Here is a 57,671-nt window from a genome sequence, read left to right on the forward strand (position 1 = left end):
TTGCTTATTACCGGCGCTAGCTTGTATTAAACCTCTTTCTATCGCATCTTTCACGGTTTCATAGAGGGGATGACCTTTATCGATATCCGTAAAAAACTGCTCCTCCCCCGCTACTTCATAATAGTCTGGAAAGAAGTCGTAGGACTCCTGGGCTTTGAGCACAATGCGTAGAAACTCTCCACGGGTGACAGGCTGATCAGGATCAAGCTTGCTTTTTGTGACAGGAAAATAACCGTCTTTCACAGCGTACAAAAGCGCCAAATAGTGAGGGTGCGCAGCAATATCCTCTGGAATTTTTGATTGCTTGTAAGCCGTATAGCTCACCCATTCTCCAGAATCCGCATCAACCACACCATCGTCTCCTACCATTCTGTAAACCAGCTTTGGCTCACGACTAACCAGATAGGTTCCCTGTCGCCATTCTGGATATGGCATGAAATAGGTGAGTCGAAGCTCCTTGTTTTCCTTTTCTACCTGCTTTGCTTTTTGTTCATCGATTCTAGGTTTTTGTACCTGAATCATCTCGAGTGGTTGATAGGCTGGAAGGGTGTGTATCCCCTTTACCTCTCCATTTACAGGATCTACGATTACCTCCGTTTCGAGGCTTTGGACAGGTATTCCTTGCTTTAACCAACCAAAAGTAATACAGTAGCCGCCATTTCTCTCAAACAGCCATTTTTTGCTCTCTTCTGTTGGGGGAAGATGGATCACATACAGCTCTCCTTGTCGATCAGGAAAGAGCTTCCTCATAAAATCGATTGCAGCTGCTTCTGCTTTTTCGTAAGGAATGGGATTGGGATAGATTCGATCCTCTATTTCAGAATGTTCTTCCTCCACCGAAAATATCGTAACCTCTCCGTAATCATCCATCCCTAACTGGAACTTCATTGCCTTTTCTTTTCCTTGGGCTGGACGAGCATAATAGTAAGACTTTGCACTGCTGGAGCTAACCTCCCCAAATCCATTCCATGATATCCCAGTACTGCCCCCAACCTTTGTTTGACGATCAGGTATGGCTTGGAACATCGTACGTGCAATCTCGTCGGCTTTCTCTCTCTTTTCATCATCTATCAGCCTTTTGCGTTCCTTGCCCAACGCTCTTGTTGATGTTCCTAGTGGGATTCGCGACTGCTGAATACTCTCCCCCAAAATCGTCATGGGTTGATTTGTCATCGCATCGATAAAGACCGATGCTTTTTCATCGTAAGCATATGCCAAAATCATTTTTCTATGGGGCAATCCATATTTTCCGATCTGCTCTCCTGTATATACATAATGAAGGGCTGGCTTCACCGACTCGTCCCACCGTCTATTTGCCTCCTCCGCTGATATGGCTGGAACAGGAGATGGCAGCTCTCCATTGTACCATTGGCGACTGTAAGAACCGATTTCACCTTGAGAATCGACGATTACCTGAAGATAGTTCTCCAAGAATGGAATGTCATTTTCTACGCGAACAAAATGAAAAACATGATCCATTACCCGCGGAGGAAGGGAATCGTCAACCTGATATTCGTCTGCCTTGGAAATATGCCCTTGCACCTCAGGGGCAACTGAATTTACGAATGCTTCTGCCTTTTTCAAAGCATCTTTTTCTGAAATGATGTTCACAGCCGTTTCTTTTGGCTTATCAACTGTAGCTTTTGTAAACTGGACCAACTTGCCTGTTGTTGCGTCTACATCTATGAATAAGCTTTCAGTCCCGTCTTTATCTTTGACCCAATAACTCGTCCAAACCGCTCCGTTTTGACCAAAAGCGACGGTCTCGTTAAAATAAATATCTTCCACAACGTAACCCTTCATATCGATAGGTATCTTTTTCATGAGTGAGATAGCCTGTTCCTTTGTAAGATAAGAAGCGGGTTCCGCTGCAAATGCAGTTGTCACGATACCTGTTTTTTCATTCATCGTTGGTACGCCGGAAAAATAACAGCCCATGATTGCTAACATTGTTGCTGATTTTATGAAAAGAAAACATTTCATCATCTCACCCTAATTATTTTATTTCCCTCAATTATACCAATAACAGGGAAGTTAGGTTTGCCTTTCCACAATAGGTGATCCAAAAAAACTGCACCCCATTGTGAAACATAGAAACGGGAGGTGCAGTTTATAAGCTTATTCCCTCTCCATCATGGAGACATTTTGCCTGATTTCATTCAGAGCTTCTTCCCAATGAAGCTTCATTTGCTCCCTTGTATTCATATGATCCAAGTTCTCTTGATGAAAACTAATGGTCGTTCGATCAGGCTTGTCGGATATCAGCCGGATTTGCAATGTGGACGGCTTTTCCCAGTCCTTCATCGACCACTTTAAACGAAACTGCCGGAACGGCTTCACAACACGAAATTGACCCGATATCCCATCGCTGGAAGTAAAGGTCTCCCCCTCGCTAAAGGTAAGGTTCGCTACATCTCCAAGCCATAACTTCGCCCCTTCGGACGAGGTTAAAAACGCCCAAGCCTGTTCTGGGGTAATGGGCATCGTCCTGCGTACACCTACCTGGAAGCCTGTCGCTGCCGTTTGACCAACGATTTTGTTAGATTCGGGATTTTGACTCTTCATCGGGACACCTCGCCACCCCTATTTGTTAGGACGAACTTTTCACGAGTAAATTGTAAACAATCGCCAATAAAATGTCACTCCTATACAGAAGACCAACACCTCGATAGTATTGCGATTGGGCGTCGATGGTTTGTTCTCCTATCGTTATGAGAGGAGAACAGCTGCATCTAAACGAATCCTTAGGAATACGCTTGATATATCCCTGAAGAGGAGCATGACCATGACGAATGAAGAGGTAAAAGGAATCATCGAAAATTATGTGCAGGCCTACAATTCATTTGAAGTCGAAGGTATGGCGAGACTCTTGCATACGGATATTGTGTTCAGGAATTATTCCAACGGTGAACTGAACACAGAAACAAAAGGAATAGAAGCGTTTAGAGAGCTAGCTGAAAAGTCTGCGAAAATTTTCTCGAGTCGGCGTCAGACGATTATCGCCTGCCTCGTGATGGATGACAAAGCAGAAGTGCAAATTGATTATGAAGGAACACTCGCGATTGATTTGCCAAACGGACTTAAGGCTGGAGATACGCTCCAATTAAAAGGGAAATCGATTTTTATGATAAAAGAAGGAAAAGTCTCCCTGATTGAAGATTACAGTTAAGAACACGGCAAAAGAAATACACCGCCCTCATGATATCGACACAGGAATGACCCGAATTTGTTCACTTTCTTCCTCAAAAAAAATGGTAGGATAGAGGCATTACTTCATAAAAAATGAGGAGAGTCACAAGTGCGGGTACATCCAATTTACTTTTTACGTCTTACAGGCCTACTCGATGGCCTTTCTTTATTAGTATTGATGGGCATCGCGATGCCCTTGAAATACGTGTGGGGCTTAGACAAAGCGGTAACCATCATAGGGAGTATTCACGGCGGGATATTTTGCTTGTATGCTCTGGCGATACTCTTTGCAGCCATTCGCGTGAGATGGAGCCTGCTCTGGTCTCTTGCTGCAATACTCGCCGCTTTTGTACCGTTTGGGAACTTCTTTCTGGATCGCAGACTGAAAACGGCACAGGATGTGTATCCTCTGAAGCCGTTTAACAATGCCCTGCTCGTATACGCCATCGTTTTTTTCTCGTTCTTTGATTTGTTCTCGCAACTGCCGGTCATGAGTACATTTGCTGCTTCCGTAGGTGCCAGCTCATTTGTTATAGGGTTTGTCATCGGTCTGTATTCGCTAGCGAATACCTTTGGCAATATTATCTCAGGCATACTGACAGATAAGGTTGGTCCATCCAAACCACTGTTGATCGGCTTGGTTTTATCCAGCTGTGCCTTGCTGCTGTATCACATCGTCGATCAGCCGTTTCTGTTGATTATCGTGCGAATCATTCACGGATTTGTCGCCGGTTTGATCGTTCCTGCTGCTTTTACTTTTTCTGCGAATAACACGACACATGAGCAGCAAGGACGAAAGGTTGCCTTCACTGGTACCTTTGTGGGACTCGCAGCGATTATCGGACCTGCGTTCAGCGGCATTATGGCAAGCAAAACCTCCGTACCCTTTGTCTTTACATGTGTAGCTGTTATGGGCTTTTTCCTAACCATCCTGTCCGTCATTTTTCTGAAATCCACTCAGGCTTGCAAGAAAGAGAAGCTTAAGAAGGACGTCCCGACCTCAGCCTTGATCTTCAATGCTGGGATAATCAAGGCTTACGGCGGTGCCTTTTTGCTCATGTTTTCACAAGGTGTGATCGCTTATCTTTTGCCCTTGCATGTGCAATCGCTTGGATACGATTCGAAATTAAGCGGTACATTAATGAGCACTTTTGGGATCATTGCCGTCTTGCTTTTTGTACTTCCGACCAACCAGATTTTTGATCGTGTGGCCCCTTCCAAAACGATGTCCATCGGAATTGGCTTCATGGGCGTGAGTCAGCTGCTTATTGGTCAATCCAACACGACATTGGCACTGTACTGCATTTTAGGACTATATGGGATCGGCTTTGCTCTCTTGTTTCCCTCTGTCAATACGATGCTCATTCAATCGACGCCGCAAGAATTGCGGGGGAAAGCACACGGTTACTTATACGCCTTTTTCTCTCTCGGTGTGGTCGTCGGCTCAGGCCTTTTAGGTTGGCTGCCCTTCTCCATCGAGGAAGGGTTTCTGTTCACAGGATGTCTGTTGCTCGTGTTTGCCGCTTTCATTGCCGTGCATAAGCGGCGAGAACGCTTGCTGAATCAACAAAACAATCAATAGCAGCCATCGTTTCTAACAACAAAACCTCCTCAACCACTAAGCTAGTGGCGAAGGAGGTTTTGTGCTACTACTTTCAACTGCAGAATCACTGCGAATCAGGCATGCAGCCAACAGACCAATTCCTAGTACGATTGCAAGCAGGACAAAAGTAAGTTCATAGCTTCCAACATTCATTAATCGGATGGACAATATCGGCCCAAGACTTGTTCCCGAAAACAGGATAAACGTATAAACAGAAACCGCAATTCCCCGCGATTTGCCCCCTAGCTGTCCAACAAGCGAGATCACGGAAGGAACGGATAACGCAATTCCAGCAACGAAAAGCACACTCGTACCAATCAAAAGAGCCAAGTTAGATATCATACCGAGGGAAGCCATACTGACCACTGCCAAACCTAATCCGAAGCGGAGCACGGTACGTAAGCCAAACCGTTTTGCCAGCCCGCCCGCCAGCGGAGAAATGAGCATACCCACTACACCAATCGTTCGAACAAGCAGCATCTCCTTGTTGCTAAGCCCAAAATCAGATCCCGCCAAATAACTGCTCAAGACTGTATACATATTAACGAAAGACATAAGCAATACAAGAGCGATTATGTAGCTCAAGACAATATTTTTTTGTTTGAACAAGGAGGGAATTCGCTTAATCGGCTCCCAAATATTAACGGTAGCAAGGGGACTCTCTTCTTTTGGCAGCCACCTCATCACCACAAACAGCGTCACGAAATAGATAGCAGCAAGCATATAGAATACGGCGTGCCAACTGTATTGTTGACTCATTATGGTGCTGAGCACTTGACCAATGATTCCTGCCGCCAAAAATCCCGTGCTGATAAATCCGATTGCCGTTACCCGTTTTGCCGCAGGGAACATTTCCACAGCATAGGCGAGTGCAACAGGCGAGAACGTAGCAGCGGCAGCACCTTGCAAGCCCCTGAGTACAATGATCCATACGAAATCATTTGCACTACCAAGCAACAAAGAAAAGAGAGCCAGGGCAATCATCCCGATCACAATAACGTTCTTGCGGCCATACTTTTCGGACAACGGTCCGTAAATCAGGCACCCTATGGCAAACCCAACCGAAAATGCGCTGCCTACTGCTGCAGCCTGTGTCAACGTAATACTGAAAAGATCGGCAAACAGGGTCATAAGGGGAATCGTAACGTATAAGCTCGACATGACGACGATTCCAGACCAACATAGGATTGCCGTCATGAGTGAGTAATTTCGCTGTGACATCGCACACCTCTTTTTCAAATATTTACACACATTCTAGTTAGATTATCTAATTATATTCACAAAAAAATATGATCTTATCTTCCCACCCCCAGTTTCTCTTCCATGCTGCTATTTAACTTCATCAAGATTTTTTCCAACAGCATCCGTTCTTCCTCTTCTAATTCGCTCATAATGGAGGAGCAAGCAGACCAAAAAACTGGCAGTACGCTGGTTACTAATTCTCTGCCTTCTTGCGTTATTTTGACATGAATCTTGCGACCATCCAGCGTGCTTTGCTCCCTGATGATCCAGTGCCTTTTTTCCAGCCAGTCCAGCAAAGCTGTAACAGAAGCACGCCGAATCCCCAGCCTGTCTGCAAGCGAAGAAGGGGTGATAAGTTCCCTGTCTTTATGTAACGTAAGCAACAGCAATACGTCCCATTTACACTCCGTTATGCCGAATTTCTCCAAATTCAAATCAATGACGTCTATGGCGTTATCCCCCAGCCATAGCATCAATAATCCCAAATGAGCCAATTTGCGATCCGTATTTTGCAGAGCAGTTGTTTCCATCAGATGCAAATATGGCTGAATACCAAGTTTCGGCAATTGATCGGATGTATGCTCACACTTGTTTTTTCTGCTCATAATCCACCTTGAATATAATTAGATTATCTAACTAAAATCAATATAAAGGATTTTTTTGGATTTTGCAAGCCCCTCTGGCAAGACGAAAGCCGAGATCATCAATTCGAAACGTGGGGTGACTACGCCTGCGGCACGTCGCCCCACAGCCTCTGGCCTCTTCTGCCCAACTGCCACCGCGAAAAATTCGGTAGGAGCCATAGACGTTTACATCGTAAAGGTCCCAGCACCACTCCCAAACATTTCCCAGCATGTCATAGAGCCCCCACGCATTCGGCAGCTTTTGTCCTACCGCATGTGCTGTACCCTCAGCATTCCCTTCGTACCATGCGATCTCATCCAGCTCGCCGTACCGATAACCGCCCGTCCCTGCTTTGCAAGCGTGCTGCCATTCCGCCTCTGTCGGCAGACGATAGCCATCCGCTTCCTCGTTCCAACCAACACACTCACCATCTTCACTTATCGAGTAACATTCCGTGAGACCTGCTTGCTGAGAAAGCAGATTGCAAAACGAAATCGCATCGTTCCACGAGACATTCACGACAGGAGCCTCTGGGTGGTCACTCGGTCCAGCTGCTTTTTGTACAACCGAGAAGTATAACGCATTCGTAACAGGAACCGGTGCGAGTAAAAAAGCGTTCACCTCGGTTGTCCATGTCGCCTTGATTCGATCGTCCCGTAATTCGATATGCCCTGCTGGGATGCTCACCATGTTGTACGGCCCCTCCATCTCTATTTCACCTGGCTTAACTTCTCGATCGCCTGCTCTTCGGTCGGCAAGAAAAAGATGTCGTTTCCCTTGTTCGATTCATAGATGAAGTCTTTTAGACTTTTACTTGTGTATACCGAAAAATCTCCTACAATTGCCACTTTCACCCGATAATTGATGAACTTCTGAAGGATTTCCCCAGCAAGGCGTGTTTTCAAATCGAAAAAGCTTTCGTTCAGCAATGATTTGTTGAGAACAATACGCTCACTGTCTGCTTGATAATGAACCGTTGCGATCAGGTCCAATGCGGACTGCACATCCCCTATAAGTACCTCGCTACCACTCACAATAGCAATATTTTTCCCGCCAGCTTCTACCTTTGTAATATTCATGTGTACCCTCCTCATTTTCTATTGGTCATCTGCCTCACATAATCGTCACAAATATATCGGTTGTCTTCACCGGTTGCTGGCGAAACGCTCGCCACTCGAAAGAAGCTCAAGCCAACAACCATCGCCATGAGTCCGTAGGCAGCGTTTTGTGAATCCTCTACAGACATAAGCCCGGTTTGCTTGCCGTATTCAAAAATCTTGGTGATGCCCTGCAAATCTCTCGCATAACTCTTCGCAACCACTTCTTGCAGCTTGGGGTCCAATGCGGCTTTGGAGAAGAATTGGACAAAGAGTCTTGCTTGATCTTCATGCGGGATGTACATCTCAGCGATGCCATCCAGCTGCGAAACATTGATTCGTTTTTCCTTGTCGTTCACGTATGGCGGCAAGATGTGCGCAAGCGTAACGTCCATCATTTCCTGGGCGGTCATGGTGTTCTCAATGTCAGCTTCGATTTTCAAGCCATAATAGGCCAAAAATGCCTGAAAGGCTTCACTCGTCAAATTATCCTTATTCTTAAAGTAATACGTGACGACACCCTTTGAGCAGTCCGCATACTCCGCCACCTTATCCAGCGTCATGCCATCAATCCCGTGATTGCTAATACAAGTGAGGGTCGCATTAATGACATCCGCTCGGCGCTTTGGTTCCATTCCTAATTTGGGCATGATTTTACCTCGTTTATTTATACTGTACGGTCGGAATAAAAAAAGTGTACACCGTGATTTTCCAGTTTGTCAAACTTAATAGATTCGACAACACAAAAAAAACACGCTTACGCAGCGTGTTCGATCATGCCGTTACATAGCAAGCGCTTGGCGACTGATCCGGTATTGCCCCGGTGTCAGCCCCGTCCATTTCTTGAAAGCATTTTGAAAGGCGCTTGGATCTGAAAAATGCAGCAGGTATGCAATCTCTCCAATGGAATGCTCCGCTTGGTGTAAATACCCCATCGCCATTTCTTTACGGACATTCGTGGACAATTCATGATAGGAAGTGTCCTCTGCCTTTAGTTTCGCTTGCAGGGATCTCGTACTCATATGAAAAGCAGCGGCAGTCTGCTGTAAGGTCGGAAAAGCCGCAGGCATACATCCCATCATCCATTGAAACACACGGTCCGAAAATTCCCGCCCCCTGATCAACCTCTCTCTAATTTCTTCCGCGATTGGTTCGAAAGCTTTACGCAGCCGGATATCTGAATACAGAATCGGGTATTGCAAAACTTCTTTGCCTACCAAGAGCCCATTTTCTTCTTCACCAAAGTGAGGCTCCATCCCGAACAATTTTAAATACGGAGCGATATCATCCGTAGCGTCGTGTGTGAAATGTATGGACTGTAACGGAATAGCGCGGTGACTCATACGGACGATCAAGTGGTACAAGGAGCTGACCATATCCTCCATGCAATGTCGAGACACGCTCCCAGGGCTTTGTCTATGAAACCGCAGGAAAACATCCTTCCCCCGCTCTTCCCAATCCAGCTCGTACCCACTGCAAAGGATCACGTGATATCGCTGATAAGCCTTCCATGCATCGACGATTTTTTCCGAATGCATCATGACATAGCCAAGGATGCCCAGATCGGCAATATCCGTTAACTGTCCTTGATGCAGTCCGAAATGATCATCCTGCGTGTAAATGGCAGCTTCTTTCATCAAGCGCTCGAGCTCTGCTTCATCAATCCGCGCCTCTACATCCTTTAGCAAGCTACTGTCGAAGGAAATATGATCACAAAAACGCTCAAAATCAAGCTTCTTGTGGGTAATTGTTTTCATAATCGGATACACCATCGAAATCGCAAACCCATGCGCATTTTCCAAGTACGGAACCTCCTTTGCGTGAATCCACAACATTTATGCGCCTTCGATCATTCATCTGTTCAATTCCACACGATATGCTGAATACAGTTCAGTTTACCACGATCTGTCGGTTATGGAATCAACTCTACAGGGGGATATGAAAATGAACATTCTCGTTATCATCGGACATCCAGATCCCGAGAGCTATTGCTCCGCGTTGGCGCACGCCTATATGAAAGGAGCCGCAGGCAAAGCAGCACAGATTCGCACCATTGATTTGAGCCAAATCGCTTTCGATCCAAATTTGAAGTACGGATATCGGAAAAGAACAGAGCTGGAGGATGACCTAAAAGAAGCGCAGGACCTCATCCGTTGGGCGGATCATCTGGTCATTGTCTATCCGACCTGGTGGGGCACGATGCCCGCTATCTTGAAGGGGTTTTTCGATCGCGTCCTTTTATCCGGATTCGCCTATAAATATCGGGAGGGTTCGTCACTCTGGGATAAGCTGTTAACGGGCAAAACCGCTCATGTGATTGTGACCATGGATTTTCCATCTTGGTACAACCGCTTGATCTACTGGCAAGCCGGACATCTCGTGATGAAACGCAACATTTTGAAGTTTTGCGGGATTAAGCCTGTAAAAGTTACGGAGATTAGTGGGGTGAATGCCTCGACGGAGGAAAAGCGCAAGAAGTGGCTGGAGAAAGTGAAACAGCTTGGGGAGAGGCTAGCCTAAGCGTTACGGTAAAAAAACGAATCAAACTGACAAAAAAAAACTCAAGCTGAAATAGACTTGAGTTTTTCCTATTCGCTTACTCATCGAGTTGCGTTTGCACCCTTTCCAAAAACTTGATGCGGGGCCGCCTTCCAGCAACGGATCAGCGAGTTTTCCAAATCTGTCACTGTCCTGTACCTGCTTCCTAACCCCTCTCTAGCGTATTTCTTTCGTTGGAATGATTTACCTAGGGAAATAAATCGTGCAAAGTGTATTTATTATGTAGCTGATTGTGAGTATGATAATAGTAAAAATAATAAGAAAGAGGCTATCATATGGATTCTACTTTTTCACCAAGAAAAGCAACAAAGACGAAAACCTTGGTTATTAACGCACTCTTCATCGCTTTTACGCTCGCAGCCACCATGTTTATCAATTTAAGACTCCCGATCATGGGTAACGGTGGCCTCATTCATCTCGGTAACGTGCCTCTTTTAATCGCAGCCTTTGTGTATGGCAGAAAAACAGGAGCTATCGCTGGAGCTTTTGGTATGGGCCTCTTTGACCTTATCTCCGGTTGGACAGCATGGGCACCGTTTACCTTCGTAATCGTAGGTGCAATGGGGTATGTAGCTGGCCTCATCGCCGAAAAGGTGCCTGGCAATCGGGTATTTGTGTACGCACTCGCGGTTGTCGCTGCATTGGTGATTAAGATCGTGGGCTACTACTTTGTTGAGGTTATTCTTTACGGGAACTGGATTCAGCCGTTTGGCTCTATTCCGGGGAACGTTTTGCAGGTGGTTGTAGCGGCGGTTATTGTCATCCCGCTGGTGGGACGCTTGAAGAAGATTGTAGGTCAGGGGTAAAAAGAGAAAAATCGCTCAGGAGACAAGATCTCTTGGGCGATTTTTTCAGCACTCTACCAAGTACAAAAACACGACCCATTGGATCGTGTTTTTTATTGTTAGGTGGACATAACGGGATCGAACCGCTTTCAAAATGTACGTCCACTCCTATTGATTAGAAGCATGCTTGTCCTTTTCAGTGTTTAGCTCTGCTTCGATCTGGGAGTTTTTCGACGACTCACCCATGCGCCAGTAAACGAGGAGGCTTATGGCAATACAAGCTGCTACATAGTAATAGAAGAGAGACTCGTTCCCGATGCTTTTGAACCATAGCGCAATGAACTCCGCTGTTCCTCCAAAGATCGCAACGGTCACCCCGTATGGAAATCCTACACCCAGAGCACGAATGGCGGTAGGAAACATCTCGGCTTTCACGATCGCATTGATGGACGTATAACCAGTAACAATGATAAGACCAGACAGCATCAGCAGGAAAGCAACATATGGGCTAGTGGTTTGTTCCAGGAGCATAAACATCGGTACGGTCCACAATGTTCCAAGAATACCGAAACCAATCAACAACGGGCGCCGTCCAATTCGGTCGGACAGCATACCAGCAAGCGGCTGCAAGACGACGAATACGAGCAATGCGGCAAAGTTAATCCAGCTAACTATATCTTTCGGCAATCCTACCGTAATCACCATGAATTTTTGCAAATAGGTTGTGTAGGTGTTAAAGGCAATGGTTCCCCCGAGCGTAAGACCGACGACTGCCAGCACCGCCTTCGGATGCTTCATCAGCTCTCGAAGCGTACCCGCCTTCTCCTTGTTTTTCGACTCCATTTTCGTATACTGCTCCGATTCGTCCATACTGCGACGAAGCCACAACACGGCTACTGCGCCAAATGCTCCAATGATGAACGGAATTCGCCAGCCCCAGGCCATCATGGCTTCTTCTGGGAGTATTTGCTGCAAGATAATTTGCACACCCAATGCCAACAGCTGACCACTGATCAGTGTGACGTACTGGAAGCTAGAATAGAACCCTCGGCGACCACTAGAAGCCATCTCGGACAAGTACGTGGCAGAGGTTCCGTATTCCCCGCCAAGCGAAAGACCTTGAAGCAGGCGAGCAAGAACGAGAATAATAGGCGCAAACACGCCGATCGTTTCATAGTTTGGTGTTACGGCAATCACCAGAGAACCACCCGCCATGATGGTAACAGACAGCGTCAACGCAGCACGGCGCCCATGACGGTCAGCGTATCGACCCAGGAGCAAGCTCCCGATCGGTCTCATTAAAAATCCAATAGCAAAAACAGCGGCAGTATTCAGCAACTGGCTGGTAGCGTCGCCCTTTGGAAAAAACTGAGACGAGAAATACACCGCAAAAGCTGCATAGACATACCAGTCGTACCATTCAATCAGATTCCCTAGTGAACCTTTAAAAATATTGCTTGTGATGCGCCGCGTATTTACACGATCACTCGATTGACTCATTGCTGCCCCCTCCTTATGATTGACCCGAATCCATCGTTTAACCGCTTACAAATGAAACAATGCTTTGAAAGGGTTTACATATTTACCCGGATGGATTCTCGAAGAACTGCTTTTATTCTAAGTTGTTTGTTTTGCTAGAATCTATCGAATACTCCCGAATGTGCAAAAACGGCATCCGAGCTGCCGAAAAACCCAGTTGAGTTACATTGATTTTTCGGCCAGTTCGGGCTACCCTTTTCCATAGGGAGGCGGCTGTTATGACAATCACTATGCTTCTGGGACTGCTTGAAGACATCTCTGTAATTGCAGTCATCGCCCTTATCATCGGCCAATTAGATTACTTTCGGAACATCATGTACGGGAAAAACAACTGGATGCGGATCATGATCCTCTCAACGCTGTTTGGGTTCCTGTCGGTTATCGGAACGGAGAATGGGCTACGGGTCAATGACGCACTCGCCAATACGCGCATTGTCGGTGCCGTCGCTGGCGGGTTGATTGGAGGGCCAGTCGTCGGTTTTTTGGCCGGCCTAATAGGAGGTATTCATCGCTATTCGATCGGTGGATTTACCGCATTCGCCTGTGCCATCTCGACCGTAATGAACGGCTACTTGGCCGGAATCGTCAGTACGAAAATGAATATGCTGCGTCTGAAATGGCAGCATATCGTACTGATTGGCGTTACAGCCGAGCTCATTCAAAAAGTCATGGTGCTGCTCATGGCCAAGCCTTTTTCAGCGGCACTCGAACTGGAAGTAAAAATCGCGATCCCGACCACCATTATGACCGTTGCAGGTCTGTTGCTTTTCACGCGCGTTTTCCAAAATCTCAAAATGATGCAAGACCAGTCCGGCGCACTGGGGGCAAACCTTGCCTTGTCAATTGCTAGCCAGACGTTGCCTCATCTGCGGACGGGGCTAAATGAATATTCTGCGAAAAAAACCGCTGAACTGATCCGTGAAATGGCCAAGGTGGATGCAGTCGCCATTACCGACCGTGAAAAGCTGCTCAGCGCAAAAGGCCATGAACTGGAGAATCATGTGCAGAAAGAGACGCTGTGCGCACAAGTAGCGGAGGCTGTTTTGACCCATCCAACAGGGGTATGGTGCGACAAAGATTTTGCTCTTCCGCGTCCACATCGCCTAAAATCGATCAGCGCCGCATCGTTGTATCATCAAAACCAGAAAATCGGGACGTTGCAATTCTACTATAAAACCTCTTCCTCCAAGACGTCCCAGACCAACGAGAAGTTAGTGGACGGCTTGGCCAAGCTGCTGTCGGTCCAAATTGAACTGGCGGAGATCGAGCATCAAGCGAAAATGCGGAAGCAAGCTGAAGTGAGCGCCCTGCAAGCACAAATCAACCCGCACTTTCTGTTCAACACCTTGGGGACGATAATGTCCTACTGTCGAACAGACCCTGATCAAGCGAGAAACTTAATCGGTCATTTAAGCGACATCTTCAGGCGCAATTTGAAAAGCAAGGGAAATCATCACAGCTTGCAGGAAGAAGTGGACGGAATCAAGTCGTATTTGGAAATCGAGAAGGTCAGATTTAGCAACCGTTTAAAGGTAAACATAGAGATCGACGACACCCTGCTGGAGTGCAAATTGCCTGTCCTGACTTTGCAGCCAATCGTGGAAAATGCCATTCACCATGGACTTTCTCCAAAAGTTAGCGACTGTCTGCTCACGATTCGAGTGGAACCGCACGACCATGAAGTGAAAATCAGCATTGAAGACAATGGAGTTGGAATCAGTGAAGAGCGTTTGGCCGAAATCTGGAACAGCCAATCAAAAGGCATCGGCCTTGTCAATGTCCATTCACGACTTCGATCCATTTATGGCAAAAAATATGGCCTCACGATTCAAAGCAAGCCGGGTTTGGGAACAGTCGTATCCTTTGTCGCTCCGTTATCCGCATTTGAAAAGGAAGTGCATCCAGATGCTCCTGAAAACGATCATCATCGATGACGAGCCAGCCATTTGTTCCGAATTGGAATATTTGCTGAAAAAGTATATTGATATCCAGGTGGACGCAATCTATACCAATCCACTGGAAGCATTGCCTCATATGATCAATTCCGAGCCTGATTTGCTTATGCTCGATATTCAGATGCCCGGGATGAATGGTCTTGAATTTGCCAAAACATTGAATCAAATGTCCAATCCCCCATTGATCGTTTTTTCGACTGCCTATCACGAACACGCTCTGGAGGCTTTTTCCACGCTGGCTGTGGGCTATTTGACCAAACCGATCATGGAACAGAAATTGGACGACGTGATCCAAAAAGTGCGGACACTGAGGAAGCGAGCGGCCATGAATGACCGCACCGCGACAGTTCCCCTGATGGAAGAACATGTCTGCATCCGGAAGAGCAACAAGATCATCCCGATCCCTGTAGGGCAGATTTACTTTGCGTTTGTGCGGGAGAAAGATTTATATGTGGCGACAAAAGAGGGTATCGACAAGTGTGATTTGTCTTTAAATGAGCTAGAGGAGATTTTGAATCGGTCCCGCTCTTTCTTTCGAAGTCATCGAAACTATATTTTGAACGTGAAGCATATTAAAGAAATCATTCCGTGGTTTAATAATACGTATTTGATCAAGATGAATGATGACAGTCAGACGGATATTCCTGTTAGCAGGGGGAAGATAAAAGCGTTTCGCGGTTTGATGAATCTGTAATTTTGTGAAAAGAAGAATGATGAACGGAGCGGGAGGAGAGTGTCTTTTCGCTCCGTTTTTTAGAGAAGCGCGGTATATATTACAAAAAGAAAAAACGGCATCTCTGCCGTTTCTGTAGTTACTTATATGGCGGAGCATACCGGGATCGAACCGCTGACCTCTGCACTGCCAGTGAAAATAATTCAACTCGTGAAAACAAACCAATCTTAAAAACCCTTGAATATCAAGGGTTTTTCTTGTTTGCATCCGGGCAATCCAAAGTGCAACACCCATTACAGCAATAAATTTGAAATGAAATTTTAAAAAATCTTTAGATAAAGTTTCTTTTATCTTTCGATTATTACTATATGATTTATCCCTACATATAAAAATCCCCTTCAGAACTAGTATAGGGGCATTTATCAACAGTAAAGTTTACAAGGAGAGTCATCTATGAGTAAGAGAATAAAAGAATTAGATTCTATACGAGGATTAGCGGCTATTACAGTGGTGATAGGACATTTTTGTTTAATGTTACCATCGTTGCCTGATTCTATTAAATTTTCACCGCTTAGATTTTTATGGGCTGGTGGAGAAGCTGTAATCATTTTTTATGTACTCAGTGGTTTTGTCTTATCTATGGCAATTTATCATTCAAAAACAAATTATTGGGGATATTTAATTAAGCGATTTGTAAGAATTTATATCCCTTATTATGTCTGGATATTCATTACCTTTGCTTTATTTATTTTGTTTTCGCCATATGAAGTTACGGGACTACGAGATTGGTACTATGATAAGTGGCAAGGTCCTATAACAGGATTAGATATTATCAATCACCTAGTGCTTCTCAACAACTTTTTTTCAGATAATTACAATCCGGTTATCTGGTCATTGGCTCAAGAAATGCGTATATCTATCGTGTTTCCCTTGTTATTCCTTCTTTTTTATAAACAGAGTTGGAAGAAAACGATACTGTTTGCCCTGAGCTTTTCTTTAATTAGTATTTTCCTTAATCTGTTGCATATTGGAAAAGCCGAGGGATTTTATAATGGTTATGCTGATACACTGCATTTCACATCTATGTTTATGGTCGGAATGTTACTTTTTAAGCATCAGGAAGAACTTGTCCGTTTATATAGAAATATGAAAAAATTAAAAAGAAGGCTTCTTATCACATTAGGAGTCATTCTATATTTATACTCTACTGGATTATTGCTGATTTCTCGTAGTGATGCGATGTTTCTATTAAAAGATTGGGGCGTTGTAATTGGTGTTAGTATACTTATTATAATGGCTATGAGTAATCTAAAAGTAAAAGCAATTTTAAATAAGAGTGTATTTGTATACTTAGGGGAAATTTCATATAGTATCTATTTATGTCATTTTCCAATCATGATGGTACTTTTTAAACTTTTGTATGCAAAAATTCCAATCTCTTTGCTGTTCCTCTTATGTGTTGCAACGGCAATATTGTTTTCTATCGTATCGTATCATTTTATTGAAAAGAACTGTATAAAATGGGCAAAACAAAGGACAATAAAATTCCAAAAAAAGGTGTAATATTTAATCGGTTCCTACTATATTTAGGAACCGATTAAAATGCGTCCAAGACTACTGCCATATGCATCACTCTCCCACATGCGAATACTACCAATTATATGAAAAGAATTTGTGCTGGTCAGTTGACTCCATATACTCAATAGTAAAGTTTTTATTATTGACTATCTATCCAGCATATGTTAGTATTTAAACATTCACGGGGCCATAGCTCAGCTGGGAGAGTGCTTGACTGGCAGTCAAGAGGTCAGGGGTTCGATCCCCCTTGGCTCCACCATAATATAGGACGCACAAGTCACTTGTATAAAGTGACTTTTTTTGTTTTACAAACTCGATAAAACTCAACAAAAAAAGCCAACCGATCCCACCCGGTTGGCTTTCCTCTTTTTCCCTAACACTCCACTATCTCACCGTCACCACAATCGGTGTCTTCTTCCCACCATATTGCACATAAATCGTCGCTTTACCCGATCCTGTCGCCTTGATGACTCCGTCTTTCACATCGGCTACCAACAGGCGAGTAGTGGTCCAGAGAGCTGGCTTGGAGACATTTTGCTCGGAGCCATCCATGTACGTCGCGATGGCGCTCACTTGCTTCGTTTCACCTTTGTTCATCACGAGCTGGACGACATCTGTCTTCAAGTATTTCAACGTATCGACATCGACTGGGATGGATACGCTCTTGTCGTTGTATCTCGCTGTAACCGTCGCTTTTCCGAAGGCACGTCCTGTAACGAGGCCTTTGGTTACGTCTGCTACCTTGTAGTTGCTCGTCTTCCAGTCAGCCAGATTGGTAACATCCATGGTGCGGCCATCGGAGAAGGTAGCTGTCAAGGTTACTTGTACGTTGCTGTTTGACTTCGTAGATACAAAGCGCTTGTCTGCTTCCAGCTTGCTCACGATTCCGACTTCTACCTGGATGCTGATCGATTTGCCGCCGTATTTCGCGGTGATCGTCGCACGGCCGTTTGAGAGACCTGTTACGCGGCCGTTTACCACATCCGCTACTTTCAGCGAGGACGAGGACCATTCTGCATCTTTGGTCACATTGTCCGAATTGCCAGCAGAGTTTGTTGCGCTCAGCTTGATGTCTTTTGATTCATTGACGTTCAAGATCAGCATGCGAGGATCAACAGAGAGATTCGTCGCTTGGTCTACTTCTACTGCAATTGAAACCGACTTGCCATCGAAGGTACCTGTTACGGTCGTTTTCCCTGCTCCTGTCGCTGTGATCTTCCCGTTCATTACCTCTGCAACAGCAGCAGAAGCTGTGCTCCATGTCGCTGTATCTGTTACATCCTTGTTCGTTCCATCTGCGTAAGCTGCAGTCAGCTTAACAGTTTCGGACTTGCCATTGGCGAGCACGATCTTTTTCTTGTCTACGGTCAATGTCTGCATGACGCCAACGGATACGGAAATGTTCACTGTGCGTGTTCCGTATGTAGCGGTCACGGTCGCTGAACCTGTGGACACACCCGTGATTAAGCCTTGACGCACGCTCGCTACGTTAGGTGCACTCGATGACCAAACGACTTTTTGTGTGACATCTTCAGCAGAGCCTCCACCTGGATACGCAGCCTTTACCGTCACTTGCTTCGCGCCACCCACTGGGATCGCTACTGTCGTGATATCTGCGGTCAAGTTTTGCGGTACATCTACATCGACAACCAGTGTCGCTGTTTTTCCGCCGTATTTAGCTGTTACATTCGCTGTTCCAGCCTTGTACGCGGATACGGTCTTGCCATTTGCAAATACGACATCTGCATTATCCGAAGACCACTCTACTTTTGAAGTGACATCTTCACTTGTACCGTTTGCGAAGGACGCGTTTACAATTACATCTTTCTTATCCCCGCTTTTCATCGTCAAGAAAGCAGGATTGATATACAAGGAACGGGGTACTTCTACATCTACACGTACCTGAACGGATTTGTTTCCGTATTTCGCAGTAATCACCGCTTCACCGGACTTCACCGCATGGATTTTTCCGTTGCTGTAGTAAGCAACATCCTCGCGATCCGAGGACCATTCGGCCTTATCGTTCACTACTGTGGAACCGCCATTATTGGCATAGGTTGCCTTCAGCTCGATGTCTTCTTCCTTGCCTACATTCATGAAAATGTTTTGCTTGTTGAGTTCCAATTTTTGCGTTGTATCCACATCGACTTTGATCGTCGCTGTTTTTGTTCCATACTTCGCCGTAATGGTTGCTGTGCCTGCGCCATAAGCCTTGATCGTGCCTTTAAGCGCATCGGCTACAGCGGTATTGTCGGAAGACCATTCAGCCTTGTCGGAGACGTCTTCCGTTACACTTCCATCCGGGAAAATGGCTTTGAGCTTGATTTTTTCTTCGCCGTTCAGCAAGAGTGAAACCTGGTTTTTGCTAGGCTCCAATCTGTGTGCAATCTCGACGTTTACAGAGATCGTTGTTGACTGGCTGCCGAATTTTGCTGTCACTGTACCAGATCCTGAATTTAGACCTTTGATTGCTCCATTTACTACAGTCGCAATCGCAGGATTGTCGATGGACCAATCTGCTTTAGTGGTAACGTCTTCTGTTGTCCCATCGCTGTATACTGCTGTCAGCTTTACATTTTCCGTGCTGCCAATTCTCACGTTCAACGTTTGATCTTCTGTTGTCAGTGCCTTTACCTTTTTGGTTACAGTCACACCCACTACGACAGGCTTACCCATGTAAGTAGCTGTAATGGTAGATTTCCCTACCGATTTGGCTGCTATCTGTCCGGCATAAACAGTAGCGATATTCGCGTCCTGTGTCGTCCATTCTGTCTTGACGGTGACGTCTTCCGTTTTTCCGCTCACATAAATAGCGGTAGCCGTCAGGTTAGTAGAATCTCCATTTTCCAGTGTTACCTCGTTCTTGGACAGAACGAGTCGGCTGATTTCATCGGCAGCCAATCCTACCCCTGCGTTTCCAGTCCCCACTAATAGAAAGACGGCCAGAAACAAGAGCATCGTTTTTTTCCAGAACATTGCTAGCCTCCCTCGCAAGTATGAAATTTGCTGTTCTTCGAAACCATTCCACCATTACTATATCGGCAAAGTGCAAGAAAGAATTTACTAGTTTTTCGTGTCAGGCATATGTCAAACCTTGTAACTAGACCTTATTTCAAACGTCTAAATAGAGAGAGACTACAAGGGAGATTTCGAAGAATGAAAAATCGAACGATAAACGCACAGCGTCCTTACTGGCGCAGGATATGGATCATGTTGGAGCTTGTCATCCTTCTCGGTCTACTATGGTCAGGCTACAACTGGTACCGCATCGAACAGACGATTGAGAAGGCCAACGCACGACACGCAACCGTCGGCATTGTCCTCGGTGCAGCGGTCTGGGGTGAGGGACCTAGTCCTGGTCTGCGCGAGCGTCTGGAGCAGGCGGCGATCCTGTATAAAGAAGGTTATGTATCGAAGCTGTTGGTCACTGGCGGCCTTGGTGAAGGCAAAACAATCACGGAAGCTGCTGTAAGCAGAAATTACTTGGTGGCCAAAGGAATTCCCGAAGAGGACATTTTGCTAGAAAGCAAGTCTACCAGCACATACGAAAACCTGCTGTACGGCCAGCAGGTCTTGGAGGAACATCATATTCAAGACGCCCTGATCATCAGCCACGACTATCATTTGGCCCGTGCCATGGTCATGGCTGATTCACTGGGAATTGTCGCCTCGCCTGTAGGAACGACGTCACACGTCCTGTTTGGACCGTATCATAAGGCGAGAGAAGTACTCGCCCTCACGTATTGGGAGCTCTCTCGCCTCTTTACACAAGTGCTAGGAACGGTGGTTCTCGCGTAAAATTTCATACACATCGACAAAATGGCGGATTCGCTCCATGATGCGAGCCGCTTTTGTTTGTTCGATCCGATTTCCGTTGGAGATAGACATATGCTCTTGCAGTTCATTCAGCGCGTAGTTTGAAGTAAACAGCGTAGGCAAATGGTTGTTTGCCCGCTGATTCAGTATAACCCCCAAAATCTCGTCTCGAACCCATGGCGTCAAGTTCTCCGCGCCGATATCATCGAGGATCAGTACAGGTACTTCTTTCAGCAGCTCCAGCTTCCCTGCGTACGATTGATCCGAGATAGAGTCCTTCATCTCCCGGATAAAGTCTGGCACATAAACCAGCAAGGAAGCGACGTTGCGTTCCGAGAGCTCGCGACCGATTGCTCCCATGATGTAGCTTTTTCCAACACCAAACGGACCGTGCAAATAAAGCCCTTTTACCCGCTCGCCTGTCCCGACTTTTTCACAGAACTGAATCGCGGCATCTACGGTAGCCAAATTCCCGGAGTCAATGACCAAGCCTTCAAAGCTCGCGTTCAAGGTCTCTTCGGAAACATAGTAGCTGCGCATCAGTCGACGGCGGCGAATCTCTTCCTCGTGCGACAGTTGCTTGGAACAAGGCGTCATCGAGCTGATAATATGCTGGTGAGCGAGCTCCAAATGAGTGCTATGCCCCTTGACCAAATTCGGGCATTCGCCAAGACCCGGACAACGCTCACACCAATACTGCTCCTTGACTGCCGTATAGATATTGGAGAGCGAGCGAAGGTAATCGTCCCTGGTCAATGCGGGGTGCTCTTGTTGAAATGCTTTTAAATACGCTGACGAACGGAACATTTTATCTAACTGCTGATCTGGTGTCAGCAACTGACGCGGTGTTCGTTTGGCGAGCTCTTGCATAAACTCACTGATAGACTCCACGTTCCCTCACACTCCTTATTTCCGTTTTCGCAAGGTTTCCAGTCTTTTCTGCAAGTCTGGAAAATCCTGAATGGACTGTTTCTTTTCAGCGTCCGATGTGGTTTTCTCCTGCGACAGCTGCCACTCGACAGATGCCGGCAGCTTGTCCTGCAAGATGGCTCTACCGTTGCGTCTGACCGGAGCCGATTCCTTCCTGCTCGTTTTTGCCTTCTCGGCTGTTTGTGCCCGTTGATCCGCACGCTCGAGGATCTGCTTGACTGCCTCGTCCACTGTCGCAATCCGCTTCGCTTTCCAGCTGTCACGAATCGTCTCCATGTACGCTTTTGGCAGCTCCATTTGCATGCTGGCTAGCGTATGGAGCAGCAGCGCATTGACGACATCCGGCTGCATCCCATCCGCAAATACAAGCGTTTCAGCCCGTTCCAAAAACACCTTGCTAATTCTGCCACCGACGACCTTTTCCAACAGGGTAACCGGAGATAGCTGGCGACAAGCACGAATAAAGGCTTCGCTGCCAGGCTCAGGCAAGCGACCGGGTCCCCATCCATCCTCTGTCGGGTCAGTTGCAGGCGTAGTCCGGTACAGCTTGTCTTCCGTGTAACGTTGTACCAAACGCTTGCGCAAAACTTCTCCGTCCAAACTCCGATCCGATTTGTACAGCGTCCAATCACGCAGCTCCTGCCCCATTCCCCAGCTGTCCAGCTGATAGAAATGGCACAGCGAGAACAACAGCTCCATGTTCTTGCCTTCCAACACTTTGACCGAGTCGGCATTATCCGGCAAGTACAGGCGCAAGGACGATACACTCAGCGAATGGTTGACCTGTGCCTCGTAGCCAGATTTCATCGGCGCTTGCGGGAAGCTAGTGTCCATCTCGGTTAAAAATTGATCCCGCTCCGATCCTTTTTTCACTTCCAGCTCCGATGGTTTCAACGACTGGAACACATCGTGGAAGTCTTTCGTGACGTTTTCCACAATGGAGTATTCTTGATCCAACTGACTGCCAAGCGTGTCTGCATAATACTGGCGCAGTTGCGAATAGCGAACGTTTTCGATTTTGTTTAACAACATCAACGACAGTACATAGTCTGCAAAAAACTCAGCCGGACTAAGCGGCGGTTTGATCAAGTACTCGTAATAATAGTCACGCTGCTGATTTTCCCTGCGGCGCACCTCGACTAGCCCGATTGCCTCCAAACGTTCACGCGCATCCAATAGCCGATCCAGAGAAAGTGAAGTCGTCAGCATCAAACTGCGATGGGTCCCCTCCGAAGAGGCTCCGCTCACCTCCTGCACGCCATGGACGAGCAGTTGGTAAAGAGCGTACGATTCGACACCGATGATCGGCAAGTATAGCTGCGTAACAAAGCCCATTTCGGCAAAGCCAATCGGTCTTGCCATCCGCACCAGATAACGATCCTTCGGCAACAACTCGTTCCAAACTAAACGACGCATCAGATCTTTCCTTCCTGACAAAATTCGATTCTTTTATTATAGCATGACAACCCATTCATTCGCGGAAAAATGAGTTGGAAAACCAAAGAAGCCCTGGCGGATTGGCCGCAAGAGCGAGAAAGAAGCTGCCAGTCTGGCAGAAAAAGCTTATCTATTCTTTCGGAAACGAGCTGTTTCGCGCTTGAGCCAATAGCTCCTCCAGCTCTTTCATAAATACATTGATATCTTTGAATTGACGGTATACAGAGGCGAAGCGCACATAGGCGACCTCATCAACATGGTATAAACGCTCCATGACCTTCTCCCCAACATCATTGCTTGGGATCTCTGCTTGCCCGCAGCTGCGCAATTCTTTTTCAATGTCGTTCACTACATTTTCAAGCACTTCCAACGGGACGGGACGCTTTTCGCAAGCACGCACCAACCCGCGCAATATCTTGTCTCGACTGAATTCCTCACGTGTTCCGTCCTTTTTCACAATTAACAAAGGTGTTTCTTCTACCATTTCAAAGGTAGTAAAACGACGCTCGCAGGCTTCGCACTCACGGCGGCGACGAATGGATTTATTATGATTGAAAGGACGTGAATCCAGGACTCTAGTCCCATTATATTCGCAAAATGGACAACGCATATCAGAATCAACTCCAATACTGACAATACTTGTCTACAGTGTCCCTCATATTCCTGTCAGAAGTCAAGTCAATCCTTGTACCTATTTAAAGCATAAGTCGAATGGAGTACAATTATGGTACTGTTGGAGGGATAGTCATGCGTTTAGTATCTTTAAAACAACTACAGCCTGGAATGAAATTAGGGCGTACAGTCTTCACAGAAGATGGAAAGGTGCTGCTTGGAACCGGGATGGAATTAACGGAACGACTCATTTCCGGATTAGAGCGAGCTAAGGTTGATTCGGTGTATATCGATGATCCCCTTACTAATGACATCGTCGTAGAAGAAGTGATTCGCCCACAAACCAGACAAGTAGCTGTGGAAGCCATCGAGAAGACGATCAAACAAATTACAAACTCAAACAAGCTGGCCCGGAAAATTTCCTTAAAAGAAATGGGCCTTCATTTTCAGCGTGCCTTTAGTTCAATTTTGGACGACCTGATGCAAAACAAGCAAATGGTTGGACATTTGACGACGATCTCTTCTCATTCACCATCCCTATACCATCACTCCGTGAATGTTGCCGTGCTGGCGACTGCTGTGGGTATGTCTCTGGGCTACAATCGCACTCAGCTCATAAACCTTGGGGTAGGGGCCATGCTGCACGATATCGGCAAAGTGAGCCTGCCTGACGAGATGATGCAAAAAACAGAGCGCTGGACGGAAGAAGAGAGAGAAATTGCCAAACAGCATACGATGCTTGGCTTTAATTTGTTGAGAAAACAGCATGACATTTCACTTTTGTCAGCACACGTCTGCTTGCAGCACCATGAACGGCTAAATGGAAGCGGCTATCCACAGGGATTATCCGGCAAGCAAATACACGAATTCGCGCAAATTGTCGGTCTCTGTGATATTTATGATTCATTGACTTCCCCACGTCCATGGCGCAAGCGGTATATGCCACAGGATGCTGTGGAATACCTGTTTGGGTCTGGCGGTACGTTATTCGAGCACCATCTCGTAAGTGCCTTTATCAAGCACATTGCTATCTTCCCGATTGGTAGCAGCGTCGTTTTGAATACCGGAGAAGTCGGGGTAGTGAGTCGGGTTGATCCGGATTATTCGCATCGTCCTACTGTTCGTGTGATAAAAGACGGCCGAGGAAACGACGTCCCTAGCCCTTTTGACCTCGATCTCAAGACGAACATCCGGCTGTTTATTGTCAGCTTTGAAGATGATGACCTATTTAACGTGAACTCATTAGAAGATTCTCCTACCTCATCGTAAATACGAAGCAACGAAAAACCCCTTTGCTTGAAATATCGGCAAAGGGGTTTTGTATATGCTACTTATTTTACACCAACAGCAGCAGCTTCTTTTGTTGCAGCTTGATTGTGCTGCTCGGATACGTGGCGAACCAAGTCTACGACACGGCAGGAGTAGCCCCACTCATTATCGTACCAAGCAATCACTTTTACTTGATTGTCTCCCATTACCATCGTAGACAGACCGTCGATGATCGAGGAGTGATCATTGCCATTGAAATCGCTGGATACGAGCGGCTCGTCGCAGAACTCGAGGTAGCCTTTCATGCTGCCTTCGCTCGCTTCACGCAGGACGCGGTTTACTTCGTCCAATGTAACTGGCTTCTTCGTGTTGACCACCAAGTCTACTACAGAAACGTTTGGAGTCGGTACGCGCAAGGAAAAACCGTTCAGCTTGCCATTCAATTCTGGCAAAACGATCCCTACTGCACGAGCAGCTCCTGTCGTCGTTGGAATGATGGACTCGCTAGCTGCACGTGCACGACGCAGGTCTTTATGCGGATTGTCGAGATTCACCTGATCGTTTGTGAACGAGTGAATGGTAGTCATGAGACCTTGTTCGATACCGAATGAATCGTTGAGCACTTTTGCCACAGGTGCGAGACAGTTGGTTGTGCAGGAAGCATTGGAGATAATGTGGTGATTGGCGTGGTCGTAGGTGCCTTCGTTTACACCCATTACAATCGTCACGTCTTCTTCTTTCGCTGGTGCTGTAATCACAACTTTCTTCGCACCGCTTTGCAGGTGCTTGCCAGCGCCTTCGCGATTATTGAACTTACCTGTAGCTTCTACAACGATCTCTACTCCGAGGTCACCCCAAGGCAGCTTCAGCGGATCACGGTCAGACAGTACAACTGTTGCTTTTCCATCTACGATAATCTTGTTGTCTTGGACTTCCACTTTATTTTGCAGGCGTCCGTGGATCGTGTCATATTTCAACAAATGTGCAAGCGTCTCCGCTGGATAGCTGGCGTTGATTGCAACGATTTCAATGTTGGGGTCCTGGATAGCGCGGCGGAATACCATGCGGCCAATACGTCCGAAACCATTAATACCGATTTTAATTGTCATATATAGAAACCCCTTTCGAATTGAGTTACGCTTATCTGATACTTTTATTATAATAAGTATGACACAATTATCAATGTGTTTTACTGAAAAATAAATATTTGGACGATTTACCCTACCCAAAAAAAGAGGAAAAGCCGCTCTCTAACCCGTAAGAGAAGCGGCTTTTCATAATTTTCAACGTAATTGAAAGTCGTATATATTTTTGTAACGATCATGATAATAGAGCACTCGCTGGACATATTGACGGGTCTCCCCATATGGAATGTCCTCAACAGTGTCTCGAGTTCCGTTCCATTGCTCACTCGCGAGCCATCCATTTACTTTTCCCGGACCAGCGTTGTAGGCGGCAATGACTTTGACGATATCGCCATCATAGCGGGACAGCAAAAAATCGAGATACCATGTCCCAATCTCGATGTTCATGACAGGGTCGTACAAGTATTGACTGTCCTTTGGACGGAAGCCTGCCTCATTGACAATCCATTGCGCTGTTTCCGGCATGAGTTGCATGAGCCCGACCGCACCTTTTTTCGAAACGCGATCTGTCGCAAATCCACTCTCGGAACGAATGATAGCCAATACCAAATGAGGGTCCACCTTATATTTCAGTGCAGCCGTCACAATCTGTTGCTCATATTTGATCGGGTACATCCATTTCCACACCACTGGCGTGTTTAGCAGCAAAAATACACTCGCCAAAACGAGCAGAATCCATGCTGCACGTTTGCCAAAACTCATGATTGACGCTCCGATCGAATCGCGGCTAATACAGCCTCCACTTGACGCTCGGTTTCTTCACGCGAACCAGAATTATCGATTAAAAAGTCTGCACCCTGCTTCTTCTGATCAATGGGAAACTGTGCCCGCAGTCTTTTTCGTGCTTGTTCTTCTTCCAATTCGTCGCGCTCCAGCATTCTCGCCAGTTGCATCTCGTAGGGCGCATAGACGACCACGATTTTTTCTACCATATGCGTAAGCTTGCTCTCATACAGCAGAGGAATGTCCATAAAGACGATCTCGGCTCCATTCGCTTCCGCTGATTCGGCCTCTTCCCGCATGACGCGGCGTACCTCGGGATGGACGATGGCGTTCAGCTTTTGACGCTCGGACTCGTCCGAAAACACGATCTCACCTAGTTTTTTTCGATCAATTTGACCATCTTCCAATAGGATTTCTCTTCCAAAATGGCGCACGATCGCTTCATAGGCCAGTTTACCTGGTTCTACGACCTCTCTGGCGATTTGGTCAGCGTCAATGACAGGAATTCCACGCTCTCGAAGCATACCTGTCACCGTGCTTTTCCCAGTGGCAATTCCGCCTGTTAACCCTAGTATCATGCCCATCCTCCTCCCTTGGTCGAACTGTTATAACTTTTGGCAGTCCGGGCAAATATGCGTCCCTCTGCCGCCGACTACAAACCGAATGATTTCGGCTCCGCACTTCGTACACGCCTCATCTTTTCGTCCATACACTAATAGAGATTGCTGGAACATTCCCATCTCGCCCTGTCCGTTCACATACGACTTGATGGAGCTACCACCTTGTTCTACCGCTTCGTGCAAAGTGGAGACGATGCTTTCGTGCAGTCGAATAACTTCTTTATCTGTCAGCTTTCCTGCTGGTTTCTCCGGATGAATGCCTGCTTTAAAGAGTGACTCGTCCACATAAATATTCCCCAGCCCTACAATACATTCCTGGTTTAGGAGAAGCGGCTTAATTTTTGTTGACCGTCCTTTTAACAATTTCCCCAAAACTTCAGGAGTAAAACTCTTATCTAGCGGTTCTACCCCCAGTTTTGCCAAAGGTCCGACGGTTGTTTCCTTCCCCTTAGGGAACAGATCCATCGTCCCAAACTGGCGAACATCCCGATAACGCAGCTCCGTCCCGTCCGTAAAATGGAAGACGACATGGGTATGCTTCTCAACGGGATCATCCGCCTGATACACGCCATAGCGCCCTTCCATTCGCAGATGGGACACGAGCACGTCCTCGTTTAAGAAAAACTGAATGAATTTTGCCCGCCGTTGGATATCCTGGATGGTTTGTCCCACCAAGAGAGATTTGAAAGCCTCCACGTCATCTGGCTGGCGTACAATACGCGCCAAATGAACACTTACTCTCTCGATCGTTTTTCCCATAACCAAGCCACGCAGAGTCCGTACGACGGTTTCTACCTCCGGCAATTCTGGCATATGCCCTCCTCCTCTCGCTGTCTATCGATCCTTATGTTCTAGGCATGCCTACTTCGCATCGTACCAGGTACGTCCGTCACTGACGTCCACCTTGAGCGGCACGTTGAGAGACAGCGCACTCTCCATCACTTCTGGTACCAGCTTGCGCATGACCTCTAGCTCATTTTCTGGCACTTCAAATACAAGCTCATCGTGCACCTGCAAAAGCATGCGGCTAGCGAGACCTTTCTCCTCGAGCGCTTCCTGCATGCGAATCATCGCCAGCTTGATCACATCGGCAGCAGTCCCCTGGATCGGCGTGTTCATCGCGGTACGCTCGGCAAACGAACGCAGGTTAAAGTTGCTGCTGCGAATATCAGGCAGGTAGCGGCGGCGGTTCAACAAGGTCGTCACATGGCCATCCGCCTTCGCCTGCTGAACGATCTCGTCCATCCAGCGCTTCACACCAGAGAAGACATCAAAGTAACGCTCAATGAAGTCCCCAGCTTCTTTACGGGTAATATTGAGGTTTTGCGACAGACCGTAGTCGCTGATGCCGTATACGATCCCAAAGTTGACCGCTTTGGCCTGACGGCGCATCAGCGAAGTCACTTCTTCCTCACTCACACCAAAGACGTCCATCGCGGTGCGGGTATGAATATCCATTCCTTTTTGGAAGGCGTCAATCAAGTTTTCGTCTTGCGAAATATGGGCCAAAATCCGCAGCTCAATCTGGGAATAGTCGGCCGCCAGCATGTACCAGCCATCCTCTGACGGGATAAACGCCTCGCGAATCTTGCGTCCTTCTTCCATGCGGATCGGGATATTTTGCAGATTCGGGTCTGTGCTGGACAGGCGTCCTGTCGCCGTAGTCGCTTGGTTGTAAAGCGTATGCACCTTGCTCGTCTTCGTATGAATTTCCTTGGTCAAACCTTCAATATACGTAGAACGGAGCTTGCCGAGCTGACGGAAGGTCAGGATCGCATCGATGATCGGATGATACGGGGCGAGCTTCTCCAATACATCCGCACTAGTAGAAGGCCCGGTTTTAGTCTTTTTCAATACAGGCAGAGACAAGCGGTCAAACAAAATTTCACCCAATTGCTTCGGCGAGTTGATGTTGAATGCCCCACCCGCCAGCTCGTAAATCTGATCAGTCAGACCCGCTAGCTTTTTATCCAAGTCTTCCCCCATTTGCACGAGACGCTCACTGTTTACTTTCACGCCTTGCTTTTCCATGAGAGCCAATACCATACTCAGTGGTGCTTCCAATTCGCCGAGCAGCTTTTCCATTTCGTTTTCCGCCAGCTGCTCGCGCAATACTGGAACGCTCTGCCAGATGGCTGCCGCTTTATGTGCCACATGCTCGCTCAGCACGTCCATTTCAGGAACAAGACGCTTGGCACCCTTGCCGTACACCTCTTCATCTGACAATACCCGTGTCTGAGCGTATTGTGCCGCAATGCTATCCAAGGTCGGGTTGCTCTCAGCCGCATTCAGCAGGTAAGAAGCGAGGTACACATCAAAGCTGATGCCTTTTATCGCAAAATCATGCCAAGCGAGTCCAACCGTATCTCGCTTGCCGTCAAATACCCACTTTTCCTTTGCCGGATCAGCCAGCCACTCACAGAGCGCCTTCCATTCCTTGGCTACGTCCCACGGCACAAACATCACCGTATCTTCCGTAGCCAGTCCAATCCCGAGGAAAGGCGCATGATGATAGTTTTCCCCGTCCATTTCGATGTAAAGAGCCATTGGCGAAGTCAGCTTGGACTCGTACGCCGCTTTGTTTTCCTCTGAAATCATCTCAAATGAAAATGGCTTGGCGTCTGCTTGTCCGCTTCCACCTTCTGGCTGTGCCACTTTGATCTTGGACAAGAGCGATTTGAATTCCATCTTTTTAAAGAACTCGCTCACAGGTAGGCCATCATAGCCTTCAAAGCCAGTCTCTTGTACATCCAGCTCCACAGGCGCTTCACGCAAAATGGTTGCCAAGGCTTTACTCATGTTCGCCTTGTCTACATTCTCACGCAGGTTCTCTTGCAGCTTTTTACCTGATACTTTATCGATATTTTCCAGTACTTGCTCAACAGAACCGTATTCGTGCAGCAGCTTCAGCGCTGTTTTTTCCCCGACACCAGGAACACCTGGAATGTTGTCGGACGAATCGCCCATCAAGCCTTTCAGATCAATTATTTGCAGCGGCTTAAGGCCGTACTTTTCGTGAATTTCTTCTGGAGTGTACATCTCGATTTCGCTAACTCCCTTGCGCGTCAAAGCAACGGATACATGCTCGGACACGAGCTGCAGCATATCTTTGTCTCCGGTAATGACAGTCGTTTTCCAAGCTTGCTCATCTGCCTGCTTCGTCAACGTACCGATAATGTCATCCGCCTCATAGCCTTCCAGCTCGAAGCGTTTGATTGAGAAGGCATCCAACAGCTCCCGAATCAGTGGAAACTGTTCAGACAGCTCCGGCGGAGTTTTACTGCGTCCCCCTTTGTACTCGGCATACTCGCTATGGCGAAACACGACTTTTCCCGCGTCAAAAGCAACCATGATATGCGTCGGCTTCATTTCCTCCAACACTTTTAACAGCATAGTCGTAAAGCCCAGCACTGCGTTTGTATGCAGTCCTGCCGATGTGGACAACAAAGGGAGCGCATAAAACGCCCGGTTCGCAACACTGTTTCCATCAATCAACACAAAATGACTCAAGGAATTCGACCCCTCTCGTTACAAAACTACTATCTTTAATCGTAACATAGGGCAAACATCAAAGCCAAGCCGTAGATATGGCGGGTAAAGCACAAGGTGATTGAACAGACTATGAAAAAAATGGACAAGGAAGGTGATCTTATGAATGGGAGAAATTTGATTCCGATCGTGCTCACGCTTTTACTTTCCCTTGGGGCGATTCCAGTGACTGCTAACTCCACCCCAGCCCCTGCACCCGTCGTCAAAAAGCTGATGGCATTTGTCATTGATGATTTCGGGAACAACATGCAAGGGACGGAGGAAATATTAGCAATGCCAGTCCCTCTGACTGTTGCCGTCATGCCGTTTATGCCCAGCACAAAGCAGGATGCCGAGCTCGCTCATCAAAAAGGTCATGATGTACTCGTTCACATGCCGATGGAGCCAATGAAAGGAAAACGCTCCTGGCTCGGTCCTGGAGCCATTACGGCTGACCTGTCCGACGATGAGATTCGCAGTCGCGTGGAGAAAGCGATTGACGATGTGCCACATGCGATTGGCATGAATAACCATATGGGCTCAAAAATTACGGCTGACGAGCGAATCATGCGCATCATCATGAAGGTCGTCAAAGAACGGGGCCTTTTTTACCTGGACAGCAAGACTACCGATAAAAGCGTGGCGGCGAAAGTCGCAGCCGAAATGGGCGTCCCCCATGCAGTGAATCAAATTTTTCTGGATGACGTATACTCTGTCCCACATATTACGAAGCAGATGGAGCTCGTCTGCAAAAAAATCCATAACCATCCCCTATGTATCGCAATTGGTCATGTTGGACCTCCTGGCAAGAAAACAGCCTCCCTTCTGCGCCAGTACATCCCGCGAATTCAGAAGGAGGCCGAATTTGTAACCATTTCAAAGCTTATCCAGCAAACTACTCATTAATTTTCTCCACCAGCTCTCCTGCACACTAGCCTCCGTTTTCAGATTTTGTGATAGCTTTACGTATTCGCTCACGGCCTCTGTAATGGCCTGAGCGATTTTTTCTTGTGCTTTGGGATTCGTTAACATTTCGCGGTCCTGCGCGTTGCTGATAAACCCCATCTCCACGATGACAGACGGACAGTAGTTATGTCGGAGCATGTAGTACGTCTTGCCCTTGACTGGCTTTTCGTTGGACCCTGAGAGCTTGTTCAGCGAGTTTTGCAGCAGCCCTGCCAACAGGTAGCTTTCTTCTGTGTTTTGATGCAAAATAATCGCTCCCCTGCGCCGAGGACTCGGTGACCAGTTTACATGCAAGCTAAGCATCATCTGCGGGCCAATTTCTTTTGCCAAATTCTTGCGCTGAGCCAGGTCACGTATATGGCGGGATCGGTTGTCCAACCAACGATTGTCATCACTCAGGGCAACATCCTTGTGGCGGTTCAAAGCCACGGTGTAACCCGCAGCTGTGAGTTGTTGGTAAAGTCGTTTGGCAATTTGCAGATTGATGTCTTTTTCGTACAAATCCCCAAATGAAGTTCCCGAATCTACACCTCCATGTCCAACATCAATCAAAATATGAAAGGGGGTGAGCGGCAATGCCTCACTTCGCGTCGGGATACAGATGAGGATAAGCATGAAAGTAGTTATACGGAAAAAAGCCTGTAAGTTTCTCATGCCAGTAGGATAACCGGATTGAAAAGAAACCTTTCAAGCGGTGAGGTACACATAACATTGTGAATTTTTTAATCCAACTGTACAATTACAATTAATGAACCATGACCTTACCCGCATAAGAAGGTGTACTGATGAATCAATCTTTGGAAAAACCGTTATTTCCCCCGTATTTGGCTCTCTTAATCGGGGTGATCGCCATTTCCTCTTCTGCGATTTTTGTAAAGCTATCGGATGCACCTGCTCCGATTATTGCTACGTATCGCCTGATTTTTTCCGTTCTATTAACGCTTCCTTTTTTATTTTGGAATCGTGGTGCCCTCGCAGAGATTGGAGAAATGTCCAAGAAAGTGTGGCTACTCTGCATTTTATCGGGAACCTTTTTGGCAAGCCATTTTCTGTTGTGGTTTGAATCACTGAACTACACATCTGTAGCCAGTTCTACTGTGCTCGTAACGTTACAGCCATTATTTGCCTTCATTGGCGGCTACTTCTTTTTTGGTGAAAAAGTTCGATTTCTTGCTCTAACCGGCGGCTTTCTGGCGATTGCAGGTAGCTTTGTGATTGGCTGGGGAGATTTTCAAGTAGGCGGCATGGCTCTGTGGGGGGATTTCCTCGCATTGATGGGAGCTGTCACCGTAACGGGCTACTGGCTGGTCGGGCAGTACGTTCGCCAGCATATGTCTTCCTTTGCCTATACACTCGTCGTCTATACGGCAACCAGCGTGATTCTCGTCGCCTATGATCTGGCTCTCGGTTATTCGCTCGTCGGTTACCCTACGGCGGATTGGGGCTGGTTCTTCTGTCTCGCCCTGTTCCCGACCTTGCTTGGACATTCTATTTTTAACTGGATCATTAAATGGCTCAATACGACGACGATCTCCATGGGGATTTTGGGAGAACCGATCGGGACTGCGATTCTCGCTTACTTCATCTTGGGTGAAGTGGTAACGCCTCCGCAGTGGATTGGCGGCTTGATCATTATCGCCGGTATTTATGTGTTCATTCGTTTTAACCAACCTGCTAAAGGAGTGTCCTCCATTGAACAAGCAACCGGAGAAGCGCAAAAGCTTGCGTGAATTCGTCAAGGGACTGAGTATTTGGGCGAAGATTGGCTGGACAATTCTGCTTGGCTACATCGTAGGACGGATTTTGTACTGGTTATTTAAAATGATGTCCTAACAGAAAAAGGGGCAATTCCAAAGAAGTCTTCGATAAGACTTGCGGAATTGCCCCTCGCTATTAGGCTGTTGCCTTCTCGGTTGCTGGCACCTGTTGCTGCGTTTTCTTCGGCTTTTTATGCAGGAAGTACAGAAGTGGAATCGAGAGGACAATAGGGATTACTGAGACGAGGAAAGTATCCCCGATGCCTTGGACCAACGATTCTTTTGCCATCATTCCGTACAAAATCGCGCTGGCTCCCCCTGTCGCACTCGCTGCATCTACCCCTACTTGTGCATACATTCCTGAAATGCCACTGATAAACTGCGTCGCCATATCCGTATTCAAGTTGTCAGAGATTGAGGCCATGTGGAAATTTTGACGTGCCTGCATGATCACTGTCAAAATCGCAATGGCAAACGAACTCATGACCTGACGCAATACGTTGGACAGCGGAGAGGCATCCCCTACACTTGTACGCGGAACGGCGTTCATCCCTACGGTGGACAGCGTCATCATACACAATCCGATTCCGATCCCGCGAATGGTCAGGATCATATCGATCCACGAATGCATGCTGTCAGCAGATAGATTGTGCAATTCATACGTCGTGATGCTCATAATGGTCAAGCCGACCAATCCAATCGGGCCGACCCCATATTTATCCATCAGCTTTCCGCTGATTGGCATCATGATCGCCATGGCAATCGATTGCGGCATCAGCAAGATTCCAGACTCCATAGCCGTCAAGCCCTGAATGTTTTGGAGGAAAATCGGCATCAGGAAGATACCGCCCATCATCCCCATCATGACGAAGCCGGAAGTCAAAATACTGATGGTGAAGGTAGGGATCTTCAAAAGCCGCAGATCGAGCAGCGGGCTTTCCTTCCCCAGCTCGACCCAGACAAACAGGATCAAGCTCATTACCGCAATGAAAAACAAACTGACGATGAAAAAGGAGGTCCAGCCCTCTGCTTGCCCTTTACTCAAAGCGAGCAACAGCGTCCCGAATCCGACGATGGCAAGAAAGGCTCCCAAGAAGTCGAACTTTAACTCTGGCTTTTTCGGCGTTTCCTTGAGCAGTACGATACTCATGATCACCGCAAAAATACCAAAGGGTACACCGACCAGAAAAAGAAATTGCCAGCTTAAAAATTCGATGAGATACCCGCCCAAGGTCGGGCCTAGCGCAGGGGCTGTCATGGAAGCAATCCCGAATATCCCCAGTGCCATTCCGATCTTTTCACGCGGAACGATCATGTAAATCATCGACATCCCGATTGGCATGATCATCCCCCCGCTGACGCCTTGCACGACGCGAAAAGCAATCAGCGATGAGTCACTCCACGCCAAGGCACAAAGGATGGACGAACAAGTAAATGCCGATAAGGAAAGTACAAATATTTTTTTTGCGCCGAATTTAGCGGACAACGAGCCGCTCATAGGAATCATGACGGCGTTTGCCAGCATATACCCGGTCAATACCCACTGCATGGTTTCGGTACTCGAACCAAAAATATTGACCATGGCAGGCAGGGCAACGTTAATCAAGCTATTGTTCAGAATCGCAACGAAGGTTCCTGAGAGGATGGCGACAAGAGACAGCCACATGCCGCCGTTCCCGCTTTTCTCCTCTCGGTGTGCCACCGCTTCCGCCATGTGTCAACACCCCCGTTAGTTTGCGATCACCTTGCTGCCCTCGGACAGTTTGTCTGTCGGGTTTAGCACAATTTGATCATTGTCTTTGACGCCATTCGTGACAGTTGTCCAGTCGCCGCTTGCGTTCTCTACTGCAACTTCCACTTGGTGCACAACGTTGTTATCTACTGTATAAATGTAATGCTTGCTGTCCTTTTCCAGCACGGCTGAGGTAGGCAATTTTGTTCCTGGTGTTGCCTGTCCTTGGAGCATAACCTCTGCTACCATACCTGCGCGCAGCAAGCCGTCCTGATTATTTACCTTCACTTTGATTGGGAACGAACTGCTGTTGGTATCCGAAATCGGAGAGACAAACTCAACGGTACCTTTCAGCACTTTCCCACCCAGACTGCCTACCTTCACATCAACAGTGGAGCCGACCTTCACTTGGTTGATTTCGTTTTCCGGTACGCTTGCTTCTACTTTGACATCTGCCATATTCACTAGCACCATAAGAGGTGTCCCCGCTGCTGCCATTTCTCCTGGGTCAACCGCGCGCTTGGCGACGATACCTGTGATTGGCGCACGAATAATGGTATTGTCATAATTGCTTTTCGCCAGCTCGAGACTGGAGCCCAAACGGCTCACTTCTGCTTGCATAGCTGCTACCGTGTCGGCAGTTGGGCCTGCTTTTGCCAGATCGTATTGGGCTTGCGCCTGTTCAAGACCTGTGCGCGCCTTTTCCAATTCCAGCGAAGATTTCTCCAACTCAGCCTGGGACAATGCGCCTGCATCAAACAGTGCTTTCATCCGATTGTAGTTGCTCTCTACCACCTTCAGGCTGGCTTCTGCCTGGGTGACAATACTTCCAAGCTGCGTCAGCTGCTCATTGCGTGCACCTGCTTTTGTATCTCGCAGTTTTGCCTGAGCGCCTGCAATGGCTGCCTGTGCCTGATTAATCTGCTGCTGATAATCGGCTGCCTCCAGCGTGACCAGAACATCGCCTTGCTTGACGACTGCACCTTCTTTTACATTCACGCTCGCTGCTTTTCCAGAAACTTTAGAAACGACTTGGATCTCCTCAGATGCTGCCACCTTACCATTGGCGATGACACCCGTAGAGCCAGAAGTCACCTTCCACGTCTTCACAACAGGGACGTTCTCGCTCGTTTGCGTTGCTGAAGATGTCTCGCTACAGCCCGCTGCAATAAGCGAAACGGCTGCCATGACTGCAGCGATTGTTTTCCATTGTGCTGTCTTTTTCATGCTTCATTACATCTCCTTCACGTGCACTTTGATCTCGGCGTTCAATCCGGCCACGAGGTCCAGACCTGCTGTGTCATCTATGGCGATTTTAATCGGGATACGCTGGGTTACCTTGGTGAAGTTCCCGCTCGTGTTGGCCGCTGGCATCAAGGAAAATGTAGAATTCGTCGCCTTTCCGATCTCCATCAAATGACCGCCCAATTTCTTACCTGGGTAAGCGTCAATCGTAAAATCAACTTTTTGGCCGAGTTTCAAGCGTTCGATCTCAGTCTCTTCCAAATTGGCGGAGATGTACAATTTGCTTTCGTCAATCACGAGAGCTACCGATTGCCCTGTTGAAACAATCTCTCCCTCTTTGGCTTGCGTTTTAATCACCGTACCTGTAATGGGGGAACGCAACACGCTGTTTTCCAGCATGGTCGTTGCTACATTGCTTGTATCTTGCTGCCCTACGATTTGATCCGCTATAACGGTGTCGCCTTCTTTGACAGCGAGTCCGGTCAGTTTGCCTGTCATTTTGGGCATGACCCGATAAATGTCTCCCGCAATCCGGGCATCTTGTGTGGTCACATAATGCGCACCTTGATACCAATAGTAGTAACCGATTCCTCCACCACCTGCCACGATCAGGAGCAAAATGACATACAAAACCAGTTTTCGCTTCATGGTTTCTCCTCAACTTTCTCGTTCTTCTAGTTTCGCAATCAATGTTTCCATCGACTGAATAATGATGTCTAAATCCTCATCGGAAAATCCATGGAAAATACGCTTGTAAAAGTTCTCTGAGAAAAAATCAACCTTTGCGAACAGCTCGGAAATCTTCGGTGTTTTACGAATCCAGACAACACGTCGGTCATTCTCATCACGTACACGTTCTACGAGTTGTTCTCGTTCCAAACGATCAATGATGCCAGAAACGGTGCTGTAGGATAAGTCTACGGCTTTGCTTATCTGACCGATCGTTTTGGGATCAGGATGTATTTCTCGAATGACCATTAGCTGCGGGACAGTCACACCATATTGGGACAGTTCTTTTGTGGCCATTGTGCCAAAAGTCTTGTTCAACCGTTTTAACAAGTCCCGAATATGCAGTGATTTATTCATAACGCACTCCTTTCTTAAGTAATATTTCGTGTACGAAATTTATCACATGAAAACTATACGATGTTTTTCTATCCGTGGCAACTATTTCTTTAGGTGAAACTTTAACTAGGCAAGCTTTTAGAAGCATGCTTGGGTTGGGCTGTAGTGGTGGGGAGGAAACAGGAGAAAACGCTCAGATTCTAGGGCCACCCGCTGTGGGATTGACTGTCCGGCTCCATGAAAAAAAGCGAAACACGCGTCCAAAGTTGTCCATTCTGGGGGTGGTTCAGAGGTGGACGCTAAGGGCTTGTTTCTCTTTTTTTCATTGCGCCTCGGGCGGTGTCCCTAAGATCTTCGCTGTTTTCTCCTGTTTCCTCTACGAGCTTTCCGTTCCTAAACGAGTTTTTAAAGACCTAAAAGAATGAAGAAATATCATCAGTCACGACAGAGAAGAATATTTCCAGACGTAGCGACTTGTGGAGGCCTACCGAGCGGAGAAGAGATTCGCGGGCAAAAGAAACGCAACCGTGCCCACGCGACGTAGCGGCTACCACTTTTGCGTTTCCCCGCGAATCCCTTCGGAGCGGACAGTCTCAACCCCCAGCGGGACGGAGCCTGGAGCCTAGACTGGAAAAATTCTTCTCCCCACCGCAGCTACATACATAAGAAACTCAAGTTGTTGCTGTAGTGCTGGGGAGGAAACAGGAGAAAACGCTCAGATTCTAGGGCCACCCGCTGTGGGATTGACTGCACGACTCCATGCAAAAAGCGAAACCGCGTCCAAAGTCGTCCTTTCAGGATGCGTCTCAGAGGTGGACGCTTAAGAGCGTGTTTCGCTTTTTGCATTGCGTCTCGGTCGGTGTCCCTAAGATCTTCGCTGTTTTCTCCTGTTTCCTCTACGAGCTTTCCGTTTTTAAACGGGCTTTAAAGATTTAAAAGAATGAAGAAATGTCCTCAGTCACGACAGAGAAGAATATTTCCAGACGTAGCGACTTGTGGAGTCCTACCGAGCGGAGAAGGGATTCGCGGGCAAAAGAAACGCAACCGTGCCCACGCGACGTAGCGGCTACCACTTTTGCGTTTCCCCGCGAATCCCTTCGGAGCGGACAGTCCCAGCCCCCAGCGGGACGAAGCCTGGAGCCTAGTCTGGAAATATTCTTCTCCCCACCGCAGCCTCGTACTAAAAGCAAAAAAAAGACCGACACCCCTTCTCATCTCTAAGGGATTGTCGGTCCATTTTCATTCAAAATAGATGGAGCATCCGGTGCTTCTTCTGGGGTCGAGCGGCGTACGCTTGGTACATTTCGTGGCTCATGCTCCATTTCTGGAAAAGAGTGAACCGTCACGTACATGCTTCCATTGCTCGCGATCGCACGAATCAAGACGGGATAAGCGTATTTGTTTTGAAACACAAAATCAGGGCCGTACCAACTCACGGTTGCATCTCGACCTGGAGGTACATACGCTACGTTTCGACTGTGGGAATAGCGCTGAATAATGTGCAGACCTGCCTGATCTACCGCATTGAACAACGTAGACGATACTTGGCAGATTCCTCCCCCGATGCCTTCCGACAGCTCTCCTCTGACAATGATAGGCGCCTGCAAATACCCTTTTTCTTTCGTACGCTGGCCCACTACCTTATTAAAAGAAAAAACTTCTCCTGGTAACACCACGTAATTGTTAATCGCCTGCGAGGCAAGCTTGATGTTGTGTACACGATTCCGGTTGCCTGCATTAAAATAGGTCGCATATTGCCCGATCCTTTTTTTCCGAACCTGACTCATGAGAGCCTTGTCTACCTTCGGGAATATCTCTTTATAGCTGACATTCATGCTTGCGGCTCCCGCACCGTAAAAATAATCGTAAAAACGTGCGTGAAATGCCAGATCATCTAGCTTTCTTCCCTTGGCTTCTGGAACGATGGCCCCGGCGTTATTAATCGTTGCATTGATCGGCTCGATGTATGTTTTTTTCGCCAACTCTTCCACCATTCGAGCAAGCTTGCTGTCATCGACCAAAGGAACGCCATCAAAGGGAAGAGCATAATCAGCCCGATTGAGCATAGCTACTGTCTTGCCCTCGATCTCTACCTGCAAAAAATTCGTTGGGTCGAGGGGATTGATTAACAGTAACAGAGCCATCGTCATAGCAAAACCCATCCGGCTGCTCACCTCCATTCTCCAACAACGATCCTCTTCCGTTCTTGTAGTATGAGCAGTCGAACGGGTTTCATTCTACGACTTGAATTGTATTAGCTCATCTTCGTCAGTCTGCTGACAATTGCTTGCGTAACTGCCCTAAGACGCTGCTGGTCCACCGCTTCCTGGTAAGCATTGTTCAACTGGTCGCGCAGCTCCTTGGCAGCGAGAAGATTCGCCGTTGCTTCTTTCACTTTTTGCTTGTATCTGACCTGAATATCCATTAACTCTTCTTCGTATACCTCATCTGTGCCAGGTTCAATTGCCCGTTCATACATATCGATAACCTCATCTGTATCTTTGTTTGGAAAATACTCATGAGGTGCGGTGCTGTCAAAAATAGCAAGGCCCTTCTCAGGAACAATTACCATATCAAGGCTGTGCGGGTCTAGTCCACAGTGGTACACTTCCACGTCAAATCCGCGTGTTTTAGCTTCCTCCACCAACTTTTTCAGCATAGTAGACTTGCCAGAGCCTGGTCTGCCCTTGATAAAGTAGCGCTTCTCCAAATGGTCGGTCAGCTTCATGATATGATCTACGGGCCCCTGCGGCGTCGCTGCCCCCAAATACATACGCCTTACCTTTGCTTTCTTTTCCAGTTGCTCCCCTCCGAAGAACAAAGCTTTTACTTCTTCCGTGACGCTATTGGCTTCTTCTCTATTGAGGTGCTCAATGTAGGGAGCCTCCCACTCATCGTGGATGCGGAGCGCCTCGCCAAAAGCTTGGTATGCCTCTTCACTCTTCCTAAAAATCTCTTCGTACCAACTGGCAATCTGGTCTTTCTCATCCACCAGCTGATCAATGTTGACCATCGACTGCAAATTGACCTGAATTTCCTTTACACCTGGAGAAGCGGGTCTCCAAATCCGGGGATAGCTTCCATCCATGATCGCCACTTTATACTTTGGAAAAATAACACCATCAAACTGCCCGTTCACAAAAGGCGAATGAATCCACTCCACTTCATCTGTCACTCGTGCTATTTGATTGCCAATCGCCTCTATGAGCGGTGAAGTAATTCCTTCTACTGTCCCTGTCAAAATATAAACACGCTCCAAGCCTTCCAATACGGAGTCATAAAACGTCTTGTATCCTCGCGCAGTATTCCCTGCGGCATATATATGGCGGACTTTTGTGGTCATTGCCTTTCCCTCCTTTACTTCTTCTAGCTGCCATTGAATCGATGTATTGTATGCACAAAAGGGAGAATAGGCGTCTGTCTACAACCGTGAAAAAACCGCTGCCAGCTAATATTCATAGCTCACAGCGGCTTTTTGTTATTCGGGCATTATTTATTCAAATCCGTCATTTTTCCAGTAGACATATAAATAATCCATTCGCAGATGTTCGTAACATGATCGGCAATCCGTTCCAAATATTGCGCGACCAAGAGCAAATGCGTTCCTTGCGAAATGGCCTGACTGTTTTTCGTCATCAATTCAATCAGATCATGGAAAATCGTGGAGTACAGTTTATCAACAATGTCGTCGCGTGAGGCAATCTCTTCTGCCGCTTCTTTGTTGCGTGCAATATAGGCATTTAAGCAATCACGCACCATAGCCTTGACGTGATCAGCCATCATCGGAATATCGATGAGAGGTTTGACGTACGGGTCCGCCATCAAGCGTCGGGTCGTCTTGGCAATGGAAACGGCATGATCACCCATGCGCTCCAAATCCGTCACCAGCTTCAACATAGTTCCCAAGCGTCGCAAGTCACCACCGACTGGCTGCTGTAGCGCAATGAGACGGAAGCAATCGCTCTGTATTTCTTGCTCCAACTCATTGATTACAGGATCGCTTGCGATAACCTGTTCAGCCAGTTGGGCATCCCGCTCAACCAGACTCTTAATCGATTTATGAATGGCTTCTTCCACCAATGTGCCCATCGTCATGAGCTTGCGGTGCAGTATATCCTGCTGTTCTTCAAAAGCATGCCGTGACATTTCCCTCTTCCCCCTTCTTGTGTCTGACATGTCAAATGGTACAAGGCGATTGTATTGTAGAAGTAAAGCTACTATTTTGTTTGTGTAAATCTTTTTGCCGTTGTTTTTAGGTAAGGGGAAGTGTAACTGTGAAGGTTGTCCCTCTTCCTTCCTTGCTCTCCACACTAATATGCCCGTGCAAATTTTCCACGAGATGCTTCACAATTGCGAGGCCCAAACCTGTTCCACCTGAATCGCGGCTGCGGGCTTTGTCTACGCGATAAAACCGCTCAAAGATACGCGTGAGCTCCTTTTCCGGAATGCCAATCCCGGTATCCATGACTTGTATAGTGATGTTTTCGCTGTCTGCTTCTGTCTTGATGCTGATTTTTCCACCTTCTTGCGTGTAGGCGATCGCATTCGTCAACAGATTCAGGATGATCTGCTGCAAGCAATCCTTATCGGTCATCAGCCAAATATCTGGCTTCGGTGAAGGGAGCGTGATCGTCAATTCCTTGCGCTGTGCCTGGTCATGCATGATGGCAACTGCTGAACTGATCAAATCCTGTAAGTGAACCTGACCCAGATGCAATGGGATTCGCTTTTGCTCGATTTTGGAGAGATCCAAGATATCGCGTATCATTCGGTAGAGCCGCTCGCTCTCATCCGAGATGATTTGCAGGAAATTGCGACATGTTTCCTCGTCCTGCATCGCGCCTTCAAGCAAGGTCTCCGTGAAGCCCTTGATCGAGGTAATCGGCGTACGTAGCTCATGCGATACGTTTGCTACGAATTCACTGCGCATCTTCTCCAAGCGACGAATGTCCGTGATGTCATGCAGTACCACGACTACACCCCTCGACTCCCCCTTGAAGTTGATATAGGGAGCAAAATTCACGTCAAGAATGCGTTCCTGCGGGTAATAGATGTGTACCTCTTGACGGAACTTCTCGCTTCTGTCGAGGCACCTGTCGATGTATTGGCTAAGCCCAAAGCTTTTGCCTGCCTCGATATGCAGCTTGCCTACGATCTCATGTCCAGCAGTCCCCAACAGCTTTTCAACGGCTGGATTGACCAGCATGATCCGACGTTGCTCTGAAATGAAGATCACGCCACTCGTCATATTAGTCAGCACCCCTGCCAGGCGCTGCTGATTCTCCGAGATTTCGTACATCTGCTGCTCTAGGCTCGATGCCATGAAGTTGATCGCGCCTGCAAGCTGACCGATCTCATCCTTTGCTTTGATTCTCACACGGCTCTCATATTGGCGCTGTGTAATGTTGCGGGCTACCCGGGTGATCTCCTCGATCGGACGAATAATGGAAAAGGAAATGCGGGAAACGACAATCGATCCGACTACCAAAGTAACCAATAAACCAGTGAGCAAGCTATACCACATTTTGTGAATCGTATCGGTAATATCTTTCATGGACATCGCTGAACGAACAACACCGAATATTTCGTTGTTCAGTTCAACAGGTACTGCAACGTACATCATGTCATAGCCGAGCGTCTCACTGAAACGGCGGGAAATCCCTGTTTCTCCTTGTAACGCTGCCTTCATCTCTGGTCGGTCATGGTGGTTTTCCATCTCTTCCGAATGGGAGGAGTTGTCGTACATCACCTGACCATCCTTGTCGATAATGGTGATCCGTACTTCATCTGCTGGCGCTACTTGTTTGACCCGATCCTCTAACGTCTCCTTATCAGAAAAGACGTCCGGGAATCGGACCGCCTGAGCGATGAGCTTCGACTCGCGGGACAATAGCTCATTCAGTGATTGGAGGTAGGAATTCTCAAGCACTTTGGCAAAATACATGCCCATCACCAATAGTACGAGAGAGATTAAACCCAAAATAGTCAAAGTGAGTTTGATTCGAAAGCGAGTCAAGGTAAATCCTCCGTTATCCTTCCAGTTTGTATCCTAATCCGCGAACTGTTTTAATGTATTTCGGGTTCTTCGTGTCATCCTCAAGTTTTTCGCGCAAATGGCTGACATGCACGTCCACAATTCGAGAATCCCCGATGAAATCGTAGTTCCAAACAGCGTTCAACAATTGATCGCGCGTCAGTACACGCCCTTGGTGACTCGCTAAATAGTTGAGCAGCTCGAATTCCTTTGGCGTCAGCTCGACCTTGACGTCTTTACAGAACACCTCGTACTTCTCCGGGTAAATGCGAATATCTCCGAATTGGAGCAACACCTCTTGAGGCCCTGTAGTCGCTTCTGGCGTGTTCTGAAACCGCCGCAGAATGGCTTTCACGCGGGCAATTACTTCTCTCGGGCTAAAAGGCTTTGTTAAATAATCATCGGCACCAAGCTCAAGCCCCAAAATCTTGTCGAGCTCATCATCTTTCGCTGTAAGCATTAAGATCGGCGTATTATTGCGTTCTTGGCGCAAGGTTTTGCATACATCCATTCCATCCATCTTGGGAAGCATCAAATCAAGAATGATAAAATCAGGCTGCTCGCTTTTAACCACTTCCAAGGCCTGTTTACCGTCAAAAGCAGTTACGACCTGAAATCCTGATTTTTCAAGATTAAATTGCAATAGCTTTACAATAGAAGCTTCGTCATCCACTACCAATACTTTGATCATCTGTCTATTTCCCCCTAGCGTTGCAATGCTTGCGCTCGATTTTCTATCCTACGTCCCCTGAAAAATACTTCTCTCTACAATACTCAGTCTGCCAATGCTGATTGCGGAAAACAAGTAATTTTTTTGTAAAGACATGCTGTTCGTACATAGAACTTAGTTGCTTGGCAATAGTATTCCTCTTTTAGGTAAAGGTACTATATTAAAAATGCCTTCAAACTGTAGTGGTCGGGAGAAGCCCTGCCACATGTTTTCCAGTCGCCTGTATCCTCTCTGCGTTCGGGCGGTCTCCTTCCAAACATGTGACAGTGCTTTCGGACAGCTATAGATGTATATATTGCTTTTACAACGTTTTGCAAGTGGGCTCAGTGAAGTTTTCTAGAGTTTAAAATCACATCCCTTTTTCATTGAGCGCTTTTAAAAAAACTGAAAAGCTACGTGGAAGAAGCGAATTTCCAGTCCAAGCGCCTCTGGAGCCCAGCTCAGCTCCGGAATAAATGGCGGGGAATTTCAGCTTCACTTATGAAATCCTCCCTCGAAACTTCTACGCTTGAAGCGCTCCCGCCATTTATTCCGGGGCGGACAGTCATACCCCTTGCGGGGCGTAGGCCGAAGCGTAGACTAGAAATTCGCTTCTTCCACCACCACAGCAACTTTAATAAAAAAGACGCCTTCCCAAAGAAAGGCGTCTTACATGTATTAATCTTATTTCAAAACAGCCATTACGCTGCGAACGGAGTCAGCAGATTTGTCGAGAGCTGCTTTCTCTTCGGCAGTCAGATCCAATTCGATTACTTTCTCGATCCCGTTTGTGCCGAGCAGAGTCGGTACTCCCAGGTAGAGATCATTGTAGCCGTATTCTCCTTGCAGAAGAGCGATGGATGGCAGAATGCGTTTTTTGTCCTTGAGGATGGCTTCAGCCATTTGTACCAAGGAAGCCGCAGGTGCGTAGTAAGCGGAACCGTTCCCCAGAAGGTTTACGATCTCGCCGCCGCCCTTGCGGGTACGCTCTACGATCGCATCCAGACGGTCTTTCGGGATTAATTTTTCCAATGGAATACCACCAGCATAAGAGTAGCGAACCAAAGGAACCATGTCATCACCGTGACCACCCAGAACGAAGCCTGTTACGTCTTCTACAGATACGTTCAACTCCATAGCCACGAAGGTACGGAAACGAGCTGTGTCCAGAACGCCGGATTGACCAATTACACGCTCTTTCGGGAAGCCGGACGTTTTGAAGAAGGTGTACGTCATCGCGTCAACTGGGTTGGACAGTACGAGCACGATAGAGTTAGGTGCATATGTTTTTACTTGCTCTGCAACAGATTTCATAATGCCAGCATTCGTGTTAACCAAGTCATCGCGGGACATGCCAGGCTTGCGGGCAATACCAGCTGTGATGATGACGAGATCAGCATCTTTGATGTCTTCATAGTTCGCAGTACCTGTGATGCTTGCATCAAAGCCTAATACTGGCGCGGATTCCATCATGTCGAGCGCTTTACCTTTTGTTGGGTTTTCCAGTTGCGGAATGTCAACCAATACGATGTCGCCCAGTTCTTTTTGCCCCAAAATGAATGCAGTTGTTGCACCAGTGAAGCCACTACCGATAACAGCGATTTTTTTACGGTTGAATGCCATGAACTATTCCCCTCCAAAAATGTAAGTGTAAAAATTTGTACCCAAATCTATCTTACATGTTTTGAATCAGAGCGTCAGCAAACTCGGAGCATTTCAGTTCTTTTGCGCCTTCCATCAGACGAGCGAAATCGTATGTTACTGTTTTCGCAGAGATGGTTTTTTCCATGGAGTTGATGATCAGATCAGCTGCTTCGTTCCAGCCCAGGTGACGCAGCATCATTTCTCCGGACAGGATCACGGAGGATGGGTTTACTTTGTCCAGACCAGCGTATTTCGGAGCTGTACCATGAGTTGCTTCGAAGATCGCATGACCAGTCAGGTAGTTGATGTTTGCACCTGGAGCGATACCGATACCGCCTACTTGTGCAGCCAATGCATCAGATACATAGTCACCGTTCAGGTTGAGTGTTGCTACTACGTCGTACTCAGCTGGACGAGTCAGGATTTGTTGCAGGAACGCGTCAGCGATAACATCTTTCACGATGATTTTGCCAGCTGCTTCTGCTTCTTTTTGTGCTTTGTCAGCGTCGCCGCCTTCAGCTTTGATGCGATCGTATTGTGCCCAAGTGAATACTTTGTCGCCGAATTCTGCTTCAGCTACTGCATATCCCCAAGTTTTGAAAGCACCTTCCGTGAACTTCATGATGTTACCTTTGTGTACGAGGGTAACGGATTTGCGGTTGTTCTCGATCGCATAGTTGATCGCTGCACGAACCAGACGCTCTGTACCATCTTTGGAAACAGGCTTGATACCGATACCAGAAGTTTCTGGGAAGCGGATTTTCTTCACGCCCATTTCGTTTTGCAGGAAGTCGATTACTTTTTTCACTTCTGGAGTACCTTCAGCCCACTCTACGCCAGCGTAGATGTCTTCAGTGTTCTCACGGAAGATTACCATGTCAGTCAATTCAGGATGTTTCACTGGGGATGGAACACCATCGAAGTATTGAACAGGACGTACGCAAGCATACAGATCCAGCTCTTGACGCAGTGCTACGTTGATAGAACGGATACCACCGCCTACTGGCGTAGTCAAAGGACCTTTGATTGCGATCAGGTATTCACGAACAGCAGTCAGCGTATCTTCTGGCAGCCACTCGCTGTATTGGTTGAAGGATTTTTCACCTGCGAATACTTCGAACCAAGCGATTTTTTTCTCGCCCTTGTAAGCTTTTTCTACAGCTGCATCCAGAACGCGAACAGAAGCTTTCCAAATGTCAGGGCCAGTACCGTCACCCTCGATGAAAGGAATGACTGGATTGTTTGGAACTACCAGTTTACCGTTATCCACAGTAATTTTTTCGCCTACAGTTGGTTGCGTTAGGTTTTTAAACACAAAAAATCCCTCCAGTGTTATATATATTTGGTGATTATGAATATTTCCAGACGTAGGAGAACTACCACTCACTTGTGGTAGTTCTCAAGCTTGCGCTCAGGAGCGATCAGCCTGGCTGACCACCTGCCCTCCACGCTCGAAAATAGCGAGTTCTTAGCGGCGGTCAATTGGAACGTAGTGTTGGTTGACCGGACCGGTGTAATCCGCGCGAGGACGGATCAGGCGATTATTTTCATACTGTTCCATGATGTGTGCTGTCCAACCGGACATACGGCTGATAGCAAAAATCGGTGTGAACAGGTCCGTTTCGAGGCCGAGCGAAATGTAAACAGATGCGGAGTAGAAGTCAACGTTTGGCTTCAATCCTTTTTCACCGGAAATCATTTCATCGATCTTCACAGACATCTCAAACAGCTCAGGGCGACCGATTTGCGCGGTCAGTGCTTTGGACATTTCTTTCAGCCATTTCGCACGTGGGTCACCATCTTTGTATACACGGTGTCCGAAGCCCATGATTTTTTCCTTGTTATCCAGCTTGGTGCGGATGTAGGATTCTACATTAGCCATACCGCCGATTTCGTTCAGCATTTTCGCTACTGCTTCATTAGCGCCACCATGCAGAGGGCCTTTGAGCGTACCAATTGCAGACACGATACCGGAATAAATATCAGTCAGAGTTGCAACAGTTACGCGAGCAGAGAATGTAGATGCGTTAAACTCATGGTCAGCATGCAGGATCAGAGCAACGTCAAACGCTTTTACTGCTGTTTCTGTTGGCTCCTGGCCTGTGAGCATGTAGAGGAAGTTTTGTGCAATCGTGAAATCTGCACGTGGAGCTACTGGCTCCAAACCTTTACGCATACGCTCGTAAGCAGCGATCAAGGTAGGAGTTTGTGCCATCAGACGGATCGATTTCCGATAGTTGGCTTCTGGAGACATATCTTGCGCTTCTGTGTCGTAGAGCGCTAACGAAGAGACAGCTGTGCGCAACGCCGCCATTGGGTGTACACCTTTTGGATAGTGGCGAACGCTTTCCAGCACTTCTTTGGCCACTGCTGCATTTTCACCCAATTGTTTTTTCAAAGCGTCCAGCTGATCACGCTTCGGTAACGCTCCATGCCAGAGCAAATATACAACCTCTTCAAAAGTTGCATGTTCTGCCAGCTCATCGATGTTGATCCCGCCATAACAAAGAACCCCATCGACGATCGAACAGATAGATGATTGAGCGGCAACAACGCCTTCAAGTCCACGAGTAGTTGTCATAGAACTCCCTCTCCTTTTCCACTCAAGTAGTAGTGCTTATCTAGTCTTCGCTTGTCCGCCATGACTGATAAACGGCCTGATCAAGTTCAAAATAGACGACTTTTTGAATATCCTATCTATGAAATTGTAAGCAGCGGTTTCTTTCATCCACCACTCTTGACAGGGAATGTATCCACGCAAATCCTCACAAGGTCGTACATGAAAATGACGCTCGTGTAAGGGGAGAGGCGAGAGAAAAGAATCCACTAAGACGACCCAATTATAAAAGATTATTGCGATTTTGTGAATAAGGTTAGCGAAAAAATGTTTCGAAGGGTGAAACGGAGTTTTGTTTTTTCGCGTTCTTGCTCCACCTATGAGGCATGCTGCATAATAGAAACATCAGTATTATGTTCGCACCTTCGCGGCGGAAAGGAGAAATCGTTTGAATCAGGAAAACTGGGTAGAGCGCCTCTTTCAAATCATTCGCTTGTTATGGGTCTGCCTGCTTGTCTATGTAGGGATTTGGGTATTCCAACACGCAACACCTTTACTGTACCCATTTATAATCGCTTTACTCATTGCGCTCATCATCAACAAGCCCGTTACGTTTATGACCAGTAAGTTCCGGATTCCCCGCTGGCTTTCGGTCATTATCGCGCTCTTGGTTTTGATACTGCTCGCTGGCGGAGTGGCCACACTGATCATCACGGAAACGGTCGTGGAAATCGGAGAGCTGGCCAAGCGTTTGCCAGTCGTTGCACAGGAGCTGGCCCATTATTTGCAAACTACAATTTCTCAAGACTTTTTAATGGGACTGTACAATCAGATTCAGTGGTTTTATGCTCAGCTTGATCAAGGATACCAAGAGAAGCTCGCCAGTACGGTAGGCAGTGCAATCTCGACCATCACGAATGTCGGGCAGAACTTGATCGTCAAATTCCTGGATGGATTGAAAAACCTGCTTCTCTCACTCCCTAATATGGCAACAGTTTCCGTTATTTCCATCATGGGAGCCTTCTTTATCTCTAAAGATTTTGCCCTTTGGGAAGCGCGGGCTCGTCGTCTTTTGCCAACTGGGGTAAACAGCCGTCTCGATCAAATTTTCATCGATTTGCGCAATGCCTTGTTCGGATTCGTCAAGGCGCAATTGACTCTCATCTCCTTAACCGCTGCCATCGTCATCATTGGCCTGTTGGTCATGCGTGTCGAGTACGCGATTACGATTGGCTTGATCACGGGCTTGGTCGATCTCTTGCCTTATCTTGGGACAGGGACCGTCTTTGTTCCTTGGATCATCTACATGTTTTTCAAGGGCAATTACACGATGGTCATTGGCTTATCCATTTTGTACGGGGTCGTCTTGATTTTCCGTCAAATTATCGAACCAAAAGTCGTTGCGGAAAACGTCGGGCTCGACCCGCTCCTCACGCTAGTCGCGCTGTTTGTTGGTCTCCAGCTATTCGGATTCCTGGGCTTGATCATTGGACCTGTTTCACTCGTCATGATCAACGCTTTGGTAAAAGCCAACGTCTTCGTAGATGTATGGGGCTACATCCGTGGGAGGAAAACCTGACCTCATGTAAAAAGAACCGCTTGCGAGCAGCTTGTACGTAGCTCGGAGCGGTTCTTTTTCATAAAGAATATTTGTATTAGCGTCGGAAAAACAATTGAACACGACCAGACGAGATAAGGTTCCACAGCCAGCGCTTTAATAGATGACGAATGATCATCCGTGTGTACGGAATGAGGAAGACCAGTCCAATCACATCCGTGACGAATCCAGGCAACAAGAGCAAAATGCCACCGATCAGGATCAAGACACCATCGATGAGCGAATCTGTAGGCATTTGGCCACGCGACAACTGGTGTTGGACCATGCGGAATACTTGCATCCCCTGCTGCTTCGCAAGCCAAGCTCCCAAGATCCCCGTGAGAATGACCAGCACGACTGTATTCCAGCCGCCGATCCACGATCCAATGGTAATAAGCCCCCAAAGCTCTAAACCAAACGCAACGACAAATAGAATGGCAAAAAAGCGGAACATGCCTATTCCCCTCCTTTATGTTGGGAGTCCAACCAATCATAGATGTCAGGTACCGCTCGCGACAAGCGAATCGGCTTCAAAGCTGTGTTGGTAAATACATGCATCGTCTCACCTAACACCAACAGCTGTTGGTCAGGCAATCTAACAATCTCGTAAGTAAATGTGAGACGGACAGGACTTATTTCTTTTACGCGTGTCCGTATTTCTACCTCGTCGTCATAGCGAGCGGGCTGTTTGTAAGAGATGTTCGCATCTGTGACAGGCAGAAGTACGCCTTTTTCCTCGAGCTCACGATAGGTGATTCCCGCATGGCGAATCAGTTCTGTTCTTCCTACTTCAAACCAGTTCAAATAATTCGTATGGTAGACCACACCCATTTGATCGGTTTCGCCATAGCGGACACGCAATCGATGGGAATGAATAAACGGAGTCATTTTGGATCGCTCCTTTCTCTATAGGATGATTGTACCATAGTACACCTATGTGGCTGTAGTGGTGGGGAGGAAACAGGAGAAAACGCTCAGATTCTAGGTCCACCCGCTGTGGGATTGACTGTCCGGCTCCATGAAAAAAAGCGAAACCCGCGTCCAAAGTGGTCCTTTCAGGGGGTGTCTCAGAGGTGGACGCTAAAAGCTTGTTTCTCTTTTTTTCATTGCGCCTCGGGCGGTGTCCCTAAGATCTTCGCTTTTTTCTCCTGTTTCCTCTACGAGCTTTCCGTTTTTAAACGGGCTTTTAAAGATTTAAAAGAATGGAGAAATGTCCTCAGTCACGACAGAGAAGAATATTTCCAGACGTAGCGACTTGTGGAGTCATACCGAGTGGAGAAGGGATGAGCGGGCAACAGAAACGCAACCGTGCCCACGCGGGTAGCGGCTACCACTTTTGCGTTTCCCCGCGAATACCTTCGGAGTGGGCAGTCCCAGCCCCCAGCAGGACGGAGCCTGGAGCCTAGACTGGAAATATTCTTCTCTCCACCATAGCACATACATAAGAACCTCAAGTTGTTGCTTTAGTGCTGGGGAGGAAACAGGAGAAAACGCTTAGCTTCTAGGGCCACCCACTGGGGGATTGACTGCACGACTCCATGCAAAAAGCGAAACCGCGTCCAAAGTGGTCCTTTCAGGATGCGTCTCAGAAGTGGACGCTTAAGGGCGTGTTTCGCTTTTTGCATTGCGTCTCGGTCGGTGTCCCTAAGATCTTCGCTGTTTTCTCCTGTTTCCTCTACGAGCTTTCCCTGTTAGACCGGACTTAAATGCCTTAAAAGATTGAAGAATCATATCTGTCACGACAGAGAAGAATATTTCCAGACGTAGCGACTTGTGGAGTCCTACCAAGCGGAGAAGGGATGAGCGGGCAACAGAAACGCAACCGTGTCCACGCGGCGTAGCGGCTACCACTTTTGCGTTTCCCCGCGAATCCCTTCGGAGCGGACAGTCCCAGCCCTCAGTAGGACGGAGCCTGGAGCCTAGACTGGAAATATTCTTCTCTCCCCTACAGCCACATAAAAAAACAGAGGCAGACTGATTTTCTCAGTCTGCCTCTTATTATTCAGATCGCTTAACGAATCGGGCAAGCCCCGCCTTCGCAAGATTCAGCCGTAGACAGATCAGCCTCGCCGCCAGTTTCATACTGCTGCAAAATCGCAGGATCAAACGGCTTCATGGACTGCTTCAATGCCTCGTACTGTTCTTTGGTGCACTCTTCATATGGAGCCAATTGGTAGTTTCCGCCATCCAATTGCAAGAAGGATACACCTACAAAATTATCCCAGTTATCGTAAACGATGTCTTCTACTTCTGCCCACTCTTCCTTGCGTACCGTAATGGTGTTCGAAGAGTTATGCTCCGTATATTCTTTCTGGAATCGGAAGTACGTATCGAATTGGCGCTTTGCACTTACTTCGTTCTTCGTTTCTTCTGCGCCTGATGCTACAGGGAAATCGATTACGAGTGTACGTGCATTTGCCATGCGCTCTTCATACGTTTCGCCTGGTGTTCCTACCTCTGGGTTGACTGTCCAGCCAAGATTTTGTACCGCTTTTGCCAATGGATCCTCAGCATTGATACGAATGCGGCGGATGTAGTACGGCGAATGGGACCAGTGCAGACCGCTGGAGACACCACCAGCTACCTGAGACAGCGTACCTTCCGGCTTCACAGTCGTTACCAAGAGTGGAGAGTTCACACGCAGCTCATACGCATAACGGTTCGCCTCGTCACGAGCAGCATCGCCCAGCTGACGCAGCAGTTCGAGCTCTTGCTCTTCTGTATAGCCAAGGGATGCCAGCGCATCCTTCACACCAGTAAGGGAAGTCCCGAGCAAACGGTCACGCTGTTGAACGGTATCCCAATGCGGCAGCTCCAACGTTACCAGCGTCATGCGCAGTCCAGCGCGAGCAGATTTTCGTTGTGCTTCCAGCAAGCCATCGAGATCCAGATACTTGGAACCATCCCCGCGATCCTTCACGAATTCAACCAGATTGACTGTCGTCAGGTTGCAGACGCCATAAGAATCGAGCAGGATTTCTGCACAAGGGTTCAAGCCCTCTGCATTTGGACGACGACGGTTTGCTTCTTCCAGGTTGATGAAGCCTGGTTCGCCTTCCAATTGCATCAAGGTGAACACGAGGTTCAAGAATGGTTTGGTTGGTTGTTGGGTAAAAGCGATGGAGTTGTTGGACATGCGGCGGTGATCCAGCCCAACGCGTCCGTCCCCTACATTTTGGATGCTGTCAAACCATACAGGCTTGTGCTCTCCCAACAGCTCACCTACACGACGGTGATGGTTCAGCTGATCCTCCGTCCAGAAGCCATTGATGCCGTATTTTGCAAGCATGCACTCGTAGTCATCGTGATCAAACAGGAAAATTTCCGCTGTACGGCGCACGCCACCTACGACGACGTTTGCTCCGATGAGGTTTCCAATGTCGAGGATATGTATGGGACGGATTTTACCGTATCCTTTTTCATCACTCTCGATTGGTGCCAAATGCTGGTCGATTTGGTTTTTCAACACTTTATCGATTCCTTCAAACATTTCACGAAGCGGCTCATGACCACTAGCCGTACCGCCAAAGCGCTTCAGTCGCTCGCCTTTCGGACGCACGCTGTTATAAGAGATTTTCACGGTGTGAATGTGTTCGTAAGTGGAATCTGTCAAAATTTGCAGGTAGAGACGGAGGGATTCTACCCAGCCTTCTTTACTATCGCCCACATAAATTTTGGCAAAGCCGTTATCCAGTACATTCAGTTCAGAACGCTCCAGGCGCTGATGCTTTGGCAGCGGTCTGTATTCAGAAGAAAGCAGCGAAACATTCGTGCGAATCGGACCCAATCCAGCAGCCATTTCCTTCGTACATTTGAAGCCTACGCCAGTTCCTACCAGGAGAAGGTAGAACAAATCGCCCAAGTCATCCCAAGACTTGATGTTCAGGAAGGAGCAGTTGAAGTTTGCCAACGGATACAAATCCGCTACACCATTGTCTGCTCCACCAACCCACAAGGTACGGCCAGACAAAAACTGACGAAGGTTGAACATGTTGTCAAACAAGCCTTCTGCCTCTTTTTCCATTGCGCGGGAATCGGCGTTCATTCCGATTTTGTTCAAATGCTGATAAGCCAGCTTAATATTGTAATCCACCGAGCGGCGGCAAGTTTCTTTCCACGTTTCCCGTCTTCCTTTTTCCGGCACAAAGCGAGAATAAGTACGGTAGTAAACAAATTGTCCCAGAGGACTCATATGGTTCGGAAAATCAGGGTATTGATCTAAGAATTCATCCCGCAAAAATTGAGTTCGGGATACGGTTTCGGTCGCCAGCATATCGTTCCTCCTTCAAATCTTTCCTCTCTAGTTTAACTATCTTTATCTGTAAAACTCAATAGTTTTACCTATATATTGTGCGAAATAATTTTCGACAATACTAGATGTTGTGTTTACCCTAAAAAAAACACTTGACACAAAATCCCGAACATTGGACGTACTAAAGGGCAGTTCTATGTTCAGCCTTTTCCTAGCAACGAGCGCTACAACATCCATTCTGGCATGATTTGGAAACCCCGAACGTATGGATTTCATCCGTTCTGACACAAAGCCACCGACCGATTTTAACAGATTCCCACTCGCTTTGCATCACCTAATAATCACCGTTATCTGGTAAAACCTATCAGGTAGTTCGTCGGCTAATCCTTTTTACACCAAGCCAAAAAGGGTGACCCTTTGGTCACCCTTCAGAGGTACTCTCCATTAAAGATGAGTAGTTTTACCTACAGAATCCGTGCGTGTCCTGAGTAAATATGCCCGCGCTCGGAATCCACTGTAACGATTTGTCCATCCTTCAATACATCCGTAGCAAATTGCACTCCTACGATGACTGGAACGCCGAGATTCAGGCCTACGATAGCTGCGTGAGAGGTAAGTCCGCCCTCTTCGCAAATTACCGCTCCTGCCTTGCCAAACGCTTCGATCATATCGGAGTCCGTACCGATGGTTACCAGGATTGCTCCTTCTTCTACCTTTGCCAGTGCCTCTTCAGCTGATCTAGCAATCACTACCTTGTTTGTGACAACTTTTCGGCCGATACCTTGTCCTTTTGCTACCACATCGCCAATGACGTGGATTTTCATCAGGTTCGTTGTCCCAACTTCACGCACAGGCACGCCTGCTGTGATCACAACGAGATCGCCATGACGAACGAAGCCTGCATCAAGCGCCTCTTGAACAGACATCTCCAGCATTTCATCGGTTGTATTCGCCATTTCGCCCTTCACTGGATACACGCCATTTACGAGTGCAAGACGGCGAATAATCGCTTCATGCGGTGTTACAGCCACGATTGGTGCTTTCGGACGGAACTTTGATACCATGCGAGCAGTGTGTCCGCTTTCGGTCGCTGTAATAATTGCTGCAGCGTCCAGATCCAATGCTGCATTGGATACAGCTTGGCTGATCGCATCCGTAATCGTCACTTGTTTAAGCTGTGCTTGTGCATACAAGATTTCACGATAATTCAGCTCTTGCTCTGCACGTACAGCGATCCGCACCATGGTCTCGACAGACTCAACCGGATATTTACCGGCAGCCGTCTCTCCGGAGAGCATGATTGCGTCTGTCCCATCGAAAATGGCGTTCGCAACGTCACTTGCTTCCGCACGTGTTGGACGTGGGTTGCGCTGCATAGAATCAAGCATTTGTGTTGCCGTAATGACTGGCTTCGCGAGTTCGTTACATTTTTTGATCAGCTTCTTTTGAACAAGCGGTACTTCTTCTGCCGGAATCTCTACGCCCAAATCACCACGCGCAACCATGATTCCATCTGTTACTACCAGAATATCGTCTACGTTATCGACGCCTTCCTGGTTTTCAATTTTCGCGATAATATCGATACGCACGTTATGGCGCTCCAGAATTTGGCGAATCTCCAAGATATCCGATGCTTTTCGGACGAAGGAAGCCGCGATGAAATCGACTCCTTGTTCAATACCGAATTCGATATCCTGCGCATCCTTTTCTGTGATACCTGGCAAGTTGATTTTAACACCAGGAACATTAACGCCTTTTTTGCTCTTCAGTGTTCCACCGTTTTTGATCAAGCAGATGATTTCGGTGCCACGCACTTCTTGTACAGTCAACCCGATCAAGCCGTCGTCGATCAAGATCGTATCGTCGATTTTCACATCACGTGGCAATTCCGGATACGTAATGGAGACGCGCTCTGCGGTACCCGCTACTTCCTCCGTGGTGAGGATCAGCGTATTTCCTTCTACGAGCTCGACTGCATCTACTGCCAGCGTACCCGTGCGAATTTCAGGACCTTTTGTATCCAACAGGATTGCAACGGGTTTCCCGGTTTCTTTTGATGCCTGACGAATGTTTACGATTCGCGCCGCATGCTCCTCGTGGGAACCGTGCGAGAAATTCAAACGCGCTACGTTCATTCCTGCTTCAATTAGTTTCTTCAGCGTTTCAACCGATTCACTCGCTGGTCCGATGGTACATACAATTTTTGCTTTCCTTAACATAGGATGTAGGCCTCCTCGACACTCGTAAAAACTGTCAGTTTTATATAGATAGCGTGCGCGCCAATTGATAAATGGATAAATCCAATTGATGCTTTTTCGCCAATGCTTCCTGAAAATCAACATCAACGATCTGGTTGTTTTGAACCCCAACCATTCGGTCCTGCTTGCCTTCCAGCAACAAATCGACAGCTGCGGCACCCATTCGGCTCGCCAGCATTCGGTCCATCGCAGTAGGGGAACCACCACGTTGAATATGACCCAGTACCGTCACACGAGTCTCCCAGCCTGTCTCTTTCGTGATCGCTTCGGCGTAAGAAGCGGCACTTCCTACCCCTTCCGCCACAATGATGATGGAATGCTTTTTACCACGGCGTTGTCCAGCATGCAAACGTTCAATAATGTCGTCCATATCCTGCGACGCTTCTGGGATCATAATGGACTCAGCACCAGCTGCAAGCCCTGCCCACAATGCCAGATCGCCAGCATCTCGCCCCATTACTTCAATAATGTACGTGCGTTCATGCGAGGTGGCCGTATCGCGGATTTTATCGATCGCTTCCACTACGGTATTCAATGCCGTATCAAACCCGATCGTGAAATCGGTGCATGGAATATCATTATCAATCGTACCTGGTACGCCAATAGTCGGGAAACCTTTTTCGGTTAGCTTCTGTGCACCGCGAAACGATCCGTCTCCCCCAATGACAATCAGACCCTCAATTTCATGAGCACGTAATTGTTCCACCGCTCTTTGCTGTCCGGCTTCCGTCTTGAACGCCTCACTGCGAGCGGAGTAGAGAATGGTTCCTCCCCGTTGGATAATATCCCCAACAGAGCCTAGAGACATCTCCTTGATATCTCCCCTCATCAGCCCTTCGTATCCGTGGTAAACCCCAAACATTTGTACCTCGTGAAAATGAGCACGACGTACAGCCGCACGGACGGCGGCATTCATTCCAGGAGAATCTCC

49 protein-coding genes and 1 tRNA gene (2 of these 50 running past the window's edge) are annotated in these 57,671 nt (G+C 47.5%); 14 read left to right on the top strand and 36 right to left on the bottom strand.

Annotated elements, in window-relative coordinates; all coding sequences use genetic code 11:
- Both HP570_RS08805 and HP570_RS08810 read right to left on the bottom strand, forming a co-directional pair.
- A protein-coding gene (locus HP570_RS08805; protein WP_173625488.1) for an S-layer homology domain-containing protein crosses the window boundary here: on the bottom strand, positions 1-1,908 show its 5' portion. It extends 189 nt beyond the left edge of the window; 1,908 of the gene's 2,097 nt are visible here — the first part of the coding sequence; its start codon is at positions 1,906-1,908; the stop codon falls past the left edge of the window.
- A gap of 210 nt (positions 1,909-2,118) precedes the next feature.
- Positions 2,119-2,565: an SRPBCC family protein gene (locus HP570_RS08810; RefSeq protein WP_173625489.1), complete on the bottom strand. Its 447-nt coding sequence runs from the start codon at positions 2,563-2,565 to the stop codon at positions 2,119-2,121.
- A gap of 220 nt (positions 2,566-2,785) precedes the next feature.
- Between HP570_RS08810 and HP570_RS08815 the strand changes: the two genes are divergently transcribed.
- Positions 2,786-3,169 carry a nuclear transport factor 2 family protein gene (locus HP570_RS08815; protein WP_173625490.1) on the top strand — a complete coding sequence of 128 codons (384 nt, stop codon included), beginning with the start codon at positions 2,786-2,788 and terminating at the stop codon, positions 3,167-3,169.
- Positions 3,170-3,298: 129 nt separating this feature from the next.
- Complete coding sequence (locus tag HP570_RS08820) at positions 3,299-4,771, top strand: MFS transporter (protein WP_173625491.1); 1,473 nt, start codon at positions 3,299-3,301, stop codon at positions 4,769-4,771.
- A gap of 36 nt (positions 4,772-4,807) precedes the next feature.
- On the opposite strand, the gene HP570_RS08825 is transcribed toward HP570_RS08820, so the two are convergent.
- The 6 genes from HP570_RS08825 to HP570_RS08850 all read right to left on the bottom strand — a co-directional run bounded on the left by HP570_RS08825 (position 4,808) and on the right by HP570_RS08850 (position 9,557).
- Positions 4,808-6,013, bottom strand: coding sequence for an MFS transporter (locus HP570_RS08825; protein WP_173606498.1), 1,206 nt, complete (start codon positions 6,011-6,013; stop codon positions 4,808-4,810).
- A gap of 74 nt (positions 6,014-6,087) precedes the next feature.
- The gene (locus HP570_RS08830) at positions 6,088-6,639 is read right to left on the bottom strand and encodes a MarR family transcriptional regulator (protein ID WP_173625492.1); all 552 of its coding nucleotides are present in this window, start codon (positions 6,637-6,639) and stop codon (positions 6,088-6,090) included.
- Between the two features lie 37 nt (positions 6,640-6,676).
- Positions 6,677-7,366, bottom strand: a complete 690-nt coding sequence (locus HP570_RS08835; protein WP_173625493.1) for a formylglycine-generating enzyme family protein — start codon at positions 7,364-7,366, stop codon at positions 6,677-6,679.
- A 2-nt stretch (positions 7,367-7,368) separates the two neighbouring features.
- Positions 7,369-7,737, bottom strand: coding sequence for a DUF4180 domain-containing protein (locus HP570_RS08840; protein WP_173625494.1), 369 nt, complete (start codon positions 7,735-7,737; stop codon positions 7,369-7,371).
- A gap of 11 nt (positions 7,738-7,748) precedes the next feature.
- Positions 7,749-8,405, bottom strand: a complete 657-nt coding sequence (locus tag HP570_RS08845; protein ID WP_173625495.1) for a TetR/AcrR family transcriptional regulator — start codon at positions 8,403-8,405, stop codon at positions 7,749-7,751.
- A gap of 132 nt (positions 8,406-8,537) precedes the next feature.
- On the bottom strand, positions 8,538-9,557 hold the full coding sequence (locus tag HP570_RS08850; protein WP_173625496.1) for an AraC family transcriptional regulator: 1,020 nt from the start codon (positions 9,555-9,557) through the stop codon (positions 8,538-8,540).
- A 142-nt stretch (positions 9,558-9,699) separates the two neighbouring features.
- Here HP570_RS08850 and HP570_RS08855 point away from each other — a divergent pair, with 142 nt between their 5' ends.
- Together HP570_RS08855 and HP570_RS08860 are read left to right on the top strand one after the other, a co-directional pair.
- Positions 9,700-10,275: an NAD(P)H-dependent oxidoreductase gene (locus tag HP570_RS08855; RefSeq protein WP_173625497.1), complete on the top strand. Its 576-nt coding sequence runs from the start codon at positions 9,700-9,702 to the stop codon at positions 10,273-10,275.
- 314 nt (positions 10,276-10,589) lie between these two features.
- A complete protein-coding gene (locus HP570_RS08860) occupies positions 10,590-11,120 on the top strand; it encodes an ECF transporter S component (protein WP_012685152.1) in 531 nt (176 codons plus the stop codon).
- A gap of 147 nt (positions 11,121-11,267) precedes the next feature.
- On the opposite strand, the gene HP570_RS08865 is transcribed toward HP570_RS08860, so the two are convergent.
- A complete protein-coding gene (locus HP570_RS08865; protein ID WP_173625498.1) occupies positions 11,268-12,599 on the bottom strand; it encodes an MFS transporter in 1,332 nt (443 codons plus the stop codon).
- A gap of 257 nt (positions 12,600-12,856) precedes the next feature.
- Between HP570_RS08865 and HP570_RS08870 the strand changes: the two genes are divergently transcribed.
- The 4 genes from HP570_RS08870 (at position 12,857) to HP570_RS08885 (ending at position 17,103) form a co-directional block, all read left to right on the top strand.
- Positions 12,857-14,572, top strand: coding sequence for a LytS/YhcK type 5TM receptor domain-containing protein (locus tag HP570_RS08870; protein ID WP_173625499.1), 1,716 nt, complete (start codon positions 12,857-12,859; stop codon positions 14,570-14,572).
- Positions 14,544-15,287 carry a LytR/AlgR family response regulator transcription factor gene (locus HP570_RS08875; RefSeq protein ID WP_173625500.1) on the top strand — a complete coding sequence of 248 codons (744 nt, stop codon included), beginning with the start codon at positions 14,544-14,546 and terminating at the stop codon, positions 15,285-15,287. Before HP570_RS08870 ends, HP570_RS08875 begins: the two co-directional genes overlap by 29 nt.
- 432 nt (positions 15,288-15,719) lie before the next feature.
- Positions 15,720-16,829, top strand: a complete 1,110-nt coding sequence (locus HP570_RS08880) for an acyltransferase family protein (protein WP_173625501.1) — start codon at positions 15,720-15,722, stop codon at positions 16,827-16,829.
- A gap of 198 nt (positions 16,830-17,027) precedes the next feature.
- A tRNA-Ala gene (locus tag HP570_RS08885) sits at positions 17,028-17,103 on the top strand.
- Between the two features lie 125 nt (positions 17,104-17,228).
- On the opposite strand, the gene HP570_RS08890 is transcribed toward HP570_RS08885, so the two are convergent.
- On the bottom strand, positions 17,229-19,820 hold the full coding sequence (locus tag HP570_RS08890; RefSeq protein WP_173625502.1) for an Ig-like domain-containing protein: 2,592 nt from the start codon (positions 19,818-19,820) through the stop codon (positions 17,229-17,231).
- Between the two features lie 180 nt (positions 19,821-20,000).
- On the opposite strand from HP570_RS08890, the gene HP570_RS08895 reads away from it, so the two are divergent.
- Complete coding sequence (locus tag HP570_RS08895) at positions 20,001-20,642, top strand: YdcF family protein (protein ID WP_012685140.1); 642 nt, start codon at positions 20,001-20,003, stop codon at positions 20,640-20,642.
- Here HP570_RS08895 and dnaI read toward each other — a convergent pair.
- The 3 genes from dnaI to nrdR all read right to left on the bottom strand — a co-directional run bounded on the left by dnaI (position 20,619) and on the right by nrdR (position 23,637).
- On the bottom strand, positions 20,619-21,551 hold the full coding sequence (gene dnaI, locus HP570_RS08900; protein ID WP_012685139.1) for a primosomal protein DnaI: 933 nt from the start codon (positions 21,549-21,551) through the stop codon (positions 20,619-20,621). The genes HP570_RS08895 and dnaI overlap by 24 nt on opposite strands.
- A 15-nt stretch (positions 21,552-21,566) precedes the next feature.
- The gene (locus HP570_RS08905) at positions 21,567-23,006 is read right to left on the bottom strand and encodes a replication initiation and membrane attachment family protein (protein ID WP_173625503.1); all 1,440 of its coding nucleotides are present in this window, start codon (positions 23,004-23,006) and stop codon (positions 21,567-21,569) included.
- 151 nt (positions 23,007-23,157) lie between these two features.
- Entirely contained in the window at positions 23,158-23,637 is a 480-nt protein-coding gene (gene nrdR, locus HP570_RS08910; RefSeq protein ID WP_012685137.1) for a transcriptional regulator NrdR, read from the bottom strand.
- Positions 23,638-23,774: 137 nt separating this feature from the next.
- Between nrdR and HP570_RS08915 the strand changes: the two genes are divergently transcribed.
- Positions 23,775-24,908, top strand: a complete 1,134-nt coding sequence (locus HP570_RS08915; RefSeq protein ID WP_173625504.1) for an HD-GYP domain-containing protein — start codon at positions 23,775-23,777, stop codon at positions 24,906-24,908.
- 62 nt (positions 24,909-24,970) lie between these two features.
- Here HP570_RS08915 and HP570_RS08920 read toward each other — a convergent pair whose 3' ends face one another.
- The 5 genes from HP570_RS08920 to polA all read right to left on the bottom strand — a co-directional run bounded on the left by HP570_RS08920 (position 24,971) and on the right by polA (position 30,906).
- Positions 24,971-26,017 (bottom strand): glyceraldehyde-3-phosphate dehydrogenase, encoded by a 1,047-nt coding sequence (locus tag HP570_RS08920; RefSeq protein ID WP_087344730.1) that lies wholly within the window; start codon positions 26,015-26,017, stop codon positions 24,971-24,973.
- A gap of 174 nt (positions 26,018-26,191) precedes the next feature.
- The gene (locus HP570_RS08925) at positions 26,192-26,755 is read right to left on the bottom strand and encodes a lytic transglycosylase domain-containing protein (RefSeq protein ID WP_012685134.1); all 564 of its coding nucleotides are present in this window, start codon (positions 26,753-26,755) and stop codon (positions 26,192-26,194) included.
- Complete coding sequence (coaE, locus tag HP570_RS08930) at positions 26,752-27,360, bottom strand: dephospho-CoA kinase (protein ID WP_012685133.1); 609 nt, start codon at positions 27,358-27,360, stop codon at positions 26,752-26,754. Before coaE ends, HP570_RS08925 begins: the two co-directional genes overlap by 4 nt.
- 21 nt (positions 27,361-27,381) lie before the next feature.
- On the bottom strand, positions 27,382-28,209 hold the full coding sequence (gene mutM, locus HP570_RS08935; RefSeq protein ID WP_173625505.1) for a DNA-formamidopyrimidine glycosylase: 828 nt from the start codon (positions 28,207-28,209) through the stop codon (positions 27,382-27,384).
- A gap of 48 nt (positions 28,210-28,257) precedes the next feature.
- Entirely contained in the window at positions 28,258-30,906 is a 2,649-nt protein-coding gene (polA, locus tag HP570_RS08940; protein WP_173606517.1) for a DNA polymerase I, read from the bottom strand.
- Between the two features lie 141 nt (positions 30,907-31,047).
- Here polA and HP570_RS08945 point away from each other — a divergent pair, with 141 nt between their 5' ends.
- On the top strand, positions 31,048-31,830 hold the full coding sequence (locus HP570_RS08945) for a divergent polysaccharide deacetylase family protein (RefSeq protein ID WP_012685130.1): 783 nt from the start codon (positions 31,048-31,050) through the stop codon (positions 31,828-31,830).
- On the opposite strand, the gene HP570_RS08950 is transcribed toward HP570_RS08945, so the two are convergent.
- A complete protein-coding gene (locus HP570_RS08950; RefSeq protein WP_012685129.1) occupies positions 31,801-32,544 on the bottom strand; it encodes an N-acetylmuramoyl-L-alanine amidase family protein in 744 nt (247 codons plus the stop codon). The two genes, HP570_RS08945 and HP570_RS08950, sit on opposite strands and share 30 nt — an antisense overlap.
- Positions 32,545-32,675: 131 nt before the next feature.
- On the opposite strand from HP570_RS08950, the gene HP570_RS08955 reads away from it, so the two are divergent.
- A complete protein-coding gene (locus tag HP570_RS08955) occupies positions 32,676-33,620 on the top strand; it encodes a DMT family transporter (protein WP_173625506.1) in 945 nt (314 codons plus the stop codon).
- A complete protein-coding gene (locus HP570_RS08960) occupies positions 33,583-33,723 on the top strand; it encodes a hypothetical protein (RefSeq protein WP_155801074.1) in 141 nt (46 codons plus the stop codon). The genes HP570_RS08955 and HP570_RS08960 overlap by 38 nt, the downstream gene beginning before the upstream one ends.
- A 60-nt stretch (positions 33,724-33,783) precedes the next feature.
- Here HP570_RS08960 and HP570_RS08965 read toward each other — a convergent pair whose 3' ends face one another.
- From HP570_RS08965 to citZ, 12 genes are all read right to left on the bottom strand, one after another.
- Positions 33,784-35,361, bottom strand: a complete 1,578-nt coding sequence (locus tag HP570_RS08965) for a DHA2 family efflux MFS transporter permease subunit (RefSeq protein ID WP_041749295.1) — start codon at positions 35,359-35,361, stop codon at positions 33,784-33,786.
- Between the two features lie 15 nt (positions 35,362-35,376).
- Entirely contained in the window at positions 35,377-36,606 is a 1,230-nt protein-coding gene (locus HP570_RS08970) for an efflux RND transporter periplasmic adaptor subunit (protein ID WP_142495362.1), read from the bottom strand.
- Between the two features lie 6 nt (positions 36,607-36,612).
- The gene (locus tag HP570_RS08975; protein ID WP_012685125.1) at positions 36,613-37,272 is read right to left on the bottom strand and encodes an HlyD family secretion protein; all 660 of its coding nucleotides are present in this window, start codon (positions 37,270-37,272) and stop codon (positions 36,613-36,615) included.
- A 9-nt stretch (positions 37,273-37,281) separates the two neighbouring features.
- Positions 37,282-37,710, bottom strand: coding sequence for a MarR family winged helix-turn-helix transcriptional regulator (locus HP570_RS08980; protein ID WP_012685124.1), 429 nt, complete (start codon positions 37,708-37,710; stop codon positions 37,282-37,284).
- Between the two features lie 1,196 nt (positions 37,711-38,906).
- Positions 38,907-39,851: a VanW family protein gene (locus HP570_RS08985; protein ID WP_173625507.1), complete on the bottom strand. Its 945-nt coding sequence runs from the start codon at positions 39,849-39,851 to the stop codon at positions 38,907-38,909.
- A gap of 92 nt (positions 39,852-39,943) precedes the next feature.
- Entirely contained in the window at positions 39,944-41,032 is a 1,089-nt protein-coding gene (locus tag HP570_RS08990; RefSeq protein WP_173625508.1) for a PRK06851 family protein, read from the bottom strand.
- Positions 41,033-41,178: 146 nt separating this feature from the next.
- Positions 41,179-41,835, bottom strand: a complete 657-nt coding sequence (gene phoU / locus HP570_RS08995; protein WP_012685121.1) for a phosphate signaling complex protein PhoU — start codon at positions 41,833-41,835, stop codon at positions 41,179-41,181.
- Between the two features lie 106 nt (positions 41,836-41,941).
- Positions 41,942-43,705, bottom strand: a complete 1,764-nt coding sequence (gene pnpS, locus HP570_RS09000; RefSeq protein ID WP_173625509.1) for a two-component system histidine kinase PnpS — start codon at positions 43,703-43,705, stop codon at positions 41,942-41,944.
- A 13-nt stretch (positions 43,706-43,718) separates the two neighbouring features.
- Positions 43,719-44,414, bottom strand: a complete 696-nt coding sequence (locus HP570_RS09005) for a response regulator transcription factor (RefSeq protein ID WP_064201329.1) — start codon at positions 44,412-44,414, stop codon at positions 43,719-43,721.
- Between the two features lie 702 nt (positions 44,415-45,116).
- On the bottom strand, positions 45,117-46,055 hold the full coding sequence (mdh, locus tag HP570_RS09010) for a malate dehydrogenase (RefSeq protein WP_012685117.1): 939 nt from the start codon (positions 46,053-46,055) through the stop codon (positions 45,117-45,119).
- A gap of 52 nt (positions 46,056-46,107) precedes the next feature.
- Positions 46,108-47,391 (bottom strand): NADP-dependent isocitrate dehydrogenase, encoded by a 1,284-nt coding sequence (gene icd, locus HP570_RS09015; RefSeq protein WP_012685116.1) that lies wholly within the window; start codon positions 47,389-47,391, stop codon positions 46,108-46,110.
- A gap of 153 nt (positions 47,392-47,544) precedes the next feature.
- The gene (gene citZ, locus HP570_RS09020; RefSeq protein ID WP_012685115.1) at positions 47,545-48,657 is read right to left on the bottom strand and encodes a citrate synthase; all 1,113 of its coding nucleotides are present in this window, start codon (positions 48,655-48,657) and stop codon (positions 47,545-47,547) included.
- A gap of 424 nt (positions 48,658-49,081) precedes the next feature.
- On the opposite strand from citZ, the gene ytvI reads away from it, so the two are divergent.
- Complete coding sequence (ytvI, locus tag HP570_RS09025; RefSeq protein WP_173625510.1) at positions 49,082-50,212, top strand: sporulation integral membrane protein YtvI; 1,131 nt, start codon at positions 49,082-49,084, stop codon at positions 50,210-50,212.
- A 76-nt stretch (positions 50,213-50,288) separates the two neighbouring features.
- Here the strand turns inward: ytvI and HP570_RS09030 are convergent, their stop codons facing one another.
- The 5 genes from HP570_RS09030 to pfkA form a co-directional block, all read right to left on the bottom strand.
- Positions 50,289-50,684 (bottom strand): FxsA family protein, encoded by a 396-nt coding sequence (locus HP570_RS09030; protein WP_012685113.1) that lies wholly within the window; start codon positions 50,682-50,684, stop codon positions 50,289-50,291.
- A 2-nt stretch (positions 50,685-50,686) separates the two neighbouring features.
- A complete protein-coding gene (locus tag HP570_RS09035) occupies positions 50,687-51,118 on the bottom strand; it encodes an acyl-CoA thioesterase (RefSeq protein WP_173625511.1) in 432 nt (143 codons plus the stop codon).
- Positions 51,119-52,241: 1,123 nt separating this feature from the next.
- Positions 52,242-54,503 (bottom strand): ribonucleoside-triphosphate reductase, adenosylcobalamin-dependent, encoded by a 2,262-nt coding sequence (nrdJ, locus tag HP570_RS09040; RefSeq protein ID WP_173625512.1) that lies wholly within the window; start codon positions 54,501-54,503, stop codon positions 52,242-52,244.
- A gap of 443 nt (positions 54,504-54,946) precedes the next feature.
- Positions 54,947-56,701 carry a pyruvate kinase gene (gene pyk, locus HP570_RS09045; protein ID WP_012685110.1) on the bottom strand — a complete coding sequence of 585 codons (1,755 nt, stop codon included), beginning with the start codon at positions 56,699-56,701 and terminating at the stop codon, positions 54,947-54,949.
- A gap of 40 nt (positions 56,702-56,741) precedes the next feature.
- Positions 56,742-57,671 carry the 3' portion of a 6-phosphofructokinase gene (gene pfkA / locus HP570_RS09050; RefSeq protein WP_012685109.1) on the bottom strand. The gene runs 30 nt beyond the window's last position, so the window shows 930 of its 960 coding nt (coding positions 31-960); its start codon lies off the right edge, out of view — the gene reads right to left on this strand; the stop codon is at positions 56,742-56,744.

Origin of the sequence: Brevibacillus sp. RS1.1, from assembly GCF_013284365.1 — a bacterium.
In the GTDB taxonomy this organism is placed as follows: Bacteria; Bacillota; Bacilli; order Brevibacillales; family Brevibacillaceae; genus Brevibacillus; species Brevibacillus brevis_D.

Bases quoted from the DNA above. Each gene is read 5' to 3' on its own strand.
- HP570_RS08810 (WP_173625489.1), bottom strand. From the start codon at position 2,565: ATGAAGAGTCAAAATCCCGAATCTAACAAAATCGTTGGTCAAACGGCA.
- HP570_RS08815 (WP_173625490.1), top strand. From the start codon at position 2,786: ATGACGAATGAAGAGGTAAAAGGAATCATCGAAAATTATGTGCAGGCC.
- HP570_RS08825 (WP_173606498.1), bottom strand. From the start codon at position 6,013: ATGTCACAGCGAAATTACTCACTCATGACGGCAATCCTATGTTGGTCT.
- HP570_RS08830 (WP_173625492.1), bottom strand. From the start codon at position 6,639: ATGAGCAGAAAAAACAAGTGTGAGCATACATCCGATCAATTGCCGAAA.
- HP570_RS08835 (WP_173625493.1), bottom strand. From the start codon at position 7,366: ATGGAGGGGCCGTACAACATGGTGAGCATCCCAGCAGGGCATATCGAA.
- HP570_RS08840 (WP_173625494.1), bottom strand. From the start codon at position 7,737: ATGAATATTACAAAGGTAGAAGCTGGCGGGAAAAATATTGCTATTGTG.
- HP570_RS08845 (WP_173625495.1), bottom strand. From the start codon at position 8,405: ATGCCCAAATTAGGAATGGAACCAAAGCGCCGAGCGGATGTCATTAAT.
- HP570_RS08855 (WP_173625497.1), top strand. From the start codon at position 9,700: ATGAACATTCTCGTTATCATCGGACATCCAGATCCCGAGAGCTATTGC.
- HP570_RS08860 (WP_012685152.1), top strand. From the start codon at position 10,590: ATGGATTCTACTTTTTCACCAAGAAAAGCAACAAAGACGAAAACCTTG.
- HP570_RS08865 (WP_173625498.1), bottom strand. From the start codon at position 12,599: ATGAGTCAATCGAGTGATCGTGTAAATACGCGGCGCATCACAAGCAAT.
- HP570_RS08870 (WP_173625499.1), top strand. From the start codon at position 12,857: ATGACAATCACTATGCTTCTGGGACTGCTTGAAGACATCTCTGTAATT.
- HP570_RS08875 (WP_173625500.1), top strand. From the start codon at position 14,544: ATGCTCCTGAAAACGATCATCATCGATGACGAGCCAGCCATTTGTTCC.
- HP570_RS08880 (WP_173625501.1), top strand. From the start codon at position 15,720: ATGAGTAAGAGAATAAAAGAATTAGATTCTATACGAGGATTAGCGGCT.
- HP570_RS08890 (WP_173625502.1), bottom strand. From the start codon at position 19,820: ATGTTCTGGAAAAAAACGATGCTCTTGTTTCTGGCCGTCTTTCTATTA.
- HP570_RS08895 (WP_012685140.1), top strand. From the start codon at position 20,001: ATGAAAAATCGAACGATAAACGCACAGCGTCCTTACTGGCGCAGGATA.
- HP570_RS08905 (WP_173625503.1), bottom strand. From the start codon at position 23,006: ATGCGTCGTTTAGTTTGGAACGAGTTGTTGCCGAAGGATCGTTATCTG.
- nrdR (WP_012685137.1), bottom strand. From the start codon at position 23,637: ATGCGTTGTCCATTTTGCGAATATAATGGGACTAGAGTCCTGGATTCA.
- HP570_RS08915 (WP_173625504.1), top strand. From the start codon at position 23,775: ATGCGTTTAGTATCTTTAAAACAACTACAGCCTGGAATGAAATTAGGG.
- HP570_RS08920 (WP_087344730.1), bottom strand. From the start codon at position 26,017: ATGACAATTAAAATCGGTATTAATGGTTTCGGACGTATTGGCCGCATG.
- HP570_RS08925 (WP_012685134.1), bottom strand. From the start codon at position 26,755: ATGAGTTTTGGCAAACGTGCAGCATGGATTCTGCTCGTTTTGGCGAGT.
- coaE (WP_012685133.1), bottom strand. From the start codon at position 27,360: ATGGGCATGATACTAGGGTTAACAGGCGGAATTGCCACTGGGAAAAGC.
- mutM (WP_173625505.1), bottom strand. From the start codon at position 28,209: ATGCCAGAATTGCCGGAGGTAGAAACCGTCGTACGGACTCTGCGTGGC.
- HP570_RS08945 (WP_012685130.1), top strand. From the start codon at position 31,048: ATGAATGGGAGAAATTTGATTCCGATCGTGCTCACGCTTTTACTTTCC.
- HP570_RS08950 (WP_012685129.1), bottom strand. From the start codon at position 32,544: ATGAGAAACTTACAGGCTTTTTTCCGTATAACTACTTTCATGCTTATC.
- HP570_RS08955 (WP_173625506.1), top strand. From the start codon at position 32,676: ATGAATCAATCTTTGGAAAAACCGTTATTTCCCCCGTATTTGGCTCTC.
- HP570_RS08965 (WP_041749295.1), bottom strand. From the start codon at position 35,361: ATGGCGGAAGCGGTGGCACACCGAGAGGAGAAAAGCGGGAACGGCGGC.
- HP570_RS08970 (WP_142495362.1), bottom strand. From the start codon at position 36,606: ATGAAAAAGACAGCACAATGGAAAACAATCGCTGCAGTCATGGCAGCC.
- HP570_RS08975 (WP_012685125.1), bottom strand. From the start codon at position 37,272: ATGAAGCGAAAACTGGTTTTGTATGTCATTTTGCTCCTGATCGTGGCA.
- HP570_RS08980 (WP_012685124.1), bottom strand. From the start codon at position 37,710: ATGAATAAATCACTGCATATTCGGGACTTGTTAAAACGGTTGAACAAG.
- HP570_RS08985 (WP_173625507.1), bottom strand. From the start codon at position 39,851: ATGGGTTTTGCTATGACGATGGCTCTGTTACTGTTAATCAATCCCCTC.
- HP570_RS08990 (WP_173625508.1), bottom strand. From the start codon at position 41,032: ATGACCACAAAAGTCCGCCATATATATGCCGCAGGGAATACTGCGCGA.
- phoU (WP_012685121.1), bottom strand. From the start codon at position 41,835: ATGTCACGGCATGCTTTTGAAGAACAGCAGGATATACTGCACCGCAAG.
- HP570_RS09005 (WP_064201329.1), bottom strand. From the start codon at position 44,414: ATGATCAAAGTATTGGTAGTGGATGACGAAGCTTCTATTGTAAAGCTA.
- mdh (WP_012685117.1), bottom strand. From the start codon at position 46,055: ATGGCATTCAACCGTAAAAAAATCGCTGTTATCGGTAGTGGCTTCACT.
- citZ (WP_012685115.1), bottom strand. From the start codon at position 48,657: ATGACAACTACTCGTGGACTTGAAGGCGTTGTTGCCGCTCAATCATCT.
- HP570_RS09030 (WP_012685113.1), bottom strand. From the start codon at position 50,684: ATGTTCCGCTTTTTTGCCATTCTATTTGTCGTTGCGTTTGGTTTAGAG.
- HP570_RS09035 (WP_173625511.1), bottom strand. From the start codon at position 51,118: ATGACTCCGTTTATTCATTCCCATCGATTGCGTGTCCGCTATGGCGAA.
- nrdJ (WP_173625512.1), bottom strand. From the start codon at position 54,503: ATGCTGGCGACCGAAACCGTATCCCGAACTCAATTTTTGCGGGATGAA.
- pyk (WP_012685110.1), bottom strand. From the start codon at position 56,701: ATGTTAAGGAAAGCAAAAATTGTATGTACCATCGGACCAGCGAGTGAA.